The organism is Variovorax nitratireducens, assembly GCF_051216545.1.
GTDB lineage: Bacteria > Pseudomonadota > Gammaproteobacteria > Burkholderiales > Burkholderiaceae_C > Variovorax.
In genome coordinates this window covers 55,190-110,022 of the sequence record NZ_JBPJZO010000011.1, presented here as the reverse complement: position 1 = coordinate 110,022, position 54,833 = coordinate 55,190, and the positions used below count along the sequence as shown (strand labels likewise).

Sequence of the window (54,833 nt, the reverse complement as noted above, 5' to 3'; positions counted from 1 at the left end):
GTGACGCCGAGCGAAGCCGCGCTCGGCGCGCAGGTGAAGGTGCCAACGCCCACCGGCGGCGTGGTCGAGGTCACCGTGCCTGCGAACGCACGCAATGGCTTGCAGTTGCGCCTCAAGGGGCGCGGCCTCGCCGGCAAGACGCCGGGCGACCTGTACCTGCTGCTCGAAATCGCGCTGCCGCCGGCCGACAGCGACGCCGTGCGCAAGGCCTACCAAACCCTGGCGCAGGCCGCTTCATCGTTCAACCCGCGCCGTCACCTGGGAGTTTGATCATGGCGACTGTTTCCGTGACGACCAGCACCGTGGTGAGCGCCTCCCAGCCGCTGGCGCTGCGCGAGCTGGCCCATGCCTGCGGTGCCGACACCGCCTGGGTGATCGAACTGGTCGAGGTCGGCATCGTGCAGGTCAGCGTGCCCGATGCCGCGCCCGAGCGCTGGCAGTTCGAAAGCGACGCGCTGCAGCGCGCGCTCGATGCGCGCCGGCTGGAGCGCGACTTCGGCGTCGGGCTCGATGCGGCCGCGCTGATTCTCGACCTGCAGCACGAAGTGCGGCGACTCAAGTCGATGCTGCGCGCACACGGGTTGCAACGCGGCGTCTAGGCCTCGACTGGCTGCAGCACGCGATAAAAGTACGTGGTATCGCACAGCCCGCCCTGCGGCCACAGCGCGTAGCCCGGGATCACGCCGCAGCGCTGCCAGCCGAGCCGCTCGTAGAGACGTTCGGCGTCACCCCCCGCGGTGTCGAGCACCAGCAGCGACTTGCCGCATTCGCGGGCCAGCGCCTCGGCCGCCTGCATCAAGCCGGCGCCCAGGCCGTGGCGGCGGGCCCGGCGGTGCACCAGCATCTTGACGAGGTCGGCGCGGTGCGGCTGGTTTTCGGGCTGGTCGAGCAGCAACTGCACGGTGCCCACGATGCCAAGGGCGTCTTCGGCCACCAGCAGCGCACGGCCACCGCGCGCGACCCCCTCGGCGATGCCACGCCAGAAGCCCAGTGCCCTGGACGGGGTCAGCGGCTGCATGAAGCTCACAGAGGCGCCACCTTCCACGCAGTCGACCAGCAGATCGGCCAGTTGCTGCAATTGAGCGTCGGTCACGTTCGTCAGGCGACGGATGCGGGGAATCTGGTTCGACATGTCATCTCCGTGAAGCAGGCGCGGTAGCAATCACGACGGCGTAGCGCGCGACCTTGCGGGTGGGGTTGTGGTAACTCATGGGGCGATCCAGCAGCATCGCGAGGCAATCGCCGGCGCCGAGCCGGTGGCGCTCGTCGCCGAGCGCGACTTCGATGGCCCCCTCGAGTACCCAGACCTGCTGGTGGATCTGCGGCTCGCGTGCGCCGGTTTCATAGGCCACGCGCCCCCCGGGTGGAAACGACACCTCGACGATCTGGATCGGCGACGCCACGCCGGCCGGCGAGACGTTGCGGCGCACGTAGCCCGAATGGGGATCGCGCCACACGGGCTGGTTCGCCAGCCGCGCCACGGGTTCGCCGGCGGGTTCGGGCGCATCGAACAGCGAGGCCAGCGGCACGTTGAGCCCGGTGGCCAGCCGTTCGAGCAGCACCGCGGTGGGGCTGCTCTCGCCCCGCTCGATCAGCGAGATCATCGAACGGCTGACGCCGCAGTGCGCTGCCAGCACATCGAGCGACAGGCCGCGCGCCGCGCGCAGGTCGCGTACGCGCTGCGCGATGCGGTTGTTCAGGTCGGGTGCTTCTTTTTCTTTCATGATGGAATCAGTTTCCATCATGGTGGACACATCGTCAACCGCCTTACCGTTGGCGCATGTCCGACGGTCGGGCCTCGCAGGGATCGCGGCGCGCCGAAGCCAAGGAGTCGTCACCCGCCCGCATCGCGCGTAGGCGCCGGCCGGCATACACGGCGGCCGCGTGCGTGCAGAGTGTTACTTTTGAACTTTGCGAGGTTTCCATGGCCGTGGTCTGTGACACCTGCAAAACGCATAACCGCGACAACGCGATGTTCTGCCGGGGGTGCGCGGGCAAGCTGCCCGGCTTCGCAGCCACCGGCCCGTCGGCGCTGGCTGCGCTGCGCGCCGAGTCCTCTGCGCGGCCCGCCGCGCGGCCGCGTGCGGCCAGGCGGGGTTCGATCGAAGCGCCCGTCTTCTGGATTCGCCTCGGCCTGGCGATCGTCATGATGGCGGTCGGCTTTGTCGGGTGGTACCTGTATGTCACACGCAAGGCGGCGCCGCCGCCCGGGCCGGTGGTCGCTGCGACCGCTGTGTCCGCATCCGCGCCCAGGGGCTTGCCCCTGACGCTGCTGACACCCGTCGAGCCGGTGGAATTCATAGATCCCCCGCAGCAGGTGCAGCCCGCGGCGCGGCTGATGCCAGCGCCCACCCCGTTGCCTGCGCCTGCGCCCTTCACCGAGCCCCGACGCCCAGTGCGCACGGCGGCAGTCGCCCACACGGCAGGGGCCGATCCGCGCAGCGGCTGCGGCCACCTCAACTTCATCGCTGCGGCGCGCTGCGAGGCGTCCCACTGCGACCGGCCCGGCTACAGCCACCACCCGCGCTGCGACGTGGTGCGCGCCGATCGGCGGCGCGACGAGGCCCGGCGCAATCCACTGATGGCCAACTAAAGGTTCGGACGGCTCAGGCGGCAGCCAGTTCCCGGCGCAGCACCTTGGCGGCGGCCACCATGTTGGCCAGCGCCGCCTCGGTTTCCGGCCAGCCGCGCGTCTTGAGGCCGCAGTCCGGGTTGACCCAGAGGTTGGCCGGCGGCACCACGGCCGCGGCCTTGCGCATCAGCCGCACCATCGCGTCGGTGTCCGGCACGCGCGGCGAATGGATGTCGTAGACGCCGGGGCCGATCTCGTTCGGATAGCGAAAGTCGCCAAAACCGCGCAGCAGTTCCATGTCGGAGCGGCTGGTTTCGATGGTGATCACATCGGCGTCCATGGCGGCGATCTCCGGCAGGATGTCGTTGAACTCCGAATAGCACATGTGGGTGTGGATCTGCGTGCGGTCGGCCACCCCCGATGCACTGATGCGGAAGGCGCGCGTGGCGCTGGCCAGGTAGGCCTTCCATCCGGCGCGGCGCAGCGGCAGCCCCTCGCGGATCGCCGGCTCGTCGATCTGGATGATGCCGATGTCTGCGGCTTCGAGGTCGACCACCTCGTCGCGGATGGCCCACGCGATCTGCTCGGTGGTCAGGCTGCGCGGCTGGTCGTCGCGCACGAAGGACCATTGCAGGATCGTCACCGGCCCGGTCAGCATGCCCTTCATCGGCAGCGGCGTAAGGCTCTGTGCGTACGCCGTCCACGCCACGGTCATCGGTGCCGGGCGCGCCACGTCGCCATAGAGGATCGGCGGCTTGACGCAGCGCGAACCGTACGACTGCACCCAGCCATTGGCGCTGAAGGCGAAGCCGTCGAGCTGCTCGCCGAAGTACTCGACCATGTCATTGCGCTCGGCCTCGCCGTGCACCAGCACATCGAGGCCCAGCGCCTCCTGCTTGCGCACCGCAAGTTCGATCTCGGCGCGCATCCGGTCGCGGTAGCCGTCGGCATCGAGTTCGCCACGCTTGAAGGCGGCGCGGGCGGCGCGGATCGCCGCGGTTTGCGGAAACGAGCCGATGGTCGTGGTCGGCAACGGCGGCAAGGCAAAGCGCAGGCGCTGCAGGGCCTGGCGCTCGACGAAGGGTGCATTGCGGCGATCGTCGCTGTCGACCCGCCGCGCCAGGCGCAGCGCCACATCGGCGCGGTGCACGCGCGGGCTGGCACGGCGGCTCGCGATGGCCGCGCGCGCGACCGTGAGTTCACCGTGCACGCTGGTCTCGTCGCCATCGAGCACGGCGCGCAGCACGCGCAGTTCATGTAGCTTTTCCACCGCGAAGGCCAGCCACGACCTGAGTTCCGCATCGAGGCGGGTCTCGGCCACCAGGCTGAACGGCACGTGCAGCAGAGAGCACGAGGGCGCCAGCCACAGTTCGCCCTTGTGCTTGGCCGCGACCGTTGCCAGGCGCGCCAGCGCCGTGTCGGGGTCGGTGCGCCAGATGTTGCGGCCATCGACGATGCCGACCGACAGCACCTTGTGCGCCGACAACCAGTCGCAGATGCCGGTGAGTTCGTCGGGTGCGCGCACCGCGTCCACGTGCAGGCCGGCCACGGGCAACTGGCAGGCCAGGCGCAGGTTGTCGGCCAACGGCGAGAAGTACGTTGCCAGCAGCAGCTTGGGCGCGCTGCGTGCGAGCTGCCAGTAGGTGCGCTCGAACGCATGGCGCCAGGCGTCCGGCAGATCGAGCCCGAGGATCGGCTCGTCGATCTGCACCCATTCCACGCCCTGCTGCTTGAGGCGCCGGAGCACCTGCTCATACACGGGCACCAGTTGGTCGAGCAGCGTGAAGCGGTCGAAGCCAGCCTCCTTCTCCTTGCCGAGCCACAGAAAGCTCAGCGGGCCAAGCAGCACCGCCTTGACCCGGTGCCCGGCCTGCAGCGCCTGCGCCACCTCATCGAACAGGCGCACCGAAGCGAGCCCGAAGCGCGTGGCCGAGGTGAACTCGGGCACCAGGTAGTGGTAGTTGGTGTCGAACCACTTGGTCATCTCGAGCGCAAAGCTGCCGTGGTCGCCGTGTGTGCACCCGGCATGGCCGCGCCCGGCCTCGGCGGCGACACCACGCGCCATGGTGAAGTAGCGCGACAGCTCGGGTTCGTCGCCGGCGAAGTCGAAGCGCGGCGGCTCGCAGCCCAGCAGCTGGATATGGTTGGCGACCTGGTCGTAGAACGCAAAGTCGCCCACCGTCACGAAATCGAGGCCGGCATCGCGCTGCGCCTGCCAGTGTTGCGCGCGCAGTTCGGCGCCAACCGCTTCGAGCGCCGGGCGGTCGAGCTCGCCACGCCAGTGTTGTTCGAGGGCGAACTTGAGTTCGCGGTGCGCGCCCATGCGCGGAAAGCCGAGGGTATGGATTGCTGTCATGCAACGATGGTCGGCGTTTCAGACCTATGATTCAAACGAAACCTTTTGTCGATCAACTTGAATCCTGTTCATGTCCCAATCCGTTCTCGAACTGCGGCACCTGCGCACGCTCGCCGCGCTGCGCGATACCGGCAGCCTGGTGCGGGCGGCCCAGTTGCTCAATCTCACGCAGTCGGCGCTGTCGCACCAGCTCAAGCTGCTGGAAGACCGCTACGGACTGCCGCTGTTCGAGCGCAAGTCGGTGCCGCCGCAGTTCAGCGCGGCCGGGCAACGGCTGCTGCAACTCGCCGACGGCGCATTGCCGCTGATCGAAGAAGCCGAGCGTGACGTAGCGCGCCTGGCGCAGGGTGGCGCCGGCAAGCTGCGCATCGTGGTCGAGTGCCACACCTGCTTCGACTGGCTGATGCCGGCGATGGACGCGTTCCGGCAGCGCTGGCCCGAGATCGAGCTCGACATCGTCTCGGGCTTCCACCCCGACCCGATCGCGCTGCTGCTGCAGGATCGCGCCGAAGTCGCGATCGTGTCGGAGCAGGATGCCGATGAAGCGGTCGACTACCACGCGCTGTTCCGCTTCGAGATCATGGCGCTGCTGGCCAACGACCACCCGCTCACCGCGAAGGCCTACCTCACGGCGCGCCACTTCGCCGACCAGACGCTCATCACCTACCCGGTGCCCGACGAGATGCTCGACATCGTGCGCCAGGTGCTGGCGCCCGCAGGCATCGCGCCGGCGCAGCGCCGCACCACCGAACTCACGGTGGCGATGCTGCAACTGGTGGCCAGTGGCCGGGGCATCGCGACGCTCCCGCTGTGGGCCGTGCAAAATTATCTGGAGCGTGGCTACATCACTGCGCGGCCGGTCGGCCGCAAGGGCCTGACCGGCGAGCTGCACATGGCCTGCACCGCCGCAACGTCGGCGCAACCGTGGCTGGCCGACTTCGTGCGCATCACGCGCGAGAGCAGCTTCAAGAGCCTGCCCGGGCTGGAGCTTCTGTAGGTCAGTAGTCCAGCCACTCCATCGGGCCGATCAGCGCGCCACCCGCCAGGCGCTCCAGCAGCGCCGTGAGCACGTCGATGTTGTTGTCGAAGGAGCCATGCGTGGCCTGCACCTGGTTGCCCTCGCGCGTATTGCGAACGCGCGGCGGCTGCAGCACATCGAGCAGCCCCTGCGCCGCGCCGGGCCAGCTGGCGAGCCATTGCTGCACGAAGCGCAGCGCGCCCACGTCCCATTGCTCGTCGTCGTTCGCATAGGCCGGATTCAACGCGCGCTCCATGCCCAGCAAGGGCTGCTTGCGCAGATCCTCGAGCGCGCGGGACACCAGGTAAAGGAGGGACTTGCCATAGGCCGGCACGCGCGGCGTCGGCAGGCCGTCCTTCTTCTCATTGGCGTCCGACAGCACGTGCAGGCGCAACTGCCGCAGATCGAGTGCACCGGCCTGCGCGGCTGGCAGGTAGTGCCCAACCGCGAACTGCGACGAGCAGGCGGGCGCAAACAACGTGCAGCTTGCGGCCCGCAGCGCTGCGGCGGCACCGGCCTGCGCATTGAGCGCGACGATGCGGTCCAGCAGGTGCCCGAGCTGGATCGCGCCGGCCGAGTGTCCGACCAGGTGCAGTTCCAGCGCGCTGCCCTGTGCCTGCAGTCGCGTGGCCAGCGCCACCAGTTGGCGCGACAGCAGATCCAGCCCATGGCCGGGCGATGCGCTGGCCGCCGCGTTGTCCCGCATCTGGCTCCAGACGCCCTTGCCGAGCACGAAGGCCAGGGCCTCGATGGCGCGATCCTTGGCATCGCCGAGCGCATCGAGCAGGCCTGCGGCGCGTTCGGCCTCGACGCCGAAGAGCTTGCGCATCCAGTCCTGCGCCATGCCGGCCAGGGTTTCGCCGGCACCCGTCTTCCAGGTCAGGAACAGCGGATAGATGCCGTTGGCCAGAAAGTACGGCGCCAGCACGCGGATGCGGCGAATCGACTCCTCTTCGTCGTTGAGCCCGCCGTGGGCATAGACCGCCAGCTTGAGCTTGCGCGGCGCCGGTTGCTGCCGGGCCAGCCAGGCCAGCGGCCGCTCGCACACGATCTCCTGCGCAAGGCCGCTGCGGTCGCTGGCGGCCCGCGTGAAGTCGGTTGGCACCAGTTCGCCGTCATTGCCGGTGACCAATGTGAGCTCGTAGGCCTGCGCCGTGGTCAGGGGTTCGTAGGCCGGCTGCAGAAAGCTGTGATCCACCGGCCAGGGATCGTCGGCCGGATTGTTCGGCGCGCGCGTGAACCGGTCGAGCGCATTGAGCGACTGGCCCGAGGCCACGCGGAACGCCGAGGCATGCAGGGGGCGCAGCCGCCGTCCCTGGTCGCGCATCAGCGCCAGCGGCACGCCGAGCGCGCAGGCCCAGGCATCGGTGCCATGCGCGACCCAGTCTTCATACGGCAGCACCGCGAATCCCGCTGCGCCCCACCGCTGGCCCCATGAGTTCTGAACCACAAAGCCGCGCTCGTTGTAGCCGACCAACGCGAAGGCGTGGCCGCCGAGCTTGCGCGGATCAACCGGCGCAGGAATCTCGGGCAGATCGTCGTGCTTGGCGGGCGGCGCAGTCGCACGGCCCCGCGCCAGCGTGCTCCAGCCATCGTGCACGCCGGCCGAGACATAGACTGCACCGATGTTGACGATGGCGGCCTGCAGATCCACCACCGATGCGCTGGCGACCCGGTAGTACACGCCCAGCGGCCGCCGCGCCGCATCGACATCCCAGCCGGCCAGCGGGCGCACGAAACCGGTTGCGGAATACGGCCAGTTCTCTGCGCTGCACACCCCGTGCTTGTGCCAGCCCTTGAGCGCGCCGCGGCAACTCGAGCCCTCGTAGTCGTCGCCCGGCCATTCGTCATAGCGCTTGGCCAGCTCGTAGAACATGCGCGGGCTCACCGGCAGGAAGGGTTTTGCGGTTCCGCTGGCGTGGTGCCCGACCCACAACAGGTAGTTGGCGACACAGGCCAGGCCAAAGCCGGTGCAGGCGCCTTCACGGCCCTGGTCCAGCACCAGCCCCTCCCGGACATAGCTCGAAATGAACCGCGCCACGTCGGCTTGTACGGGAAAGGAGGCCGGCAGCGAACGCAGGGGGGGGCGATACGGCAGGTCGCGAAAGTCGAGCCTGTCGGGCCGTGCATCGAGCAGGCGGCCGGGCACGGCCGGAACGTTGGAGGCCACCACGGTTGCGGATGTGCCGGCCGCTGCGGGTGCCTTGGCAGTGCGGGCGCGTGGCCCGGAACGGGATCGATTCGATGTGGCCATCTTTCCTCCTCCCACGCCGAGCGGCGGCGGGCCGCCATGATGGCGGCGCAGTGGCGCCGTGCCTATACGACGGACGCCGTAGGAGACCAGCCGGCGCCGGGGCAATCAGCCGGACAGCGCGCTGGCGTGATCCGACGCGTAGCGCTCGAGCGAGCGCGGCGGCCGGCCGGTCAGCACCTCGACGCCCTCGCTCACCGATGCAGTGGCCCCCTCCCGCACCGCCGAGAACAGTCCGGCCAGCATGCGCCCGTAGACCTCGGGCAGCCCGACACCCTGCAGCATCGCGACGAACGCATCGTCGCTGATAGGCGTGTAGCGGATGGGCCGCCCTGCCACGCGCGACAACAGCGCGGCCGCCTCGCGGTAGCCGAGCGCCTGCGGCCCTGTCAGCGTGAAGGCCTGGCCGTCGAAGCGGTCGGTGGTCAACGCGGCCGCAGCGCTGGCGGCGATGTCGCGCGCGTCGATGAAGCTCGACGCGCCCTCGCCTGCCGGCAGGGCGAGCTCGCCCTGCGTGACCGCCGGCCCCCAGAGCATGTGGAAGTTGTCCGAGAACCAGTTGGGCCCCAGGATCACCCAGGGCGTGCCCGAGGCTTCGAGCGCCCGCTCGACCTTGCGGTAGGGGTTGTGCTCGTCGGCGGCCACCCCCATGACCGACTGCATCACCACCTTGACGCCACGCGCCGCCGCGAAGGCGATGACCGGCAGCAGGCAGGCCTCGACCTCGAGGCTGTCGGAGGGCATCACCATGTAGATGCGGTTCACGCCCTCGAAGGCCGGCGCGAACGTGGACGGGTCGGTGTAGTCGAACCGCACCGGCTCGGCCCCTTCGAATGCTCGCGCGCCGCGCGAGGCTGCCTTGACGCTTTCGCCGCGTGCCACCAGTTCGGCCACCAGCGGAATGCCGACGGTGCCGGTGGCACCCAACACGAGAATTTTCTTCATGACAAACCTTTCAGGATTGAAGCAAGACTGAACGAGGGGGCAACGATACGAAGAACGCCTCACTCTTGTAAGTCTGCAGATCGTGAAAGCTTTGTTAAGCTGTACTTCATCATGGACGACCTGAAACGCTTTGCCCTGTTTGCCGAGGTCGTGCGCACCGGTTCGCTGAGCGCGGCGGCGCGGCACCTCGGCATCAGCACCTCGGCGGTGAGCCAGCAACTGCGCGCGCTCGAGCAGCGCCATGGCGTGACGCTGCTGCACCGCTCCTCGCGCAAGCTCACGCTGACCGAATCGGGCCGCAACCTGGCCGACCATTGCGAGGCCCTGGTCGCGTCGGCGGCACGGGCCCGTCAGCAACTGATGCTGGCGCGCGATGCGCCGGAGGGCGAGCTGCGCATGTCGGCGCCGGTCGGCTTTGCGCGCTGCGTCGCACCAGCGCTGGCGCCGCTGCTCACCGACCATGCAGCCCTCAAGCTGCACCTGGAGATTGACGACCAGATGATCGACCTGATCGACGCGCGCATCGACCTGGCAATCCGCGCCGGCCAGTTGGCCGACTCCAGCTGGAGCGCGCGCCGGCTGTGCAACATCGACTACCTGCTGTGCGCCGCACCCGCCTATCTGGTGCGTGCGGGCGCGCCGCGGTCGCCGCGCGATCTGCCTGCGCACGAGTGGCTCGCGCCGTCACGCGGCGGCCGGGCACTGCCATTGCAGATGACCGGCCCCGATGGCGTACGCGAAACGGTCGAGATCGCACCGCGCATCACGAGCAACAGCCAGATTTCGCTGCAGCAGATGTGCGTTTCGGGCCTCGGGCTGGCCTTTGCCGTGAGCACGGATGCGGAAGACGATCTGCGGGCCGGGCGTCTGGTGCGCGTGTTGCCCGACTGGCACGTGCCGCCGATGCCGCTGTGGGCCGTGACGCCGCAGCGCGATGCGCAACCGGCCAAGGTGCGCCACGTGATCGCGGCGCTGCAGAACTATCTGCTCACCTTGCCGGGTGCGACGGCTTGAGAATCGTGCTGTGACGTTGTGACGTTGTGACGTTGTGACGTTGTGACGTTGTGACGTTGTGACGCTCTAGCGCTCGGGCGCTCTGACGCATGGACGCATGGACGCATGGACGCATGGACGCGGGGATCCTCTGGCGCTGGGACGCTCTGGCGGGATCAGGTCGGCGGGGCACGCTGCTCCGCGAATGTCCCCCGGCCTGCGGCCTCCTCCTTTATTTCGCTGCGCAGCGCGCCCCACCGCCCCGATCCTGGAAGCGACGTGACCGTTTCGCGCTGAACACCACGAGCGTGCCCAGGCCGATGGTGGTGGGTGGCCCCTGCAGCGAAATAAAGGAGGAGGCCGCAGGCCGGGGGACATTCGCGGAAGGGGCCACCCGCCGCCAGCTGCCCGCCACCGCCCACCGCCTCAGAGCTTCAAGGCTTCAGGGCTTCTGAAACAGCCTCAACACACTGGAGAAGTCGAGCCCACCATGGCCCGCAAGGCTGTGCGCCGCATAGAGGTTGCGCGCCATGCCGCCCAGCGGCGTCGCCGCGCGCACGGCCGCGGCGTTCTCCTGCGCCAGTCCCAGATCCTTCAGCATCAGGTCGGTGCCAAAGCCGCCGGCGTAGTTCTTCGACGCGGGCGAGGTTTCCATCACGCCCGGCATCGGGTTGTACTTTTCGAGCGCCCAATTGCCGCCCGAACTGCGCCGCATGATCTCGGACAGCACCTTCGCATCGAGCCCGTTGGCCACGCCAAGCGCAAGCGCTTCGGAAGTGCCGATCATCAGGATGCCGAGGAGCATGTTGTTGCAGATCTTGGCCGTCTGGCCGGCACCTGCCGCGCCCGCGTGGAAGATGTTGGCGCCCATCTTTTCGAGCACCGGGCGGGCACGCGCCAGATCCGCCTCGCTGCCGCCGACCATGAAAGTCAGCGTGCCGGCGATGGCGCCGCCCGTGCCGCCCGAGACGGGCGCATCGATCGCGGCAATGCCGCGTTTGGCAGCCGCCTCCGCCACCTTGCGCGAAGTGGCGGCGGCAATGGTGCTGCTGTCGATCACCAGCGTGCCGGGCGCGATCTTTTCGAGCAGGCCATCGCTGCCGAGGTAGAGCCCTTCGACATGCGCGCTGGCCGGCAGCATGCTGATCACGACCTCGGCTTCCGCCACGGTGGCAGCGGCGGAAGCCGCAATCGGCAGGCCTTCGGCCGCGAACTTCCTGCAGGCCTCGGCCGAGAGGTCGAAGGCGCTGAGCGTATGGCCGGCCTTCAGCAGGTTCAGGGCCATCGGGCCGCCCATGTTGCCGAGGCCGATGAATGCGATCTTCATGATGTGTTGTCTCCTTTGCCTTTGATGTTGTTCAGACCAGCGATACGAGTTCGGGTGCCATCGCGCCGCGAACGCGCAGGTGGTCTTCGATGAAGGCCGGCGTGATCTCCTCGATCGTGGCCGGGCTCCACTTCGGGTTGCGATCCTTGTCGATCAGCACCGCGCGAATGCCTTCGGCGAAGTCCTTGTGGGCGCAGAAACCGAGCGAGGCCCAGTACTCCAGGCGAAACACTTCGGCCAGCGACATGCGGTGCACGCGCTGCCAGAGCTCGAAGCTCAAGGCGGCCGAGCTCGGCGCGCCCTTCACGAAAGTCTTGGCCGCTGTCTGCAGCCAGGCGTCGTCGCTTTGCAGCGTGCGCAGGCGCTTCGCGATGTCGAGCAGGTCGTCGCCCGCCATCAGCGCATTGATCGCATCGAAATGCTCGCGCACCTTCGATGCCGGTGCCTCGGCGCCCTCGCCCGCCTGCGCGAGGATGCGCGACAGCGCCGCGCGGTCGGCCTTGGCCTCGCCCGTCCACGTCGCGGCGCCGATCGCGTCGAGCACCTGCGCCTTGCGCTCCTGCGGCACCAGCACATCGGCCAGGCCGCAGAAGATCGCATCGGTCGCGTTGAAATTGGCGGCGGTGAGCGCGAGGAACAGGCCGACCCGGCCCGGCATGCGGCGCAGGAACCAACTGCCGCCGACGTCGGGGTACAGGCCGATGTTGATCTCGGGCATGGCGAGCCGGCTCTGCCCCGTCACGACGCGGTGCGAAGCGCCGGCCATCAAGCCGATTCCACCGCCCATCACGATGCCGTGGCCCCAGCAAAGGAACGGCTTCGGAAAGGTGTGGATCAGGTGGTCGAGTTCGTACTCTTCGCCGAAGAAGCGCTCGGCGTACTCGTTGCGGTCGGGGCCGCAATCGAGCAGCGTCCGGTAGAGCTGGCGCAGATCGCCCCCCGCGCAAAAAGCCTTGTCGCCGGCCGCGTGCAGCAGCACACCGACGATGCCCGCATCGGCAGCCCATTCGCGCAGCTTCGGCGTGAGCAGCCGCACCATCGCAACTGACAGCGAGTTGAGCGAAGCCGGCACATTGAGCGTCGCGACGCCGAAACGCTGGCCGCCGGCGGTAGAAATCTCGTCAAAAACAACAACAGATTCAGTCATGGACGTAATAGGTGGAATGCCGCGGAACCGGCTTCGTCGGGCCGCTGGCGTTGCCCCCGGTGAGGGGGTTGGCGAAGCGACACGAAGTGCGCGAAGACTGGGGGCGAGCAATGACTACCGGATATCGCTTTCGCCTTCCAGAAGTTTTCGCGCGACGATCACGCGCATGATTTCATTGGTGCCTTCGAGGATCTGGTGCACGCGCGTGTCGCGCACTAGCCGCTCCAGCGGGAATTCGCTCAGGTAGCCATAGCCGCCGTGCAGCTGCAGCGCGTCGTTGCAGACGGTGAAGCCGGTGTCGGTGGCGAAGCGCTTGGCCATGGCGCAATAGGTGCTCGCATCCGCATGGCCGGCGTCGAGCTTGCTCGCGGCCAGCCGCACCATCTGGCGCGCCGCCACGAGTTCGGTCGCCATATCGGCCAGCTTGAACTGCAGCGCCTGGTTGCTCGCCAACGGCTTGCCGAACTGCTGGCGCTCGTGCAGATACCGCCGCGCGGCATCGAGCGCGCCCTGTGCCGCGCCGACCGAGCAGGTCGCGATGTTGATGCGCCCGCCGTCGAGCCCCTTCATCGCGATGCGGAAGCCCTCGCCTTCGCTGCCGAGCAGGTAGTCGGCCGGGACGCGCACGTTGTCGAAGTTGACGGTGCGGGTGGGCTGGCTGTTCCAGCCCATCTTGTGTTCCTTCTTGCCGTAGCTCACGCCCGGCGCATCGGCCGGCACCGCAAGTGCCGAGATGCCGCCCGCACCGCCGCCGCCCGTGCGCGCCATGAGCACCAGCACATCGGTCGCGCCCGCACCCGAGATGAAGGCCTTGCCGCCGTTGATGACGTACTCGCCACCCTGCAGCTCGGCCCGTGTCTTGAGCGAGCCCGCGTCGGAGCCTGCGCCCGGTTCGGTAAGGCAATAGGAGGCGAGCTTGCGCCCGCTCGTCAGATCTGCGCCCCACTTCGCACGCACGGCTTCGCTACCCCAGGTGCCAAGCATCCAGGTCGCCATGTTGTGGATCGTGATGAAGGCGGTGGTCGACGGGTCGACCGCCGCCAGCTCTTCGAACACCAGCGTGGCGTCGAGCCGCGGCAGCGCGAGGCCGTCGATGCTTTCGGGCGCGTAGAGGCCGCAGAAGCCCAGTTCGCCGGCCTTGGCGATCGCCTCCTTCGGAAAGATCGCCTCGGCATCCCAGCGCGCCGCATGCGGAGCGAACTCCGCCTGCGCGAAATCGCGCGCCGTCTGCGCGAATGCGCGCTGCTCTTCAGAGAGTTCGAAGTCCAATTAATGCCTCACAGCAGGGATCATGCCGTTCATCTCCCCCCCGGGGAATACCGCGGAACCGGCTTTGCCGGGCCGCTGGTGTTGCCCCGGGCAGGGGTTGGCGTAGCGACACGAAGTGCGCGCAGCCTGGGGGCGAGCCTATTTCAAGCTGATGGTGGTGTTCACGCCGTGCGACACGGTGCTGTCATCGAACCAGCGAGCCGTGATGGTCTTGGTCTGCGTGTAGAACATGATCACCTGCTTGCCGTAGGGCCCAAGGTCGCCAAGCTTGGAAGCGCGCGAACCGGTGAACGAGAACATCGGCACCGGCACCGGGATCGGCACGTTGATGCCGACCTGGCCGACGTCGATGTCTTCCTGGAAGCGACGCGCCGCCGCACCTGACTGCGTGAAGATCGCGGTGCCGTTGCCGTTCGGGTTGGCGTTGATCATCTCGATCGCCTCGTCGATGGTTTCGGCATTCGACAGGCACAGCACCGGGCCGAAGATTTCCTGGTCGTAGATCGTCATGCCGGGCTTCACGTCGGCGAACACGGTCGGGCCGATGAAGTTGCCCTTTTCGTAGCCGGGCACGGTCGGCTTGCGGCCGTCGAGCGCGAGCGTCGCGCCATCGGCCACGCCGCGTTCGATCAGGTTGTTGACGCGGTCGAAGGCGGCGCACGAGACCAGCGGCCCCACGTCCACGCCCTTCTCGGTGCCGGCGCCGATCTTCAGCGTCTGCGCCTTGGCCACCAGCTCGGGTACCCACTTTTGCGCATCGCCCACCAGCACCGCGACCGACACCGCCATGCAGCGCTGGCCCGCGGCACCGAAGCTTGCGCCGGCCAATGCGTTGAGGGTCTGCTCCTTGTTGGCGTCGGGCATGACGATGGCGTGGTTCTTCGCGCCCATCATGCATTGCACGCGCTTGCCGGTCGGGATGGCGCGGTTGTAGACGTGCGTGCCGACCTTGGTCGAGCCGACGAAGCTGATCGCCTTGATGTCCTTGTGGTCGCAGATCGCATTGACCACGGCTTCGCCGCCGTGGACGACGTTGAGCACGCCGGGCGGAATGCCGGCTTCGAGCGCGAGTTCGCACAGGCGCATGGTGACCATCGGATCCTGCTCGGACGGCTTCAGCACGAAGGTGTTGCCGGTGACGATCGCCATCGGGAACATCCACAGCGGAATCATCGCGGGGAAGTTGAATGGCGTGATGCCGGCGCACACGCCGAGCGGCTGCAGCAGCGTGTAGGTGTCGACCCCGTTGGCCACGTTGTTGGCCAGCTCGCCGAGCTGCAGGTTGCCGATGGCCGAGGCATGCTCCACCACCTCGAGGCCGCGGAACACGTCGCCTTCGGCATCGGGCAGGGTCTTGCCCTGCTCGGCCGTGAGGATCGCGGCCAGTTCGGCCATGTTCTCGCGAATCAGTTGCTGGTACTTCAAGAAGATGCGCGCACGCGCGCCGATCGGCGTCTTGCGCCAGGTCTTGAAGGCTTCCTTGCCCGAGGCCACAGCCGCGTCGACTTCGGCCGGCGTCGCGAATGGCACCCTGGCCAGCACTTGCTGCGTGGCCGGGTTGATGACATCGCGCCATTCGGTGGTCTTGGATTCGACGAACTTGCCGCCGATCAGCAGCTTGACGGTGGCGACGGTTGTCGCGGGGGTGGTGGTGGCGTCCATGAATTTGTCTCCTGGGGTGGGTCGCGTATGTCGCGTATGTCGAAATGGCAGTGCAGCCGGGCATCCTAGCTTTGCAGATTTGCATTAGCAATAGACAAATACGCACCGCCGATCTGCATAATTGCAAACCATGGACTGGGACAACCTGCGCTTCTTTCTCGAGCTCGCGCGCTCCGGCACGCTGCAGAGCGCCGCGCGCCGGCTCGAGGTCGACCACACCACAGTCGCGCGGCGCATCCAGGCGCTCGAAAAGCAGGTCGGCACGCCGCTGTTCTCGCGCGAAGCCGACGGCCACCGGCTGACCGAGGCAGGCCGCCGCCTGCAGCCGCAGGTCGAGACGATGGAGGCGGCGTTCCTCACCGTCGAAAGCACCACGCCTGCGTCGGAGCAAGGCCTGTCGGGCCTGGTGCGCATCGGCGCGACCGAGGGCTTCGGCACCATCGTGCTGGCGCCGCGGCTCGCGCTGTTCGCGGGACAGCACCCCAAGCTCGTGATCGACCTGCTCGCGATGCCGCGGCTGGTGCACCTGTCGCGCCGCGAGGCGGACATCGTGATCTCGCTGGAGCGCCCGGCGCGCGGCCCGGTGGTGGTGACCAAGCTCACCGACTACACGCTGCGCCTCTATGCGTCCAAGCAATACCTTGCGCGGCACAGCGCCATCAAGACGCGCGAAGACCTGCGCGGCCACACCTTCATCAGCTACGTGGACGACCTGCTGTTCAGCAAGGAGCTGCAATACCTCGACGAGTTGTACCGGCCCGACGCCTTTGCGCTGCGCAGCACCAGCGTGCTGGCGCAGTACCAGGCGACGGCGGCAGGCGCCGGCATCGCGGTGCTGCCGGCGTTCATCGCCGACCGCGACAAGTCGTTGAAGCCGCTGCTGCCGACGCAAGCTAATTTCACGCGCACCTTCTGGATGTCGATGCCGGCCGAGACCAAGCACCTGGCCCGCATGCGGGCCGTGTGGGAGTTCCTACGGGAAACGGCGGAGGCGCAACGCGATGCGCTGATCCGGGATCAGGTGTAGGGGGTGGTCTGCCCGCTCAGGGCCAGACCGGCGCACTGCTGCCGGGTGGCATCGACGGCCGCGGCCAGCCGGCCGGCGTGCGCGCGAGCTGCGCACTGTGGCGCACGGCCAGCAAGCGCCCGAAGCCCGAGTCGGACGGCTTCCAGCCAGGGCTCCACTGGCGGGCGGGCCTGCGTCAACCCGTCGGCCACGCGGCCGAGCCCCCGCAGCCATTGGCCGGTTTGCGCCAGCGACACCTGCACATGCCAGCTGCCACCCTCGCGCTGCTGGCGGCAGAGCGCCGCTGCCGCGCCGAAGGCCATCAGGTAGCCGGTCGCTTCGTCGAGGATCTGCATCGGCATCGGCCGCGGCTTGGCCGCATCGCCGGCTGCCTCGCCTTCGGCATGGTTGAAACCCATCGCGGTCTGCACCAGCGAATCGAAGCCGCGGCGCACGGCCCAGGGCCCCTGCGTGCCGTAGGCGGTGAGCGAGGCGTACACGATGCCCGGCCGCGCTTGCGCGAGCGCTGCGGGCCCGAAGCCCAGCGCTGAAAGGCCGCCCGGCCGGTAGCCCTGGGTGAACACGTGCGCATCGTCGACCAGATGCCGCAGCGTCGCGCGCCCGGAGTCGGTCTTCAGGTCGATGTGCGCCGACAGCTTGCCGCGGCTGGTGTCGGCAATCGCCTCGATGTTCGGCAGCGTCGGTGAATTGACCAGCATCACGTCGGCACCATGGGCGGCAAGCGCCTTGCCGCCCACCGGGCCGGCCAGGATGCGCGTGAGATCGAGCACGCGCACGCCGGTCAGCGGACGCGCATCCTCGCGCAACGGCGGCAGCGCCAGCGGTGGTGCGTCGCCGATGCGGTCGATGGTGAACAAGGGCTGCGCGGCAATCGCCTGGCCCTGCGGCGTCGCATCCCATTGGTCGAAGCGGCGCAGCGCGGTGGCCACCAGCTTGCGTTGCGCCGCGGCTTCCTCGAAGTCGAGCGCACGCCAGTTCAGCAACACGGCTTCGGCGCCGCTGCGCTTCGCGGTGGCGGGGTCCAGCCCCAGCAGCCGCAACGCGCCCTCGCGGTGATGCGCAAAGTTGGCATGGATGCGCACATGGCCGTCGGCGCAGCGGTACAGGCCCGAGAACGCATCCCACGGATCGGGCACGCGGCCATCGAGGCTGAACCAGCCGGTGCATTCGACGGCGGCATGCAGCATGTCAACCGCCACCTGCTGGCGCGGCGTGCCGCGCACATGGCCCAGTTCGCAGGCCGCCAGCGCCGCGGCGGCGATGCTGCTTTGGGCGGCGGTGCCGACCGCGAAGGACGAAGGAAAAACGGGGTCGGCGCCGGCCAGTTGTGCAAAGGCCAGCGCCTCGGAGGGCATGCCAGCCCGTTGCCACAACCCGGCCAGCGCCTCCATCACTGGATCAGCTTCGCACCCGTCTTGGCCTGCAGCGCGTCGAAGCTCACGCCAGGGGCGAGCTCGATCACCTTGAGCCCGTCGGGCGTCACGTCCATCACGGCCAGATCGGTGATGATGCGGTCGACCACGCCCACGCCTGTCAGCGGCAGGGTGCAGGCCTCAAGGATCTTCAAGTCTTCGGTGCCGTCCTTCTTCTTCGCGACGTGCTCCATCAGGATGATCACGCGCTTGACGCCAGCCACGAGATCCATCGCGCCGCCCATGCCCTTGACCATCTTGCCGGGGATCATCCAGTTGGCGAGGTCGCCCTTGCTGCTGACCTGCATCGCGCCGAGGATGCTGAGGTTGATCTTGCCGCCGCGGATCATGGCAAAGCTGTCGTGGCTGCCGAAGATCGCGCTGCCGGGCAGCGTGGTCACGGTCTGCTTGCCGGCGTTGATCAGGTCGGCGTCGACCATGTCTTCGGTCGGAAACGGGCCGATGCCGAGCATGCCGTTCTCGCTCTGCAGCCAGACCTCCTTGTCGCCGGTGTGGTTGGCCACCAGCGTCGGGATGCCGATGCCGAGGTTGACGTAGAAGCCGTCTTCGAGCTCTTGCGCCGCGCGGGCGGCCATTTGGTCTTGCGTCCAGGGCATCTCAGGCTCCTTCTTTCTTGCCGGCGGGCACTTGGGGAACGGGCACTTCGTCGATGACCGCGGCCTGCGCGATCACGGCCTGCGCCTCGACCTTCGCTGCGGCTACATCCACGGGCGCGGCCGCGCTCACGGTGCGCTTCTCGATGCGTTTTTCGGGGGTGGCGTTCAGCACGATGCGGTGCACGTAAATGCCCGGCAGATGGATGTCGTCGGGCGCCAGCTCGCCGACTTCGACGATCTTCTCGACCTCGACGATGCAGACCTTGCCGGCCATTGCGGCAGCCGGGTTGAAGTTGCGCGCCGTCAGGCGAAAGCGCAGGTTGCCGGACTTGTCCGCCACATCGGCCTTGACCAGCGCCACGTCGGGCACCAGCGAGCGTTCCATCACATAGGTTTCGCCATCGAACTCGCGCAGTTCCTTGCCTTCGGCGACCAGCGTGCCGACGCCGGTCTTGGTGAAGAAGGCCGGAATGCCGGCGCCACCGGCGCGCAGCTTTTCGGCCAGCGTGCCCTGCGGCGTGAACTCGAGCTCGAGTTCGCCCGCGAGGTACTGGCGCTCGAACTCCTTGTTCTCGCCAACATAGCTCGCGACCATCTTCTTGATCTGGCGCGTTTCGAGCAGCTTGCCGAGGCCGAAGCCGTCGACGCCCGCATTGTTCGAAATGCAGGTGAGGTTCTTGACGCCCGAATCGTGCAGCGCGTCGATCAGCGCCTCGGGAATGCCGCACAGGCCGAAGCCGCCGACCGCAAGCGTCTGGCCGTCGGCCACGACACCCTTCAGTGCCGCGTCGGCGGAGGGATAAATCTTGTTCACCATGGCTTGTGATCCTCGCTCGGTGATGGTTGATGGAAAGAGACAGAGACGATACTACGTAGTCATATACGTAGTATTTCGTAATGGACACACCCGACATCGATTACCGCCTGGCCTTCGAGCATGCACCCGTCGGCATGGTGTTGTCGCGCAACCGGACGATGGTCGACTGCAATGCAAGGCTGTGCGAGATGTTCGGTGCGGCACGCGATGCATTGGTCGGCCAGTCGTTTCGCGTGCTGTACCCGAGCGTCGCGGAATTCGAACGCATCGGCAAGCGCATGGAGCCGATTCTGAACGCGAGCGGACGTTATGCGGACAACCGCATGATGAGGCGGCTCGGCGGCCTGCACGGTGCCTTCGCGGGCGAAACCTTCTGGTGCCACGTGACGGGCCATGCGCTGAACCGCGCCGCACCGCACGAGGCCGGCATCTGGACCTTCGAAGACCTGGGGTCGCGCCGCTCGGCCAAGGCCGAACTCACGCCACGCGAGCGCGAAGTTGCCGCGCAAGTGATGCAGGGCCTCACCTCCAAACAGATCGGCCGCGCGCTCGCGATCAGCCACCGCACCGTCGAACTGCACCGCGCGAAACTCATGCGCAAGTACAGTGCGAACACCACGGCCGAGCTCGTGCAGAAGCTGCTGACCGGTTGAGCGTCCCAAGGAGACATCGATGCCGAATTTCCCGGCCGCATTGCGTGGCACGGCCGCTGCATTCGCGGCGCTCACACTCATCGCCTGCTCGCTGCCCGGCGCCGCGCCGCCCCGCGTGGCGCGCGGCGCACCACCGCCCACCGACTGCAAGGCCTGGGTCGGCACGGATCGCGATGCCGAAATCCCGGGCTACCTGCTGCCGAAGAGCGGCGGCGGCACCGTGTGCGTGCCGTTCCTGCAAACCGCCAACCAGGCGCCCGCCGGCTACACCGGCAGCGACTTCCACGTCGACGAGTTCACCGACGCCAAGCTCAAGGCGCGCTGGGCCGCCTGCAAGGCCGACGCAGCCTGCTTCAAGCGCATCGATGCGCAGATGCAGCGCTGGCTGCCGCCCAACAAGGAACGCGCCACACGCTCGACCGGCGTGGTCGACCCGTCGGGCAAGATCGACCCGGAGGGCCCGGTCGACCTGAAACAGATCCGGCGGCCGGCCTTCTTTGCCAAGGCGCCTTACAACGAAGCCATCGCGCAGGCCGATGCGCGCACCTCGATCGTCGAGTTCACCGCCCCGCGCGATGCCTTCGAACGCATCGACCTGAACATGCGCGGCCTGATCAAGCTGCGCGGCTGGTACATCGAAGGCACGGGGGTGGACGACGGCAAGGGCGGCAAGGTGCGCGCACTGGTGCTGTTCGCGCCGGGCGGCGGCGGACAGCTCACGGCCCTCCAGCATCCGGACGAGAAGAGCTACCGCATCGATGCGGCCACCGCCAAGACGGTCGGCATCCGCTTCCCCAACGCGACCACCGAAACCATGGGCCAGCGCTGGTACCGCGAGAACCTGCAGGCGATGAACCAGGCCGGCTTCGATGTGCTGGCGTACGACCGGCGCGGCGAAGGTTTGTCGGGCGGCTTCAGCGACACCAACACGCTGGAGCAAGGCGAAGACGTGTTCCGCGTGCTCGAGCAGCTCGAAAGCGGCAACGGGCTGCGCCTGCTCACGCCCACCGGCCAGTTGCTCGAAGGCCCGGCCGCGGGCGGCCGGCTGCTGGCGGGCATGAAGGCGAACCAGATCCCGATCATCCTCGGCGGCTACTCGCGCGGCTCGATGTCCACTGCCTGGGCCATGACGAAGAACTTCTCGGCCTCGTGCAGCTACGACATGCCGACCGTCACCTGCACGCCCGCGAAAGGTCTGAAGAACATCAAGGGCGCGATCCTGTTGTCGTCGTTCGCGAGCGGGGCCGGCTACATCGGCGTGTCGCCCGACCTCCGCGATCGCAACCTGTTCCTCGGCGGCATGGCGGCCGACCACCACATCGTGTTCTATCCCAACTCCGCGACGCTCGCGGGCATGGACAACTGGCCGGCGGCGTTCTTCGGCAAGGGTCTGTGGGATCGCGCCGAAACGGTGGAAGGCACCATCGCCGCCTACGACCGCATCCGCGGCCCGAAGGAGATCGTGGTGGCGCGCGGGCCGCACTCGATCGAGACCTGGCCGGAGGCGGACTTGCGCCACCTGCGTGAGCGCATGGTGGTGTTCGCCCGAGCCGCGGTCACCGGCGCAGGCAGCGTGCCCGGCGCCGAACCCTGGGCCGATCTGAAGCAACTGATTGCGACCACGCCGGAGTCGTGGGAGCCCTCTTCCGAACCCCGGCCGACGGGCCGATGACCGTATGGCCAGCATGGGGTGATCACCTACAGAAATGCGTCCGGCGTCGGCCCAATATGGTTGCATGACACACACCAAACTCATCGTGCGCGAACCTGCACCGGGTTCGTTTTTTTGGGCCTTGATGGAGTCCGACGAACGCGGCGCCGTGCTCAAACGCGAGCTCGAATCCGCCGACATGGAATCCGATTCCTACGAGGCCGCGCTGGCTGCCGGCACGCGCGCGCTGCGGCGCATGAAAGAACGCGAAGCCACCCCGCATTGAGGCGCTTGTTCAACCGGCCTTGCGAAAGGTCAGGTTGACGCGGCAGTGTCCGGTCAGCGGATGCTCGCCATCCTTCAGCGGCAGGATGCCGTGATGGTTGAGCCGTGCCGGGCCGCCCCACACGACGACGTCGCCATGCGCCAGCGGCACGCGCATGGCTTTTTCGGCGCGCTCGAGGCCGCCGAACAAAAACACCGCGGGCAAGCCCAGCGACACCGACACGATCGGTTGCCGATAGTCGCGCTCATCACGATCCTGGTGCAGCGACAGGCGCGCGCCCGGGTCATAGCGGTTGACCAGGCAGGCGTCGGGCTCGAAACCCTGGAAGCCTGCACGCGCTGCGGCCGTTGCCGCAAGTTCGCGAAAAGACGCCGGCAGCGCCGGCCACGGCCGGCCGGTGTCGGGGTCGATCGGGTCATAGCGGTAGCCGCGTCGATCGGACAGCCAACCCAATGCGCCGCAGTTGGTCATGGCCACGGACATCCTGAAGCCGCCGGGCGTGACCAGGTGGCGCCATAGCGATACCGCGAGCACGGCTTCGAGGTCGACCAGCAGGGTCGGCGCTGCAGCAGTCGCGAAGCCACGGAGCAATACGGCACCCTGCTGCAGCGCGGTCTCCGCACCCTCCTCAGCTTCAAACAGATCACGCATCGCGCTCAAGCCGCATCGTGAAAAATGATGCCGGCCGTTTGCCGGTGCCCCGAGCGCACACGGCTCACGCCGTGCCGCAGGTTCACGCGGTAGGTGCCGCGCGTGCCCTGCACCGGACGGTGGTGCACGGCAACGACTGCGGCATCGCCCTGGCGCAGCGGCAGCACCATCGGGCGCGACTGCATGCGCGGACGTTGCTCGGTCATGACGAACTCGCCGCCTGTGAAGTCGCGGCCCGGCTCCGACAGCAGCACGACCATCTGCAGCGGAAACACATGCTCGCCGTACAAGTCCTGGTGCAGGCAGTTGTAGTCGCCTTCGCCGTACTTCAGCAGCAGCGGCGTCGGCCGCAGCTGCCCTGCCGAATGGCAGCGCGCGATGAACTCGGCATGCGTGGGCGGAAAGCGCACCTCGATGCCCATGGCCTGCTGCCAGCGGTTTGCTGTCGGCACCAGCTTCTCGTATATCGCATCACGCAACTCGGCAACCAGCGCTGGCAACGGATACGCCAGATATTTGTACTCGCCGCGGCCGAAGCCATGCCGCGCCATCACCACCCGGCTGCGGAACAGGGCCTCGTCGGCATAGAGCGCGGCCAGTGCGTCGCACTCGGCCGGCGCGAGCAGCCGCTCGACGATGGCGTGGCCCTCGGCGTCGAGCGCGTCGGCCACGTCGTCCCAATCGACGTCCGCCTTCATCGTCATGCCGTGGCCTCGCGCTGCAGCAGTTCGCGCTTGCGCTCCACGCCCCAGCGGTAGCCCGACAGCGCGCCGTCGTTGCGCACCACACGGTGGCACGGGATCGCCACCGCAATCGGGTTGGCGCCGCAGGCCTGCGCCACGGCGCGCTGCGCCGTTGGTGCGCCGATGCGCGCGGCGATGTCGGAATAGCTCACGGTCTCGCCGGGAGGCACCGCGCGCAGCGCCTGCCACACGCGCTGCTGAAACGCGGTGCCGCGCACGTCGAGCGGCAAGTCCAGCCCGCGCGCAGGCGCTTCGACGAATCCGACCACCTGCGCCACGAGCCGGTCGAACGCCGGGTCGTCGCCGGTGAACCGGGCCTGCGCAAAACGATCCTGCAACTCACGCGCGAGCGCGTCGGGGTCGTCGCCCAGCGCGATAGCACACACGCCGCGTTCGCTGCGCGCCACCAGGATCGCGCCAAGCGCGCACTGGCCGATGGCAAAGCGGATGTCGGTGTCGGCACCGCCCGCGCGGAACGCGGTGGGCGTCATGCCGAGCACGCCGTCGGACTCTTCGTAGAAGCGGCCGTTGGAGTTATAGCCCGCGTCGTAGATCGCATCGGTCACGGTGTCGGCGCTGCCGAGCGCAGCACGCACGCGCTGGGCACGGTGCGCCGCGCCATAGGCCCTGGGCGTGAGGCCCGTGACCTCCTTGAACACGCGGTGCAGGTGCCAGGTGCTCATGCCGGCGCGCTGTGCCAGTTCGTCGAGCGTTGGTGCCTGCTCCGCTGTTTCGATGAAACGGCAGAGTCCAGCGACCAGCGCGGCCTGCTGTTCGGCCAGCGGTGCCTGGTCAGGCTTGCAGCGCTTGCAGGGCCGGAACCCGGCGCGCTCCGCATCCGCAGCGCTCACGTGAAAGGTCACGTTCTCCGGCCGCGCCGGTCGTGCGCCGCAGGAGGGCCGGCAGTAGACGCCGGTGGTCTTCACGGAATAGAAAAACTGCCCGTCGAAACGTGCGTCGCGCGCCGCCACGGCGGCCCAGCGCGGGTCACTGACGGTGGCGGCTGCCAGCAGTTCTGTGTGGCTCATCATGTTCATCTTGCCCATCCTTTGGTCTTTGTGTGGATTGATGGGTTTGACTTTAGGGATCGACCGCCCGATCAGCACTCCGGCGCTTGCTTTTGAATTCGGCCGGGTCGCTTTATCCGAGAATGGAGGCTGAAAAAAAACGACCTCTCTCGCCCCATGAACTCATCTCCGCCCCAACCCACCCACCGCTCGCGCCGCGCGCTACTGATCGGAGGTAGCCTGGCAGCGGCTGCAGTGGTCGGCGGGGGCTCCTGGGTGGGCACCAGCCGCCCGGCGATCGCCCCGGAATCGTTCGCCGGGTTGTCGAACGCATTGCGCACGCTCGACGCGCTGCGCGGGCAACCTCGGCAGACCGCCTCGGGCTGGGACATGGCCCAGGTGCTGCACCATGCGGCGCAGAGCATCGAGTACTCGATGGACGGCTTCCCGGCGCCGAAACCCGTCTGGTTTCGCGCCACGGTGGGGCCGGCGGCGTTCGCGGTGTTCTCGGCGCGCGGCCGGATGAACCACGACCTGCATGAGCCGATTCCCGGCGCGCCTGCGATCGCCGCCGGCCAGGCCCTGCTGCCGGCGGTGGAGCACGCCATTGAAGCCCTGCAGCGTTTCGACCGGCACAGCGGGCCGCTGGCGCCGCACTTCGCCTACGGCGCGCTGTCAAAGGCAGATTTCGAACGCGCCCACCTGATGCACTTTGCCAACCATTGGCAGTTGGTGCGCGAGGCTTGACGCGTCAGGCGCTCACTTGCCCTTGATCGACACCAGCTCGACTTCGAAATTGAGCGTGGCGTTGGGCGGAATCACGCCGCCCGCGCCGCGTGCGCCGTATGCAATGGCCGGCGGGCAGGTCAGCTTGGCCTTGCCGCCAGGCTTCATCTTCTGCACGCCTTCAGTCCAGCAGGGGATCACGGCATTGAGCGGAAACTCGGTCGGCTCGCCGCGCTTGTAGGAGCTGTCGAACTCCTTGCCGGTGTCTGGGAAGGTGCCGCGGTAGTGCACCTTGACGACGTCGGTGGCGGCCGGCGACGCGCCCGTGCCCTCTTTGAGCGACTCGTAAACGAGGCCGCTGGCAGTGGTGACGGGCTTGCTCTGGGCCCAGGCGGCAGGCAACACGCAGATCGACAGTGCAACGGCGCAGAAAAAAAACTTCATGGCAAAACCTAGTTGGAGGGAAACGAGTTCGATTATGGCCAGTGAGGCCTTTGGGTAGCTTTCGACCAATGGCGCAGGCCCGTTGAATACCGACACCGGGCTACGTCGGTTCCATACGGTGGCATCGCTCTTGCTGGCGTGGCAAAGTCGCATAGCCCGTCATCTGCCAGAAAGCATTCCAATGTCGTCAGCACCTTCCAGATCCCCCGCCCTCAAAAAAGTGCTCGGCCCCGTCCAGCTCTGGGGCATTGCCGTCGGACTCGTGATCTCGGGCGAGTACTTCGGCTGGAGCTACGGCTGGAACACGGCCGGCACGCTCGGGTTTCTGGTCGCGACGGTGCTGGTGGCCACGATGTACACCACCTTCATCTTCAGCTTCACCGAGTTGTCGACCGCCATTCCGCACGCCGGCGGGCCCTTTGCCTACGCGCGGCGCGCCTTCGGGCCGACCGGGGGCTTCGTGGCCGGGTTTGCCACGCTGGTGGAGTTCGTGTTCGCGCCGCCGGCCATTGCGCTGGCCATCGGTGCCTATCTCAACGTGCAGTTTCCAGGCATCAATCCGAAGTGGTTCGCGCTCGGCGCCTACGTGATCTTTATCGCGCTCAACTGGATCGGCGTCGGCATCGCGGCGGCCTTCGAGTTGTTCGTGACCGTGCTTGCGATCTTCGAACTGCTGGTGTTCATGGGGGTGGTCACGCCGGGCTGGTCGTGGGCCAGCTTCACGGCCAACGGCTGGGCCGGCGGCGCGGTGCTCAATGGCGCGGCGATCTCGGGCATCTTCGCGTCGATTCCGTTCGCAATCTGGTTCTTCCTGGCCATCGAGGGCGCCGCCATGGCGGCCGAAGAGGCGCGCGACCCGCACCGCACCATCCCGATCGCCTACACCACGGGCATCGTCACGCTGGTGGTGCTGGCCTTCGGCGTGATGATCATGGCCGGCGGCGTCGGCGACTGGCGCAAGCTGGCCAACATCAACGACCCGCTGCCGCAAGCCATGAAGGCGGTGGTCGGCGACAACAGCGGCTGGCTGCACATGCTGGTGTGGATCGGGCTGTTCGGCCTGGTGGCCTCGTTCCACGGCATCATCATGGGTTACTCGCGCCAGATCTTCGCGCTGGCCCGCGCCGGCTACCTGCCCCGCTATTTCGCGGGCCTGAGCCCGCGCTTCGATACGCCGCACCGTGCCTTGCTGGCCGGCGGCGTAATCGGCGTGGTCGCGATCTTCAGCGACGAGTGGGTGCAGTTCGGCGGGCAAACGCTCACGGCCAACATCGTGACGATGGCGGTGCTCGGAGCGATCGTGATGTACCTGATTTCGATGGCAGCCCTGTTCAAGCTGCGCCGCACCGAGCCCGGCCTGGAGCGCACCTACCGCGCGCCCTTCTACCCGGTGTTCCCGGCCATTGCTCTCGTGCTTGGCGTGGTGTGTCTGGGCGCGATGGTCTGGTTCAACACCATGCTGACGCTGCTGTTTCTCGTGCTGATGGCATTGGCCTATGGCTACTTCCTGGCCACCGGCGCGCAACGCAAGGCGGCCGCTCCGGATGCGATGCTCTCGGCATGAACTCCACCGTTGGCTTGGCCGCTTCGTGTCTGCTGCGTGACTTGGGTCGATGGGGTCACTGGGGGCGCTGTGGGCGGGATCACGCCGACGGCGTACTCTGCTCCGCGAATGTCCCCCGGCCTGCGGCCTCCTCCTTTATTTCGCTGCGCAGAGCACACCATCGGCGTGATCCGTCAGAGCAGTTGTTGATCGACCAGCACGACAGCCGCGCCCATCGTGCACAGGGCATCGGGTACTCCCCGCAGCGAAATAAAGGAGGAGCCGAAGGCGGGGGACATTCGCGGAGGGGAGTACCCGATGCCCTGTGCACGCCCCCCGAGCGCCATCGCCCCGAGCGCCCGTGCCCCGAACGCAAGCCGCAACAGAACCTTTCGTGGAGCCGCTGAAATGCGCTACCGCACCACGATCGACGCCCAGGTTTTCTCGTTCGACGACCTCAAGCAGGTGATGGCGGTCGCCAGCCCGGCGCGTTCGGGCGACTACCTGGCCGGCGTCGGCGCTGCCACCGCGCAACAGCGCATGGCGGCGCGCCACGTGCTGGCGGAAACGCCGCTCAGGCAGTTCCTCACCGAAGCGCTGGTGCCCTATGAAGACGACAACATCACACGCCTCATCATCGACACCCACGATGCCGCGGCCTTCGCGCCGGTCGCCCACCTGACGGTCGGCGACTTCCGCAACTGGCTGCTGTCGGAGCAAGCCACCACCGGGGCGTTGACGGCGCTCGCACCGGGCCTCACGCCCGAGATGGTGGCGGCCGTGTCCAAGCTCATGCGCAACCAGGACCTGATCGCGGTGGCCCGCAAATGCAGCGTGGTCACGCGCTTTCGCAACACCATCGGGCTGCCGGGCCACCTCTCGGTGCGGCTGCAGCCCAACCACCCGACCGACGACTTGCGCGGCGTGGCCGCCTCCACGCTCGACGGCCTGATGATGGGCGCGGGCGACGCGGTGATCGGGCTCAACCCGGTCTCCGACAGCATGCCGGTGCTGGACTCGCTGCTGCACCTGCTCGACGAGGTGATCCAGCGCTTCGAGATCCCGACGCAGAGCTGCGTGCTGACGCACGTGACCAACACGCTCAAGCTGGCCGAAGCCGGCGCGCCGGTGGACCTGGTGTTCCAGTCGATCGCCGGCACCGAGAAGGCGAATCTCTCGTTCGGCGTGACGCCCGCGTTGCTCGACGAGGCCTATGCCGCTGCGCTCGCGCTGAAGCGCGGCACGGTCGGCGACAACGTCATGTACTTCGAGACCGGCCAGGGCAGCGCGCTGTCTGCGGATGCCAGCTTCGGCGTCGACCAGCAGACCTGCGAGGTGCGCGCCTATGCGCTCGCACGGCGCTACAAGCCGCTGCTCATCAACACGGTGGTCGGATTCATCGGGCCCGAGTACCTCTACGACGGCAAGCAGATCATCCGCGCCGGGCTGGAAGACCATTGTTGCGGCAAGCTGCTGGGCCTGCCGATCGGTTGCGACGTCTGCTACACCAACCATGCCGAGGCCGACCAGGACGACATGGACACGCTGCTGGTGCTGCTCGGAACGGCCGGCCTGACCTTCCTGATCGGCGTGCCGGGCGCCGACGACGTGATGCTCAACTACCAGAGCACCTCGTTCCACGACGCGCTGTTCCTGCGCGAAACGCTCGACCTGAAACGCGCCCCCGAATTCGAGGCCTGGCTGCAGCGCATGCAGATCACCGACGCCGGTGCGCACCTGTTGCCGCCGGGCGCGAACCGGCTGCTGAGCGGCATGGGCGGCCTGGCCGCGCTGGGGCGCTGATGGCCGACAAACCGCCGCCCTCCCCCGTCACGGCCAGCCCCTGGGGCGCCTGGCGCGCGGCGACGCCGGCGCGGTTGGCCCTTGGCCGCGCCGGTGCCGGCATGCCGACCGACGAAACGCTGCGCTTCGGGTGGGCGCATGCGATGGCGCGCGATGCCATCCATGCGGCGCTCGATGCCGACGCACTCGCCGATGCCCTGCGCGACCAGGGTTGGGAAACGACGCACGCGCACAGCCGCGCCGACGACCGCGTCACCTACCTGCGCCGCCCCGACCTGGGCCGCCAACTCGACGCCGAGGATGCGGCGCGGCTGCGCAACCACGAGCGGGGCGGCGCGGCGCGCGACATCGACGTTTGCATTGTCGTGGGCGATGGCCTGTCTTCGCTGGCCGTGGCGCGCCATGCCGCCCCCCTGCTCGCAGCGCTGCGCCCGCAGTTGCCGGCTGACACGCGCTTCGCGCCGGTGGTGGTCGCCACGCAAGCGCGCGTGGCGCTGGCCGACGAGATTGCCGAGTGCTTCGATGCCCGGCTCTCGGTGATGCTGATCGGCGAACGACCCGGCCTTAGCTCGCCCGACAGCCTGGGCATCTACCTCACCCACGCGCCGCGCCGCGGCCGCCACGACGCCGAGCGCAACTGCATCTCGAACGTGCGGCCGGAAGGCCTCTCGTATGGCGCAGCCGCCTTCAAGCTGGCCTGGCTCATGCGCGAAGCGCTGCGCCGCGGCCTGAGCGGAGTCGATCTCAAGGACGAGAGCGACCTGTCGGTGCTGGAGTCGCGCGAAACACGGCCGCTGCCGCCCTGATCACCGGCCGCAGCACGGGTGCACACGCCGCTGGGCGCCAAGACGGGCAAGGCGCTCAAGTAGCCGGTGCGCGTCGTGCGCCAGAATGGCCGTCTTTCCGGACGGAGACATGCCATGAGCGAGACGCGTTACCCGATGGCCGAACTGGCCGACCTGCCCGACGACATCCGCGCCACCATCCTCGCGGTGCAGGAGAAAGCCGGCTTCGTGCCGAACGTGTTCCTCGGGCTGGCGCGCCGCCCGGCCGAGTGGCGCGCCTTCTTCGCGTACCACGACGCACTGATGCTGAAGGAAGAAGGTTCGCTCACCAAGGGCGACCGCGAGATGATCGTCACCACCACCAGCGCGGCCAACCAGTGCCTCTATTGCGTGGTGGCGCACGGCGCGCTGCTGCGCATCTACGAGAAGAAGCCGCTGGTCGCCGACCAGGTGGCCGTGAACTACCGCAAGGCCGACATCACGCCGCGCCAGCGCGCCATGCTCGACTTTGCGATGAAGGTCGCAGGCCGCTCGCACGAGATCGACGAGGCCGACTTCCCGCCGCTGCACGCGCACGGCTTCGACGACGAGGACATCTGGGACATCGCGGCCATCACGTCGTTCTTCGGCCTCTCCAACCGCATGGCGAGCTTCAGCGGGATGCAGCCGAACAACGAGTTCTTCCTGATGGGACGGCTGCCGCGCGAGAAGAAGTAGGCGGCGACCTCCACAAGGAAATCAGGCCGCGCCGTCGTTGCGACAGGCCGCGAACATGTCCAGCGCAGGCTTGTAGCTCGGCGACTTCACATCCATCACGCCGAGCGCGGTGTGGTAGAGGTTGTCATGGGTGAATGGCTTGTCCAGCTCACCCTGCAGGCAGGGGTTCGACAGCTTTTCGCGCTGACGTATGCCGTCGCTGAACCAGGCCACCAGCGGAATGTGCTTTTGCACTTCCGGCGCAAAGCTGTACGGCACGCCATGCAAGAAAAGGCCGTACTCGCCGAGCGATTCGCCGTGGTCGCTCTGGTAGAGCATGGCGGTGTCGTAGTCCTTCGACTGGCTCTTCAGCCAGTCGATCGTGCGCGCCAGAAAACGGTCGGTGTAGCGAATCGAGTTGTCGTAGCCGTTCAGCAGTTCGGCATGGCCACATTCGGCCAGCGCATTGGTCTGGCACTCGGGCTTGAACTCTTTCACCTCGGGTGAAGAACGCTTGTAGTAGGCCGGGCCGTGGCTGCCCATCTGGTGCATCACCAGCACCACGCCCTTGGCGCGGCGCTCGGGCGAGAGTGCCGCCAGACGCGCATCGAGGCCGTTCAGCAGCGCATCGTCCAGGCATTCGTCGCCGTCGCAGAGCGCGGCCTTCACGGCAGGTGGCAGGCTGTCGACGGCCGCGGCGTGGGGCACGCGGTTGCACACGTCCTTGCAGCCCGACTGGTTCTCGATCCAGAACACGGCCAGCCCGGCAGCCTGCATCACGTCGAGCAGGTTTTCGTAGTCGTCTTTGCGCGCCTCGAACGCCACCTTGCCGATCGGCGAGAACATGCAGGGCACCGAGGCCAGCGTGTTGGTGCCGCAAGAATGCACGTTGCGGTAGCTCAGCACCTCGCGTCTGGACAGCTCCGGATTGGTGTCGCGCGCATAGCCGTTCAAGGCGAAGTGATCGGCTCTCGCCGTTTCGCCCACCACGATCACGAACAGCGGCGGCCTGGCCTGGCCCGCATAGCTCGCGCCCAGCGCCGCGCCACCAGTCATGGGAATGAGCTTGCGGCTGTGTTTGAGCAGCGGCCGCAACGCCACCGCGCCGGCCGAATAGACGGTGGCCAGCGGGTTCAACATGTAGCGCAGGTGCACGTTGTTGCGCATCAGCGGCGCCAGTTCACGGTTCATGGCCATGCCGCCACCGGCCGCCACGGCCACCGCCGCGGCGAACAGCGCGAGGTTGCGCCAGGCGTGTGTCCACAAACCCGCACGCACGATGCGCACGCGCCAGAGCCACCAGGCCGGCAGCAACGCCACCAGCAGCACGTTCAGAAGCATGCGCCCGCTCAGCAGGTCGCGCACCTCGTTAGGATCGGTCTGCGTGGCATTCGCCAGCATGCTGGGATCCATCACGATGCGGTAGGCCAGCATGTAGTGCTGCACCACGGCCGCCAGCAGCACCACCGCGAACCAGAGCGGCTTGAACCAGCGCGACCAGGCCGTCAACGACAGCAAGCCCACCGTGCCAGCCACCAGCAACAGCGCCATGGCACCGACCGAGCGCATGTAGACGCTTGGCGCACCGCCGATGCGTGCCAGTTCGAGCCACAGCGGCCAGTTGGCCGCAACTGCCAGATAGACGCTCAGCCAGAGGATGACGTTGCGTGTGGTGCGCGGCTGCGACATCCATTCATCGATGCGCGACAGCCAGCTCGGCACGGCAGGGCCGCGTATCGGGAGGGCATGATCGGCCGTGGTGCCGATGGCAGAGGGCGCAGGATGGGCAAGTGAGCGAGGCATCCGGCGAAGTTAGGCGCCGGGACTGAAACCTCCCTGAACACGCTCCTCAGGAACGGTTCAGATTGAGGTTCAGCCGTGCCGGCGCCCGCATCGCGCGCCGGCGCCGCGCCATCGCGTCGATCGCGAAACCCACGCTCCAGCAAACCCAGGCCGTCCAGAACGTGTGACTCATGTAGTGGGCACCGCGCAGTTGCTGGCCGAGGCCGAGCGCCAGACCGGCCAGCATGGCCACGGCCAGCCAGCGCCACGCGATGGCGGGCGCGTGGCGGCGGAACACGAACCAGCCCCCGACGTAAGCAAACGCCGCGGAAGCATGGCCGGCCGGAAAGCACTTGCCCGGCCCGCCGTCCCCCACGCCCCACTGCCAATGCGACACGTAGCGCGCCACGCCGCCGAAGGCCTGCAGGTCCCAGGGGCAACTGGTGTGGCTGTAGGTCTTGATCATCGAGACGGCCAGCACCGAGGCCAGCACCGTCGCGGCCAGCTGCACGCGCTCACCCCGATTGAGGCGGTGCAGTACCCCCATCGGCCAGCGGATCGCGGCGAACAAGCCGATGACGAGCACCCAGCTGGCGAAGCGCGGCACTTCGTGCATCCACAGAATCAGGGGACGGCTGCTGCGCCAGGGAAAGCCGAACGGCATGCCGAACAGCCGCGCCGCCGCCAAGTCGAGCCCGGAAGCGTCCCAGGCCAGCAGCATAAGCAGCGCGATGAAGGTGACGGCCAGCGGGCCGCGCAGGGAAGATCGGATCATGCGGGTCGCAAGCCTAGCGGCGCGGACTGAACGCAGCCTGAAGCCGACTCGATAGACTCGCGGTTTCACTTACAAGGGGTCTGCGTGCGCGTATTGCTGGTGGAGGACGACATCGGCCTGTCAGAAGCGGTGTGCGGCTACCTGCGCGCCAAGGCCTTCGTGGTCGACGCGGTGCCGAGCCTGGCCGACGCGCGCGGCGCCCTGCTTTCGGCGCAGTACGCGGCGGTGCTGCTCGATCTGCACCTGGGCGACGGCGACGGCCTGTCGCTGCTGCCGACGATCCGCGCGCTGAAAGAGCGGCCGATCGTGATCGTGCTGACGGCGCGCGACCAGGTCACAGACCGCATCCGCGGGCTCGACGCCGGCGCCGACGATTACCTGATCAAGCCCTACGACCCCGGTGAGCTGCTCGCGCGGCTGCGGGCCGTGGAGCGGCGCCGCAGCGCCGGCAACACGCCGGTGCTGCAGCTCGGCACCATCGAGATCGACCTGGCGCGCGAGCTGGTGCGCAAGAACGGCGCTCCGGTCACGCTCACGCAGAAGGAATGGGCCCTGCTGCGCGTGATGGCCACGCGCCCCGAGCGCATCCACACGCGCGAACTGCTGCAGGACGCGCTCTACGGGTTCGACGACGGCACCGACAGCAACACGCTGGAAGTGTTTATCAGCCGGCTGCGCCGCAAGCTGGGCCGCGCGCACATCCAGACGCTGCGCGGCCTGGGTTACCGGCTCGCGTTTTCGCTGGACGAGGAATGAGGCCTTCCGCCACTCTGGCCGCCCGGCTTACCCGCACGCTGGTGCTGTGGGTCGGTGGCGTCTGGCTGTTGTGCGTGCTCGGCGTCGTCTGGTATGTGGACCGCGAGATCAACTTCAACTTCGACAACGAACTTGTCGAGATGTCGCACCGTATGTTCGACATCGCGGTTCACGAGATCGGCCGAAGGGAAGACGAATTGCCGACAGGCCGCCCGCTGATTGCGCCGACCCCGCTGTTCAAGGATGCCGAGGTGTTCTACCAGGTGGTGAACGGCAATGAACGTGTGCTGCTGCGATCGGCCGAAACGCCCCCCAACACCTTCGACGTGCCGGTGTCGCCCGGTTTCGCCAACGTCGAAGCCTGGCGCATCTATACGGTGCGTCATCCCACACGGCCGCTGTTCCTGCAGGTGGCCGACCCGCTCAGCGAGCGGCGTGATGCGCTCAACCGCACGCTGTTCGGACTGCTGCTCCCGCTGGTAGCGGTACTGCCGCTGCTCGCGTTTCTACTGAGCCGCATCGCGCGCGGCGAACTGCATGTGCTGCGGGAGCTGGCGGGCGAGATCGGCCAGCGGAACGGCGCCGACCTGCGCCCCATCCAGCTCCCCGGCCTGCCGCGCGAGCTTGCATTGGTCGGCGACCATGTGAACCACCTGCTTGAGCGCCTGGCCCAATCACTCGACGTGGAACGCGCGCTGGCCGCCAATGCGGCGCACGAGTTGCGCACGCCGCTGGCAGCGGCGCGGTTGCGCCTGCAAACCGCACTCGACCATGACCTGCGCCGCAGCGACGTGGAGGCCGCGCTGACCGCGCTGCAAACTTTGAGCCACCGCGCCGAGAAGCTGCTGCAGCTGTCTCGCGCCGAATCGGGTGCGTCACTCGCGCGCACCCGTGTCGACCTGGTGCAACTTGCCGCCACAGTGGCCGAGGAGTTCTGGCAGGAAGCGGGCGCGATCGACCGCCTCGACCTCAAGGTGCCCGAGACCGAGCCTGCTCCTGTCGCCATGGGGGACTTCGATGCGCTGGCCATCGCGCTGCGCAACCTGGTTGAGAACGCACTGCACTACGCGCGCGACAGCCGGGTGGAGCTGGAGGTCACTGCCGACTGCCGCCTCATCGTGCGCGACTTCGGCCCCGGCGTCACCGAGGTGGAACTGCGCACGCTGCAGCTGCGGCACGTGCGCCACACCGACGGGCGCACCGGCTACGGGCTGGGGCTGTCGATCGTCTCGACCATCGTCACCAAGCACGACGCACGGCTCGAACTGGTGTCGCCGCCGCCGGGCGCGCCCTCGGGCTTCGAGGCGCGGATCGTTCTCGGGCCTGCCTAGCCGCCGACCAGGGCGCGCAGCCAGTCCGGCAGCGTCGCCGCCTTCTGCTTCGGAAAGTCGACCCAGATCGTGGTCGCACCGCCGGCCGCACAGATCACCTCGGGTGCCTCGGCGCGCGCCATGGTGGCCCAGCTCTCGAAGGTGGTGCGGCCGGGGTCGCTCACGTACATGCGCAGCAGCACGTTGCCCGGGTATTCGATCTGGCGGTAGAAATTGCAGAACGCGTTGACGATCACCATGCCTTCGCCCTTCGGGTCGGGCTCGAAACCGATCGAATGCATCCAGTCGATGCGCGCCGTTTCCATGTAGCGGAAGTAGGTGCCATTGTTGAGGTGGCTCATCGCGTCCATGTCACCCCAACGGATCGGGATCGACATTTCGTAGACCAGCTTCTTCTTCTCGGGGATCTCGATCTTCATGCGGCGGCCCTGATGCCGTGATTGACGGTGCAAGATGATGACAAGGGTGACAGGGGCCAGGCGGGGCCGCCGCATAAAATGCCCGCACCCCGCGCTGCCCTGCAGTTCAAATCATTATCGACGAGACCCCCATGACGCACGACGAAATCCTCGCCCAGTTCGGCCCCCGAGAAGCCATGGAGTACGACGTGGTCGTGGTTGGCGGCGGGCCCGCCGGGCTGGCCACCGCGATCCGGCTGAAGCAGCTGGCGGTTCGCAATAACAAGGAAGTGTCGGTTGTGGTGCTCGAGAAGGGCTCCGAGCCGGGTGCGCACATTCTCTCGGGCGCGATCATGGATCCGCGCGCACTGACCGAACTCATCCCCGACTGGCGTGAACTCGGCGCCCCGCTGAACCAGCCGGTGACCGACGACGCGATGGTGTTCCTCGGCCGCAACAGCGGCCTGCGCACACCCAGCGTGTTCCTGCCGGCCTGCTTCCAGAACCACGGCAACTACATCGTGAGCCTGGGCAACGTCACCAAGTGGCTGGCCCAGCAGGCCGAAGGCCTGGGCGTCGAGATCTTTCCGGGTTTCCCGGCCGCCGAAGTGCTCTACAACGAAAACGGCTCGGTGCGCGGCGTCGCCACCGGCAACCTGGGCGTTGGCAAGGACGGCGAACCCACCGAGAACTTCCAGCTCGGCATGGAGTTGCACGGCAAGTACACCGTGTTCGCCGAAGGCGCGCGCGGCCACCTGGGCCGCCAACTCATCGCCCGGTACAAGCTCGACGCCGGCAAGGATCCTCAGGCCTACGGCCTCGGCGTGAAGGAAGTGTGGGAGATCGACCCCAAGCGCCACCAGCCCGGCTTCGTGCTGCACACCGCCGGCTGGCCGATGAAGAGCGATACCTATGGCGGTGCGTTCCTGTACCACATGGAAGACAACAAGGTCACGCTCGGCTTCATTACCGGGCTCGACTACAGCAACCCGTACCTGAGCCCGTTCGAGGAAATGCAGCGCTGGAAGCTGCATCCCAACATCCGCTGGTACCTCGAAGGCGACGAGGCACACGGCATCAAGCCGGCCAAGCGCATCGGCTACGGCGCGCGTGCGATCACCGCGGGCGGCCTGATGTCGCTGCCCAAGACCGTGTTCCCGGGCGGTGCGCTGGTCGGCTGCGAGGCCGGCTACCTCAACGTGAGCCGCATCAAGGGCAGCCACGCCGCGATCAAGACCGGCATGCTGGCTGCCGACGCCGCATTCGATGCGCTGCAGGCCGGCCGCCAGCACGATGAACTCACGGCCTATCCGGCCGCATTCGAGAAGAGCTGGCTGCACGCAGAGCTGTACAAGGCGCGCAACTTCAAGAGCTGGTTCAAGAAGGGGCTTGGCATCGCAACCTTCATGAACGGCATCGAGCAATGGCTGCTCAAGGGCCACATCCCGTGGACGCTGCACCGCGACAAGCCCGACCATGCCGCGCTCAAGCCGGCCTCGGAGTGCGAACCGATCGTCTACCCCAAGCCCGACGGCAAGCTCACCTTCGACCGGCTCTCCAGCGTGTTCATCAGCAACACGAACCACGAAGAGCAGCAGCCGGCGCACCTGACGCTGAAGGACGCCTCGGTGCCGGTCAACATCAACCTGGCCAAATACGCCGGCCCCGAGGCGCGCTACTGCCCGGCCGGTGTCTACGAATTCGTGCCCTCGGCCGAGACCGGCAAGGAGCGGCTGCAGATCAATGCGCAGAACTGCGTGCACTGCAAGACCTGCGACATCAAGGATCCGACACAGAACATCGTGTGGGTCACGCCCGAAGGCGGCGGCGGGCCGAATTACGTGGGCATGTAGCACCGTTGAAGGAACGCGCCAAAAGGCGCGTTTTTTCCATGGTGGCACGCTGCTGCTCCAAACAGGGGATGCACGGGACGGCAAGTCCACGTACCCTTGGGCTGCACAGGAGACAAATCATGCACATCGTGATCACCGGCGGCTCCGGATTTCTGGGCGTGCGGCTCGCGCGCACGCTGCTCGCGAAAGGCGGGCTGGGTGTGGCCGGCGGCAAGGAGCGCCGCATCGCCATGCTCACGCTGGTCGATCGCGTCCCCCCGCCGGACGACCTGGCGCTGCATCCCAGGGTCGATGTGGTTACCGGCGACCTGTGCGAACTGCTCGACCCCGACAGCGCACAGCGCGGGTTGCCGGCCGAGACGGCGCTGGTGTTCCACCTCGCCGCCGCCGTCAGCGGCGAATGCGAGGCCGACTTCGACCTCGGCATGCGCAGCAATCTGGCCGCCACCCAGGCCTTGCTGGAGGCCTGCAGGGCGCAGCACACACGCCCGATGGTGGTGTTCTCGAGCTCGCTGGCAGTGTTCGGGTCGCCGCTGCCGCGCGTGATCGAAGACGACACGCTCCCGACGCCGCAAACCAGCTACGGCATCCAGAAGTTCATCTGCGAACAGCTCGTGGCCGACTATTGCCGCAAGGGCTTCGTGCACGGCCGCAGCGTGCGGCTCATGACGGTGAGCGTGCGGCCGGGCCAGCCGAACGGCGCGGCCTCCGGCTTTTTCAGCGGCATGTTCCGCGAGCCGCTGGCCGGTCTGCCCGGCCGCTGCCCGGTACCGCCCGAGACGCTGGTGGCGCTCTCTTCACCGGCCCGCACCATCGAGGGCCTGATCTGCGCCGCGACCACGCCCCATGCCAACTGGGGCCCGCGCACCGCGGTGAACCTGCCCTCGCTTTGCGTCAGCGTGGGCGAAATGGCCGAGGCGCTGGAGCGCGTGGCCGGCAGTGCGGCCATGAGCTTGCTCGATTGCACACCCGACTCGGCGATCACGCAGATCGTGGCGGGCTGGCCGGGCCGCTTCGAATGGGCACGTGCCCGCGAACTCGGCCTCTACGCCGACGAGAGCATCGATGCGATCGTGCGCGACTATGTCCGTGAAAATCCCGACGCTGTGATGCTGCCCGTTGCGGCATAGTCGTCGGGTCGTTCGCCGCGCATTCCGCGCGCGCCACAAAAATCCCGGAGACACCATGAAACTCGGCCACATTGCCGCCGCTTGCCTCTCGCTTGCCCTCAGCGCCGGCGCATGCGCGCAAACCACCACGCTCAAGATCGGGTATGCCACATCCAAGGAGTCGCACTATGGGGTCGGCTCCACGGTGTTCTGCGACGAAGTCGAAAAAGGCACCCAGGGCCGCTTCAAGTGCCAGCACTTCGCCAGTTCGGCCCTTGGCGGCGAGCGCGACCAGATCGAGGCCGTCCAGCTCGGCACGCAAGACCTGGTGAACACCTCGACAGGCCCGGTCGGCAACTTCGTGCCCGAAGTCAAGATCGTCGACATCCCGTTCCTTTTTCGCGACTACGACCATGCGCGCAAGGTGATGGACGGCCCGATCGGCCAGGACATCCTGACCAAGTTCCCGAGCAAGGGCATCATCGCGCTGGCCTGGACCGAGAACGGCTTCCGCCACATGACCAACAGCAAGCGCGACATCGTCAAGCCGAGCGACGCCGCCGGCCTGAAGATGCGCACGATGGAAAACAAGGTGCACATGGACGGCTACCGCACCTTCGGCATCCTGCCGACGCCGATGGCATTCCCCGAACTGTTCGGCGCGCTGCAGCAAGGCACGGTCGACGGCCAGGAGAACCCGATTCCGGTGATCCTTTCTTCCAAGTTCTCGCAGGTGCAAAAGCACCTGTCGCTCACTGGCCACGTCTATTCGCCGGCCCTGCTGCTGCTGTCGCCCAAGGTCTGGAACAAGCTCTCTGACGCCGACAAGAAGGTCTTCGTCGAGGCGGCGAAGAAGGCCGCCCTGGCCCAGCGCAAGAAGGTCAACGACGACGAGAACAACGGCATCGCCCAGCTCGAGAAAGACGGCATGAAGGTCACGCGCACGGTCGATGGCGCGGCTTTCCGCGAAGCGCTCAAGCCGGCCTATGCGGGCTATGCCAAGGAGTTCGGCGCCGACAACATCAAGAAGATCGCGGACGTCAAGTAAGCCGCGTCCATTCCCTGAAGCCGCCCGGCCCGCAATCGCCGGGCGGTTCGCTTTTCAAAGTCGCAGAACCGGTAAAAACAACGTGCAAGCCTTCGAGCGCTCTTTTCTCTTCGCCAACCGCTGGGCGCTGATCCTGTTGCTGGCCGCCATGTCGGTCATCATCTTCACCAACGTGGCGCTGCGCTACCTCACCAACCAGTCGCTCGAGTGGGCCGAAGAGGTGTCGCGCCACATGATGATCTGGCTCACCTTTCTGGGCGCCGGGCCGGTGCTGCGCTATGGCGGCCACATCGCCGTCGACAACCTGCAGGACGCCCTGCCGCCGAAAGCCGCGATTGCCGTGCGTGCGGCGGTGGCGGCATTGCTGTTCGCGTTCTTCGGCTTCATGGTCTGGTACGGCTGGCTCTACATGCAGCGCACCATGTTCCAGCTGACGGCCGTGACGCAGATTCCGTTTGCCTACATCTACAGCGCCATGCTGATCGGCGGCGTGCTGCTGATCGTGCACTTCCTGCTGGTGGTCAAGGGCTACGTGCTCCGAAGAGAGTTCGCGTCCGACGCGCACTTCGATGCCAATGCCAGCGCCTCGCTGTAAGGAGCGATCATGGACGCCAGTGTTGTTCTCATCGTCTCCGCCTGCTTGTTTCTCGCCATCGGCGTGCCGGTCGCGTTCGCGCTCGGGCTCTCGACCGTCACCACGCTGATTCTTGCGGAGAGCTATCCGCTGATGGTGCTGCTGAAGGAAACCTTCGCCGGCATCGACAGCTTTCCGCTGATGGCGGTGCCCTTCTTCATTCTGGCGGCCGAGCTCATGAGCGGCGGCTCGCTGACCGAGGTGCTGCTGCGCTTTGCCGGGCAGTTCGTCGGGCACCGCCGGGGCGGCCTGGGTTACACCAACGTGGTGTCGCTGACCTTCTTCTCGGGCATCTCCGGCTCGGCGCTGGCCGACGCGGCTGGCCCGGGCTCGATGCTGATCAAGATGATGGACAAGGCCGGCTACGACCGCTCCTACGCCGCCGCGCTGACCGCCTCCACCGCGATCGTGGGCCCGATCATCCCGCCTTCGATCATCATGATCATCTACGCGCTGCAGGACGAATCCGTTTCGGTCGGCACGCTGTTCGTGGCCGGCTTGCTGCCGGGCCTGCTGATCGCGGTGGCGATGTGCATCGTCAATTTCCACGTCTCGAAAAAGCGCAACTACAAAGGCGACGGCCGCACGCCGCCCCTGCGCGAGATTCTCGAAACGACCTGGAAGGCGATCCCCGCGATCCTGCTCCCGGTGATCATCCTGGGCGGCATGCGCGCCGGCTGGTTCACGCCCACCGAAGCGTCGGTGGTGGCGGTGTTCTACGCGCTGGTCTGCGGCAAGTTCGTCTACCGCACGCTGGAATGGAAGGCGCTGCCCAACATCCTGGAACGGTCGGCGCTGCTCTCGGCGTCCGTGTTGATCATCATCGGCCTGTCGGCCTCGTTCGCCTGGATCCTCACCATCGAAGGCGTGCCGCAGCAGATGGCCGAGTGGCTGGTGGGCATGAACCTGTCGCCGTGGATGTTCCTCATCATCGTCAACGTGTTCCTGCTGCTGTTCGGCATCTTCATCGAACCGCTGCCGGGCGTGATGGTGCTGGCGCCGATTCTGGCGCCGGTTGCCATGAAGCTGGGCGTCGACCCGGTGCACTTCGCGATGATCGTGATCTACAACCTCACGCTCGGCATGATCACGCCGCCGGTCGGGGGGCTGCTGTTCGTCACCTGCAACGTGTCGAAGGTGCCGATGTCGCAACTGGTGCGCGAACTGGTGCCCTTCCTGTGGGCGCACGGCGTGGTGCTGGTCATCCTGACCTTCGTTCCCGCACTGAGCACCTGGCTGCCGCGAGCGCTCGGGTTCAAGTAGCGCGCGCGCCGCGTCCGGCGCCGGCTCTTAATCGACCCGGATGTCGGCGCGCGCGGCCACCGCGCGCATCTGCGGCAGTTCGCGCTCGACCCGCTCGCGCAGTGCGCTGCCGGGGCCCCACGACGGCGTAAGGCCCAGCTCGATCAGCTTCTTCTTGAATTCGGGCGCGCGCGCGGTGTCGGCCAGCGCCGCCTCCAGCTTCGCCTGCACCGGCGCAGGCAGTCCCGCCGGCGCGAGCAGCGCGAACCAGGTGCCCATGTCGAAGCCCGGGTAGCCGCTCTCGGCCACGGTCGGCACGGCGGGCAGCAGCGCCAGCCGTTGCGCGCCGAGCGCAGCGATCGGCCGGATCTTGCCCGCCTTGATCAGCGGCGCCGAGGCGACCACGGTGTCCACCGCGACCTGCACCTGTCCGCCCATCAGCGCCGTGAGGCTGGGCGAGCTGCCGTTGAACGGCACGTGAACCATCTGGATGCCCGCGGCGGACTTGAGCATCTCGCCGCCGAAGTGCACCGAGGAGCCGGTGCCGAAAGAGCCGTAGGAAAACTTGTCGGGCGCGGCCTTGGCCTGGGCCACGATGTCCTTGAGCGAGGCGCCCGGCGTGTCCTTGCCGGCCACCAGCAGCAGCCCCATGTCGGCCACCAGGCCCAGCGGCGTGAAGCTGCGGATCGGGTCATAGGGCAGGTTCGTGCGGATGGCGGGGTTCAGCGTGAGTGTGGTGCTGGCGCCCAGCAGCAGCGTGTAGCCGTCGGCCGGCGCCTTGGCCACCAGCGAGGCCGCAACCACCGTGCCGGCGCCCGCCCGGTTCTCGACCACTATGGGCTGGCCGAGCTTCTCGCCCATCGAACTGGCCAGCAGCCGGCCCAGGATGTCGGTGGCGCCACCCGGCGCGAAGGGCACGACCAGCTTGATGGGGCGCTCGGGGTAGCCCTGCGCCAGCACGGTGGACGGCGCGGCACATGCCGCAGCGGCTGCCAGCAGGCAGGAGAGAAAGCGGGTACGGGTCAGCGGCATGGTGCGAAGCTCCAGGTTGGCAAAAGGTGCAGGGCAAAGGGCAAAGCAAGAAACGAGGCGTTCAGCCGAGCAAGGGGCTGCGCACCCGCGCATGGCCGCTGGCCTGGTCGTAGGCATGGCCGAGTTGCAGCACGGCCATGTCGGCCTGTGCCGGGCCGATGATCTGCAGGCCTGCCGGCAGCCCGCCCGCACCGAAGCCGGCGGGCGCGGCCAACGCCGGCAGGCCGGCCATGGTGGCGGGCACCACGGCCTGCATCCAGCGGTGGTAGGTGTCCATGGCGCGGCCGCCCACCTCGTGCGGCCAGTCGAGCGCCACGTCGAAGGGGAACACCTGTGCCGAGGGCATCACCAGGAAGTCGTACTGCGCGAACAGGCCGTGCAGCACCTGGTACCAGGCCGAGCGCGTGCGCGCGGCGTCGTACACCTGCATGCCACTTAGTTGCAGGCCGCGCTCGATCTCCCACACCGCCTCGGGCTTGAGCAGCCCGCGCGTCGCGGCGTCGCGGTAAAGCCCCGCGTTGGCGCCCGCCACGGCGAAGCTGCGCAGGTCGATCCAGGCTCGCCACATCTGCTCCAGGTCGAACCGCGGCAGCACCGCCTCGACCGTGCAGCCCACCGCCTCGAAATGCCGCAGCGCCTGCGTGCAGGTGTCGAGCACGCCTGGCTCGGTCGGCAGGTGGCCGCCCAGGTCGCCGAGCCAGCCGATGCGCATGCCACGGAAATCGCGCGCCAGCGGCTGCTTCAGGAAGTCGACGCCCTCGGCGTGCCGATGCGTGAGCGGAAGGCGCGCGTCGAAACCAGCCTGCACCGACAGCAGCATCGCCAAGTCGGGAATGTCGCGTGCCATCGGCCCGGCCACGCTGAACTGCTGGAAGAACACCTCCTCGGTCGGCCCGTGCGGCACGCAGCCGATGGAGGTGCGCAGGCCATACACGTTGTTGAAGGCCGCCGGCGTGCGCAGCGAGCCCATCATGTCGGAGCCGTCGGCCACCGGCAGCATGCGCAGTGCCACCGCCACGCCCGCGCCGCCGCTGCTGCCGCCCGCCGAGCGCGCCGGGTCGAAGGCGTTGCGCGTGGCGCCGTACACCGGGTTGTAGGTGTGGCCGCCCAGGCCGAACTCCGGCGTGTTGGTGCGCCCGACGAACAGCGCGCCGCCCGCGCGCATGCGCTCGAACACCACCGCATCGGCCGGCGTAACCTGACCGCGGAAGATCGGCGAGCCCCGGGTTGTGACCATGCCGGCCACCGGCATGATGTCCTTGGGCGCCTGCGGAAATCCGTGCAGCGGGCCGAGGCTGCGGCCCTGCGCCAGCTGCGCGTCGCGCTGCACGGCCTGGGCGTGCAGCGTCTCGCGGTCGGCAGCGGCCACGATGGCATTGACCACTGGATTGAAGCGGTCGATCTGCGCCAGGAACGCATCGAGCACTTCCACGCACGAGACCTTGCGGGCATGGATGGCGCGCGACAGCGCGGTGGCCGTGAGATCCACGATGCCCGATGCGCGGGCCGCAACTGGGGCGGAGGGGGAAATCTGCATGCGTTTCCAAGGGAAATGTGACGGGATGGAGCCAGAATAAGCTGCCGCCAGCTTGACGACAATCGCCGTTTGTTTCAGGTACCTTTGCGTTTTACGCAAACCTCCGAGGGCCTTCGATGCGTTCCAGCCGACTTCAGGACACCGCCCTGCGCTACTTTCTCGAGGTCGTGCGCAGCGGCTCGGTCAGCGAAGCCGCCGGGCGGCTCAGCGTGTCACCCTCGGCGGTGAGCCGGCAGGTCGCGGCGCTGGAAGAACTGCTGGGCGTACCGCTGTTCGAGCGCCACGCGCGCGGCATGTCGCCCAGTGCGGCCGGGGAACTGCTGGCCGCGCATGCGCGCCGAGGCGCCATGGAAGCCGACCGCGTGGTGTCAGACATCCAGGCGCTGCAGGGGCTGCGGCGCGGGTTGGTGCGCCTGGGCAGTTCGTCGGGCTTCGCGATCGAGTTCCTGCCGCGGGTGATGGCCGGATTCCGCGCAAACTACCCGGGCATCCTGTTTCACCTGCGGGTGGTCGCTCCCGCCCAGGTGACCACCGCCGTCCTCAACGGCGACGTGGACATCGGCCTCACCTACAGCCGCGCCGCCGAACGCGACATCCACGTGCAGCACATGCAGGTGGCGCCGGTGTACGCCATCATGCGGCCCGACCACGCACTGGCGCGCTTTCCCACGGTCACGCTGACGCAGATGCACCCGCACCCGATCGCCCTGCCCGAGCGCGACAACACCGTGCGCCAGTTGTTCGACATCGGCTGCAGCCAGCGCCGCCTGGTGTTCGACCCGGTGCTGGTCAGCGACCATTTCGAGTCGCTCACCAACTTCGTGCTGCACGGCGGCGGGCTGTCGATATCGGGTGAGGTGACGGTGCGCGACCGCGTGCGGCGCGGCGAGCTGCATGCGGCGCCGATCCGCGAGCGCGGCATGAACGGCCGCGCGATCGAGGTGCAGACCCTGGCCGGGCGCACCTTGCCGCAGGGCATCGTCGCGTTCCTCGAGTATTTGCGTGCGCAACTGTCGCCGCCCGCGTGATCGCGGCGCCGGCGGTTCACGAAGATGTAACCAGCGGGCGCCATGCTGCGGCCTTCCATTTCCGAAAGAGCCGCCTGCCATGTTTCCCACCAAAACCGACAAGGCGCGCGACGAGCTGCAAGGCGGCCAGCGCACCCTGAGCCAGCGCGAGCGCGCGCTGCTGCTGATGGCTGACGGCCGGCGTTCGCTGACCGACTTCAGCCCCCTGTTCCCCAACCGGGGCGAGGCCAGGGACGCGATCCGGGCCCTGGCGCAGCGCGGCTACCTGCACGAGCCGCCGGCCGCCGCGCAACCCGCGGCCGAGCCGATCCGCCCCGCGGCCGCGGCCGACACATTCGACGGCAAGCGCTCGCTGGCCACCACGCGCATGTTCCTGTTCGACATCTGCGAGCGCATGTTCGTGCGGCGCGACCCCGGGTTCGCGCTGCAGATGCGCGACGCCCTGCGCGAAGCCCGCGACCGCGAGGCGATGCTGGCCATCGCCGCACTGATGCTCGCCGAGGTCGAGAAGACCGCCGGCGCGGAGCGCGCCGAATCGCTGCGGGAGCGCATCGACCGGCTGCTGCCGCCGGCCGAATTCGTGCACTGACGCGAAACCCCTCGCTTCGCGATCCACTACACTCGCCAGGGTCAGGAGAGCGCCCCGCCAGCCGGGGCCGCCGAAGGCGCAGGAACCCTCCGAACGCTCAGGCAAAAGGACTGACAAGACGCTCGCGCAATCGGGCGTTTCCTTGCTGGAGAGAGGCCGATCCGCGTCGGCCCACCGAAGGAGCAAACCCCGATCGTGGGGCGAATCTCTCAGGTACCAGGGACAGCAGGGGTGGCCCATGGCGTCGCGCCATGGAATTCGACTGCCCCAATGAAAACCCCATGGCCGCTCCGTCCGACAACGCAACGCTTCTGAAGACCCCGCTCCACGGCCTCCACGTCGAGCTTGGCGCCCGCATGGTGCCCTTCGCGGGCTATTCGATGCCGGTGCAGTACCCGGCCGGCCTGATGGCCGAGCACAGGCACACGCGCGATGCGGCCGGCCTGTTCGACATCTCGCACATGGGCCAGTTGCGGCTCAGTGGCCCGGACGCAGCCGCCGCGTTCGAGAGCCTGATGCCGGTCGACGTGATCGATCTGCCGGTCGGCAAGCAGCGCTACGGCCTGCTGCTGAACGACGCGGGCGGCATCCTCGACGACCTGATGTTCTTCCGGGAGCGCGACGATTCGCTCTTCGTGATCGTCAACGGCGCCTGCAAGGTCGACGATATCGCCCACATCACGGCGAAGATCGGCGCGCGCTGCGCGGTGCAGCCGCTGCCCGACCATGCGCTGCTGGCGCTGCAGGGCCCGCAGGCGGCGGCCCTGCTTTCGGCCCTGTCGCCCGGCATCGAGCGCTTCGTGTTCATGACGGGCGGCAGCGTGAAGATCGGCGGCATCGATGCCTTCGTCACGCGCAGCGGCTACACGGGGGAGGACGGCTTCGAGATCTCCGTCGCGGCCGCCGACGCCGAGGCGCTGGCGCGGCTGCTGCTCGCGCAACCGGCGGTCAAGCCGATCGGCCTGGGCGCGCGCAACTCGCTGCGGCTGGAGGCCGGCCTCTGCCTCTATGGCAGCGACATCGACACCACCACCACGCCGGTCGAGGCCTCGCTCAACTGGGCGATGCAGAAGGTGCGCCGGGCCGGCGGCGCGCGCGCAGGCGGTTTTCCGGGCGCCGAGAAAGTGCTGGCGCAGCTGGCGGTGGCCAGCACTGGAGCGGCCGGCACCACGGATCACAAGACGCTGACGCGCAAGCGGGTCGGCCTGGTCGCGCTGGAGCGCGTGCCGGTGCGCGACGGCTCGCCGCTCGAATCCTTCGAAGGCCACCCGATCGGGCAGGTCACCAGCGGCCTGCTCGGCCCGACCGCCGACCGGCCGGTCGCGATGGGCTATGTGGCCACTGCGTTCTCGGCTCCCGGCACGCGCATGCAGGCCATCGTGCGCGGCAAGCCCGTGCCGATGGAGGTGACCACGATGCCGTTCGTGCCCACCCGGTACTTTCGCGGCTGAAAAAAACTTTCTTGCATCCATCTTTCTTCAGGAGCTTTTCGATGACCGTCAAATACACCAAAGACCACGAGTGGGTCGAATCCACCGGCAGCGACGCCGCCACCGTCGGCATCACCGTGCATGCACAGGATGCCCTGGGCGACGTGGTGTTCGTCGACCTGCCCGAAGTCGGCAAGACCTTCGCGCAGGGCGAAGTTGCCGGCGTGGTCGAGTCGGTCAAGGCCGCAGCCGATGTGTTCATGCCGGTGTCGGGCGAGATCACCGAAGTCAACGAGGCGCTGCGCGCCGACCCGTCGCTCGCCAACAGCGACCCGCTCGCGGCTGGCTGGTTCTTCAAGGTCAAGCTCAGCGATGCGCTGCAGCTCGACGCGCTGATGGACGCAACCACCTACGACAAATTCGCCGAGAGCTGAGCTCGCCCCCAGTCTTCGCGCACTTCGTGTCGCTTCGCCAACCCCCTGCCGGGGGCAACACCAGCAGCCCGGCAAAGCCGGTTCCGCTGTGTTTCACTTTAAAACCGGTACGCCAACACTCATTGCCATGCCTATCCAGACTTTGCCCTCCCTGCACGAACTCGAGAATGCCGATGAATTCATCGCGCGCCACATCGGCATCGAGGCCGCGGACGAGGCGCGCATGCTGCCGGTCATCGGCTCGGTCACGCGCAAGGAACTGATCGACGGCATCGTGCCGGCAGCGATCCGGCGCGCGAAGCCGATGAACCTGCCGGCACCGGTTTCCGAGGCCGGTGCGCTCGCCGAGCTCAAGGCCATGGCTGCGAAGAACAAGGTCGCGCGCAACTTCATCGGCCAGGGCTACTACGGCACCCACACGCCCGGCGTGATCCTGCGTAACGTGCTCGAGAACCCGGCCTGGTACACCGCCTACACGCCCTACCAGGCCGAGATTTCGCAGGGCCGCATGGAAGCGCTGCTGAACTTCCAGACCATGGTGTGCGACCTGACCGGCATGGCGATCGCCAACGCCTCGATGCTCGACGAGGCCACTGCCGCCGCCGAGGCCATGACGCTCGCCAAGCGCAGCGTCAAGAACAAGAGCAATGTGTTCCTGGTGGCGGGCGACTGCCACCCGCAGACCATCGAAGTGCTGCGCACGCGCGCCGCGCCGCTGGGCATCGAGATCAAGGTCAGCACCGCTGCCGAAACCCTGCCGCACCTGATGGCGAGCGGCGAATTCTTCGGTGCCCTCGCGCAGTACCCCGGCACCACCGGCCAGGTGCACGACCTGCGGCCGCTGGCCGGCCATGCCCACGCGATCGGCGCAGCGCTCTGCGTCGCCGCCGACCTGCTCGCGCTGACCCTGCTCGCGCCGCCGGGCGAATGGGACGCCGACATCGTCTGCGGCACCACGCAGCGCTTCGGCATGCCGATGTGCAATGGCGGCCCGCATGCGGCTTACCTGGCCTGCCGCGATGCATTCAAGCGTTCGCTGCCGGGCCGACTGGTGGGTGTGAGCGTCGACGTGCACGGTGCGCCGGCCTACCGCCTTGCGCTGCAGACGCGCGAGCAGCACATCCGCCGCGAAAAGGCCACGTCGAACATCTGCACGGCGCAGGTGCTGCCCGCGGTGGTTGCCAGCATGTATGCGGTCTACCACGGCCCGCAGGGGCTCACGCGCATCGCGCAGCGCGTTGCGGCGCTCACCGCGATCCTGGCGCAGGGGCTGGAGCAGATGGGCCGCGAGCTGGTCAACAGCACCGCCTTCGACTCGCTCACCGTGAAAAGCGGCGACGACACGCAGACCATCCTCGACCGCGCGCACGCCGCCAGCGTCAACCTGCGGCACCGGCTGCAGACGCACCTGGGCATCTCGCTCGACGAAACCACAACACGCAGCGACATCGAAACGCTGTGGGCCCTGTTCGTGCCGCACGGCACGCCGATGCCGCGCTTCGAGCAACTGGCCGACAAGGCCATGCCGCGCATCCCCGCCGACCTGCGCCGCACCAGCGCGTTTCTGACGCATCCGGTGTTCAACACGCACAAGAGCGAAACCGCGATGCTGCGCTACATCCGCAGCCTCTCGGACAAGGATCTGGCACTCGACCGCAGCATGATCCCGCTGGGCAGCTGCACCATGAAGCTCAATGCCACGAGCGAGATGATCCCGATCACCTGGCCGGAGTTCGCGAACATTCATCCGTTTGCACCGGCCGACCAGCTCAAGGGCTATGCCGAGCTCGACCAGCAACTGCGCAACTGGCTCTGCGAAGCCACCGGCTACGCCGGCATCAGCCTGCAACCCAACGCCGGCTCGCAGGGCGAGTACGCGGGCCTGCTCGCGATCAAGGCTTTCCACGCCTCGCGCGGAGAAGAGCGACGCAACATCTGCCTGATCCCTTCGTCGGCCCACGGCACCAACCCGGCGAGCGCCCAGATGGTCGGCATGCAGGTGGTGGTGACGGCCTGCGACGCGCAGGGCAATGTCGACCTCGACGACCTGAAGCGCGCCTGCGAAAAGCACAGCGACAAGCTGGCCGCGGTGATGATCACCTACCCCAGCACGCACGGCGTGTTCGAGACCGGCGTCAAGGCGCTCTGCGAGCTCGTGCATTCGCACGGCGGCCGCGTGTATGTGGACGGCGCCAACATGAATGCGCTGGTCGGCGTGGCGGCGCCGGGCGAGTTCGGCGGCGACGTGAGCCACCTGAACCTGCACAAGACCTTCTGCATTCCGCACGGCGGCGGCGGCCCGGGTGTCGGCCCGGTGTGCGTGGTGGAAGACCTGGTGCCCTTTCTGCCCGGCCACGCCACGGCCGGCGTCGCGTCGCACGGCGTCGGCGCGGTGTCCGCGGCGCCTCTTGGCAACGCGGCCGTGCTGCCGATCAGCTGGATGTACTGCCGCATGATGGGCGCGGAGGGCCTGCAGGCCGCCACCGAAACCGCGATCCTGAGCGCCAACTACATCAGCGCGCGCCTGAAAGACCACTACCCCACGCTCTACGCCAGCGCCAACGGCCATGTGGCGCACGAGTGCATCCTGGATCTGCGTCCGATCAAGGAGGCCTGCGGCGTCACCGCGGAGGATGTGGCCAAGCGCCTGATCGACTACGGCTTCCATGCGCCGACACTGAGCTTTCCGGTGCCGGGCACGCTGATGGTGGAGCCGACCGAGAGCGAGCCATTGGCCGAACTCGACCGCTTCATCGACGCGATGATCGCGATCCGCGGCGAGATCCGCCGCATCGAGGAAGGTGTCTGGCCGGCGGACGACAACCCGCTCCGGCATGCGCCGCACACCGCGGCCAGCCTGCTCGGCGCCGAATGGGCCCACCCCTATTCGCGCGAACTCGGCGCGTTCCCGCTGGCCTCGCTCAAGCAGGCCAAGTACTGGTCGCCGGTGGGTCGGGTCGACAACGTGTATGGCGACCGCAACCTGTTCTGCAGCTGCTTGCCTGTGAGCGATTACGAGACGGTCTGATGCCGGGGTAGGCCGCTGGCGGTGACCAGCGCGAGACGGTCACGCCGCGTCCAGGATCAGGGCGGCGGGGCACGCTGCGCAGCGAAATAAAGGAGGAGGGCGAAGCCCGGGGGACATTCGCGGAGCAGCGTGCCCCGCCGCCCTGATCCCGCCCCGGAACCTCAGCGCTCCGATCAACGCTGGAGAGCGTGCGGTGGCGCACAGACCGGCCCACTTCACCGTCGTATAAGAAGGCAAGCCGACGCAGCATCTCGAACGGATCTGCGCCAGCCGGCAGACAAACCATCTGCAACCTGTCGACCTGAGCGAGAGGAAACCGCGATGATCCATACCTTTCCATTGCTCACTGCTTCGGGCAAGGCAGGAGCGGCAAAATTGGTTCTGAGCCTGGCGAAGGTCGGTGCCCTGCCCTTCGGTCGTCCACTCAAGGCCGACGACGCCACACCGCCAATCGTCCCCCCGCGTGCGATCTCTCCGGCCATGGATCCCGAAGACTGGGATGCTCTCTTCCTCGCGGTTACGGCACGGATGCGGCGCACCGCGCAGCCGGCGCTGACCTTGTGCGCGTCGCCAGAGCACAAGACCGTTGCCGACATGCGAGCCGTCGTGCTCGAGTGCGTGGAGGCGCTCGAACAACTGCATGCAGCGCTGGCGTGCGAACGGGCCGACGCAACAACCCGCGCCCCGGCGACCCAACCAGACATCGTCTGTCAGCCCAAGATGTCGGCGTAGCCCTTGCGGTCGGCGGCGTAGCAACTGCACGCGGCCTCTTCGAGCCCATGACGGTCAAGCACGGACATCTCGCCGCGGTGGTATTCGATCAGCCCGCCGCGCTGCAATGCGCTGGCGGCCGTGGTGATGCCCACGCGACGAACACCCAGCATGTACGCAAGGAACTCGTGGGTGATATGGAAATGGTCGGCGTGTGCGCGATCCTGGCTCATCAAGAGCCAGCGCGCGAGACGCGGGCCGACCTGGTGGAAGCGCAGGCAGGCGGCAGATGCCGCCAACTGGGCCATCAACACATGGACGTATCGGTGCAAACTGCGTTGCAGGGGCGCACTTCGCAGCAGCTCTTTGCGGAAGTCGCGTGCGGTGATGCGCCACGCCGCGCCAGCACCCTGAACCAACCCATGCAGTGGCGCCTTCGTGACGCCGAGCACGAGCTGCGCGCCGAGCATGCCTTCGCGCCCCACCATGCCGACCTCCACGCCGGCACCACCCTCGGTGCGCGCCACCAGCGAAATGAATCCGTCTTTCGGAAAGTAGACATGGCGGGTCGGCTCGCCGGGCTCGCAAAGCACTTTCGCGAGGACCAGTTCGGTCGGTTCGCACACCGACAGGATGTTCAATCGATCCTTGCGGGGAAGTCGTGCGATCAGCTGATTCTCGACATTAGCCAGATAGGCAGTCGTCAGGTTGCTGCCGCTCGGATGATGCGGCTCGCACCGACCGCCCTGCCTGCGTGCGCAGTTCCGATCGGTTCGGACAGTATGTTCCCTATCCCGGACAAAGACCGTCTGACAGCGCACAAACGCCGGATCTCACTGGCTTGTGCGCTTCTCGGGCAGCAGCCGGTCGTACTCGTTCTTCACCACCGCATAGCACTCGCAGGTGCGCTCTTCCAGGCCGGGACGGTCCAGCACCGTGATGCGGCCGCGCGAATAGCGGATCAGCCCGGCCTTCTGCAGCTTGAGTGCGCTTTCCGTCACGCCCTCGCGGCGAACGCCGAGCATGTTGGCGATCAGCTCCTGCGTCATCACCAGTTCGTCGCCCTGCAGCCTGTCCAGGCTCAGCAGCAGCCATCGGCACAGCTGCTGGTCCAGCGTATGGTGGCGGTTGCACACCGCCGTTTGCGCCATCTGCGTAATGAGCGCCTGGGTGTAGCGCAACAGCAGGTGCAGCACGGGCGCCCGGCCGAACTCTTCCTTGATCGCCTTTGCCTTGAGGCGCAAGCCGTGGCCTGCGCTCTGAACCACGGCGCGGCTCGGTGTCGATTCCCCGCCCATGAAGAGGGAGATGCCGACGATCCCTTCGTTGCCGACCACCGCGATCTCGGCGGAAGCACCGTTCTCCATCACGTAGAGCAACGAGACGATCGAGGTGGTGGGAAAGTAGACATGGCTCAGTGTGCTGCCCGATTCGTACAGCACTTTCCCGAGCGGCATCTCGACCCGCTCGAGCTGCGGCAGCCAGCGCTGAAAGTCGGCCTCGGGCAGCGCAGCCAGCAATTGATTTTGGAGAGGATTGGGGGCAACAGCCATTCAAGCAAATTTCAGTGGGCGCAGGCTTGCAGGATGCCGGGCCGGCTCCTGCGCTACGCCGGCCCAGTATGGCAGCGATGGCAACCTTGATGTGTTCGGTACCGCACAAATGGCTACTTCACAACCAACTCAGCTTTGGACACCTTGTCTGTGCGCCAGCGCACACACTATCTCTTGCCCACCGCGCCGGCCACCACACCGGCCCGGAACTCGACCAATTTGGCCTTCAGCCGCTTCTCGTTGGCCGGCCCCATGCGCACCAGCATCTTCTGCCCGGCGGAGAGCGCCTGCAGTTGCGGGTCGGCAAACTCGTAGCGCGTCCAAGGCTGCGCCGAGGGGATTTCGCCTTTCACCTCGGTCAGTTTTACCTCCAGCGGCCCGGCCGGTTCCGGCGCCTGCAGCAGATGGTCGATGACCGCCACCAGGCGGTCGTTGAAGTAGCGCTGCGGGTAGCCCAACTCTTCGTAGGCCTGCTGGAACCGCGGATAGAGCTGGATGTAGACCGCCACGGCCTTCGCCGTATCGACCTTGTCCACGAACGCCACGAAGGGCGCATAGCGGCTGGCGTTGTCGGGGCTGATGCGCTGCGGGCCGGCGCCCTCGCCCGTCGTTGCAAAGCGCTTCGGTGTCGGCTGCACCGGCCACATGCGGGCAGCGGCCTGTTCGCGCGGCAGGCTGTCAACCGTGGCGACCAGGCGCCGCGCAAAGCCGTCGACCTGCAGAAACGAGGCAACGGCCGGTTGCCCCAGCAGCGCGGCGAGCGCCTGCGCCACCTGCGCGTCGGCATCGGCCGGCGGCGATGCGTCGGCCGGCACGTCGATCGGGAACTGCGGACCGCTCGCCACGGGGGCCGCGGGCGGCGGCGTGCCGTCGGCGGACGGGGCGCTGGCAGCCGGTGGCACAGCGGCGGGCGCCGGCGCTAGCCGCTGCGTGGTGTACCACCACCATGCGGCGGCAGCGACGGCCACGACGACCAGCAGGCCGATGATGGTGCGCGAGGCGGTGGCGTCGCGCTGCGTGGGCCTGAACTCGGCGGGATCTCGCGCTGGCATCTTCATTCGCTCCTGGCTGCCGCCTTGGCTTCGAAGCGTCCATTGGAAACCCGCGGCGCGCGGGGCACGTAACCTCGTGTGAACGAGGCGGCCGCGGGCGCCGCTCAGACCTTGTGCGTCGACAGCAGGATGCTGGTTTCGGTGTTTGAAACACCCGGGATCGCGCGGATGGCATTGAGCACCTGGTCGAACGCTTCCAGCGTGTCGGCGCGCAACTCGGCCATCAGATCCCAGCGCCCGTTGGTCGTGTGCAGCGCCACCACGTTCGGGTTGCCGCGCAACGCGCGCCGCACCTCGTCGCCGCGCGGGCCATCAATGGCGATGCTGGTGATCGCGCGGATGCGGTGCCCTTCCGCTTCGGGCCGCAACCGCACCGTGTAGCCGACGATGGTGCCGTCGGCCTCCAGCTTGCCGATGCGGTTTTGCACGGTGGCCCGCGCCACGCGCAGCTTTTTCGCCAGTGCCACCACCGGCATGCGGGCGTTGTCGCGCAGCAGTGCGAGGAGTTGCCGGTCGGTATCGTCCATGTTTGATCAAATTGCCATTTTTATCGAGCTAAATGTAATTAGCACCGTTAAATCTGGCAACTTGCATTCTTCACTTTGGCATCAAGGACGGGAACAATAGGAGGCAAATCAGGAGCATCCGATGACCCGTTTCGTAGACGTTCCCACCATGTCCCGCCTGGTTCAGGACATCGGCGTCGCACCCTTCATCGGCGAGTTGTCGCAGGCCATCGAGCAAGACTTTGTCCGCTGGGCCGACTTCGACAAGTCGGCGCGCGTTGCCAACCATTCCGACATCGGCGTGATCGAGCTGATGCCGGTGTCCAACGCGAAGAGCTACGCGTTCAAGTACGTCAACGGCCATCCCGGCAACACCGCGCAGGGGCTCTACACGGTGATGGCCTTCGGTGTGCTGGCGGATGTGGAAACCGGCTACCCGGTGTTGTTGTCGGAGCTGACCGTGGCGACCGCCTTGCGCACCTGCGCGACGTCGTTGATGGCAGCACGCGCACTGGCACGGCCCGATGCGCGCCGCATGGCGCTGATCGGCAACGGCGCGCAAAGCGAGTTCCAGGCGCTCGCATTCCACAGCCATCTGGGCATC

Annotated in this window: 52 protein-coding genes, 1 pseudogene and 2 riboswitches (2 of these 55 running past the window's edge); of the genes and pseudogenes, 28 read left to right on the top strand and 25 right to left on the bottom strand. The window is 67.6% G+C overall.

Features of this window, described 5'->3' with window-relative positions:
* Together ACSFA8_RS22020 and ACSFA8_RS22015 are read left to right on the top strand one after the other, a co-directional pair.
* On the top strand, nt 1–270 hold the end of the coding sequence (locus tag ACSFA8_RS22020; protein ID WP_435481611.1) for a DnaJ C-terminal domain-containing protein. It extends 693 nt beyond the left edge of the window; 270 of the gene's 963 nt are visible here — the last part of the coding sequence; its start codon lies off the left edge, out of view; it ends in the stop codon at nt 268–270.
* A gap of 2 nt (nt 271–272) precedes the next feature.
* Complete coding sequence (locus tag ACSFA8_RS22015) at nt 273–599, top strand: chaperone modulator CbpM (protein ID WP_435481610.1); 327 nt, start codon at nt 273–275, stop codon at nt 597–599.
* Here the strand turns inward: ACSFA8_RS22015 and ACSFA8_RS22010 are convergent.
* Both ACSFA8_RS22010 and ACSFA8_RS22005 read right to left on the bottom strand, forming a co-directional pair.
* Complete coding sequence (locus ACSFA8_RS22010; protein WP_435481609.1) at nt 596–1,132, bottom strand: GNAT family N-acetyltransferase; 537 nt, start codon at nt 1,130–1,132, stop codon at nt 596–598. The two genes, ACSFA8_RS22015 and ACSFA8_RS22010, sit on opposite strands and share 4 nt — an antisense overlap.
* Nucleotide 1,133: 1 nt before the next feature.
* Nucleotides 1,134–1,745 (bottom strand): helix-turn-helix domain-containing protein, encoded by a 612-nt coding sequence (locus ACSFA8_RS22005; RefSeq protein WP_435481608.1) that lies wholly within the window; start codon nt 1,743–1,745, stop codon nt 1,134–1,136.
* Between the two features lie 179 nt (nt 1,746–1,924).
* Here ACSFA8_RS22005 and ACSFA8_RS22000 point away from each other — a divergent pair, with 179 nt between their 5' ends.
* Complete coding sequence (locus ACSFA8_RS22000; protein ID WP_435481607.1) at nt 1,925–2,593, top strand: hypothetical protein; 669 nt, start codon at nt 1,925–1,927, stop codon at nt 2,591–2,593.
* A gap of 13 nt (nt 2,594–2,606) precedes the next feature.
* Here the strand turns inward: ACSFA8_RS22000 and metE are convergent, their stop codons facing one another.
* Nucleotides 2,607–4,928, bottom strand: a complete 2,322-nt coding sequence (gene metE / locus ACSFA8_RS21995) for a 5-methyltetrahydropteroyltriglutamate--homocysteine S-methyltransferase (RefSeq protein ID WP_435481606.1) — start codon at nt 4,926–4,928, stop codon at nt 2,607–2,609.
* A 70-nt stretch (nt 4,929–4,998) separates the two neighbouring features.
* Here metE and ACSFA8_RS21990 point away from each other — a divergent pair, with 70 nt between their 5' ends.
* Nucleotides 4,999–5,925, top strand: coding sequence for a LysR family transcriptional regulator (locus tag ACSFA8_RS21990; protein ID WP_435481605.1), 927 nt, complete (start codon nt 4,999–5,001; stop codon nt 5,923–5,925).
* 1 nt (nt 5,926) lies between these two features.
* Here the strand turns inward: ACSFA8_RS21990 and ACSFA8_RS21985 are convergent, their stop codons facing one another.
* The gene (locus ACSFA8_RS21985; protein WP_435481604.1) at nt 5,927–8,200 is read right to left on the bottom strand and encodes a C1 family peptidase; all 2,274 of its coding nucleotides are present in this window, start codon (nt 8,198–8,200) and stop codon (nt 5,927–5,929) included.
* A gap of 105 nt (nt 8,201–8,305) precedes the next feature.
* On the bottom strand, nt 8,306–9,142 hold the full coding sequence (locus ACSFA8_RS21980) for an SDR family oxidoreductase (RefSeq protein WP_435481603.1): 837 nt from the start codon (nt 9,140–9,142) through the stop codon (nt 8,306–8,308).
* A gap of 111 nt (nt 9,143–9,253) precedes the next feature.
* Here ACSFA8_RS21980 and ACSFA8_RS21975 point away from each other — a divergent pair, with 111 nt between their 5' ends.
* Nucleotides 9,254–10,156 carry a LysR family transcriptional regulator gene (locus ACSFA8_RS21975; protein ID WP_435481602.1) on the top strand — a complete coding sequence of 301 codons (903 nt, stop codon included), beginning with the start codon at nt 9,254–9,256 and terminating at the stop codon, nt 10,154–10,156.
* A gap of 421 nt (nt 10,157–10,577) precedes the next feature.
* Here the strand turns inward: ACSFA8_RS21975 and mmsB are convergent, their stop codons facing one another.
* The 4 genes from mmsB to ACSFA8_RS21955 form a co-directional block, all read right to left on the bottom strand.
* A complete protein-coding gene (gene mmsB / locus ACSFA8_RS21970) occupies nt 10,578–11,462 on the bottom strand; it encodes a 3-hydroxyisobutyrate dehydrogenase (protein ID WP_435481601.1) in 885 nt (294 codons plus the stop codon).
* A 31-nt stretch (nt 11,463–11,493) separates the two neighbouring features.
* Complete coding sequence (locus tag ACSFA8_RS21965; RefSeq protein WP_435481600.1) at nt 11,494–12,609, bottom strand: enoyl-CoA hydratase/isomerase family protein; 1,116 nt, start codon at nt 12,607–12,609, stop codon at nt 11,494–11,496.
* Nucleotides 12,610–12,723: 114 nt separating this feature from the next.
* Nucleotides 12,724–13,878, bottom strand: a complete 1,155-nt coding sequence (locus tag ACSFA8_RS21960; RefSeq protein WP_435481599.1) for an acyl-CoA dehydrogenase family protein — start codon at nt 13,876–13,878, stop codon at nt 12,724–12,726.
* Nucleotides 13,879–14,016: 138 nt separating this feature from the next.
* Nucleotides 14,017–15,540, bottom strand: a complete 1,524-nt coding sequence (locus ACSFA8_RS21955) for a CoA-acylating methylmalonate-semialdehyde dehydrogenase (RefSeq protein ID WP_435481598.1) — start codon at nt 15,538–15,540, stop codon at nt 14,017–14,019.
* Between the two features lie 130 nt (nt 15,541–15,670).
* Between ACSFA8_RS21955 and ACSFA8_RS21950 the strand changes: the two genes are divergently transcribed.
* A complete protein-coding gene (locus tag ACSFA8_RS21950; RefSeq protein ID WP_435481597.1) occupies nt 15,671–16,567 on the top strand; it encodes a LysR family transcriptional regulator in 897 nt (298 codons plus the stop codon).
* Nucleotides 16,568–16,583: 16 nt separating this feature from the next.
* On the opposite strand, the pseudogene ACSFA8_RS21945 reads toward ACSFA8_RS21950, so the two are convergent.
* From ACSFA8_RS21945 to ACSFA8_RS21935, 3 genes and pseudogenes are all read right to left on the bottom strand, one after another.
* A pseudogene (locus ACSFA8_RS21945) lies at nt 16,584–17,958 on the bottom strand (CoA transferase).
* On the bottom strand, nt 17,958–18,596 hold the full coding sequence (locus ACSFA8_RS21940) for a 3-oxoacid CoA-transferase subunit B (protein WP_435481596.1): 639 nt from the start codon (nt 18,594–18,596) through the stop codon (nt 17,958–17,960). The pseudogene ACSFA8_RS21945 and the gene ACSFA8_RS21940 overlap by 1 nt, the downstream one beginning before the upstream one ends.
* Nucleotide 18,597: 1 nt before the next feature.
* Nucleotides 18,598–19,410 (bottom strand): CoA transferase subunit A, encoded by an 813-nt coding sequence (locus tag ACSFA8_RS21935; RefSeq protein ID WP_435481679.1) that lies wholly within the window; start codon nt 19,408–19,410, stop codon nt 18,598–18,600.
* Nucleotides 19,411–19,493: 83 nt separating this feature from the next.
* Between ACSFA8_RS21935 and ACSFA8_RS21930 the strand changes: the two genes are divergently transcribed.
* The 3 genes from ACSFA8_RS21930 (at nt 19,494) to ACSFA8_RS21920 (ending at nt 22,003) form a co-directional block, all read left to right on the top strand.
* Complete coding sequence (locus ACSFA8_RS21930; RefSeq protein WP_435481595.1) at nt 19,494–20,066, top strand: LuxR C-terminal-related transcriptional regulator; 573 nt, start codon at nt 19,494–19,496, stop codon at nt 20,064–20,066.
* Nucleotides 20,067–20,085: 19 nt separating this feature from the next.
* Nucleotides 20,086–21,738, top strand: coding sequence for an alpha/beta fold hydrolase (locus tag ACSFA8_RS21925; protein WP_435481594.1), 1,653 nt, complete (start codon nt 20,086–20,088; stop codon nt 21,736–21,738).
* Between the two features lie 64 nt (nt 21,739–21,802).
* The gene (locus ACSFA8_RS21920; protein WP_286545073.1) at nt 21,803–22,003 is read left to right on the top strand and encodes a hypothetical protein; all 201 of its coding nucleotides are present in this window, start codon (nt 21,803–21,805) and stop codon (nt 22,001–22,003) included.
* Nucleotides 22,004–22,012: 9 nt separating this feature from the next.
* Here ACSFA8_RS21920 and alkB read toward each other — a convergent pair whose 3' ends face one another.
* From alkB to ada, 3 genes are read right to left on the bottom strand one after another with little or no spacing between them, the layout of a single operon-like run.
* Nucleotides 22,013–22,654 (bottom strand): DNA oxidative demethylase AlkB, encoded by a 642-nt coding sequence (gene alkB / locus ACSFA8_RS21915; protein WP_435481593.1) that lies wholly within the window; start codon nt 22,652–22,654, stop codon nt 22,013–22,015.
* Between the two features lie 5 nt (nt 22,655–22,659).
* On the bottom strand, nt 22,660–23,358 hold the full coding sequence (locus ACSFA8_RS21910) for a 2OG-Fe(II) oxygenase (protein WP_435481592.1): 699 nt from the start codon (nt 23,356–23,358) through the stop codon (nt 22,660–22,662).
* Nucleotides 23,355–24,434, bottom strand: a complete 1,080-nt coding sequence (ada, locus tag ACSFA8_RS21905) for a bifunctional DNA-binding transcriptional regulator/O6-methylguanine-DNA methyltransferase Ada (RefSeq protein WP_435481591.1) — start codon at nt 24,432–24,434, stop codon at nt 23,355–23,357. The genes ACSFA8_RS21910 and ada overlap by 4 nt, the downstream gene beginning before the upstream one ends.
* Before the next feature lie 147 nt (nt 24,435–24,581).
* On the opposite strand from ada, the gene ACSFA8_RS21900 reads away from it, so the two are divergent.
* Nucleotides 24,582–25,151: a DUF1569 domain-containing protein gene (locus ACSFA8_RS21900; protein ID WP_435481590.1), complete on the top strand. Its 570-nt coding sequence runs from the start codon at nt 24,582–24,584 to the stop codon at nt 25,149–25,151.
* A 12-nt stretch (nt 25,152–25,163) separates the two neighbouring features.
* Here ACSFA8_RS21900 and ACSFA8_RS21895 read toward each other — a convergent pair whose 3' ends face one another.
* Nucleotides 25,164–25,574, bottom strand: coding sequence for an FKBP-type peptidyl-prolyl cis-trans isomerase (locus ACSFA8_RS21895; RefSeq protein WP_435481589.1), 411 nt, complete (start codon nt 25,572–25,574; stop codon nt 25,164–25,166).
* A 181-nt stretch (nt 25,575–25,755) separates the two neighbouring features.
* Here ACSFA8_RS21895 and eat point away from each other — a divergent pair, with 181 nt between their 5' ends.
* From eat to ACSFA8_RS21875, 4 genes are all read left to right on the top strand, one after another.
* On the top strand, nt 25,756–27,138 hold the full coding sequence (gene eat, locus ACSFA8_RS21890; RefSeq protein ID WP_435481588.1) for an ethanolamine permease: 1,383 nt from the start codon (nt 25,756–25,758) through the stop codon (nt 27,136–27,138).
* A 387-nt stretch (nt 27,139–27,525) separates the two neighbouring features.
* Nucleotides 27,526–28,920 carry an ethanolamine ammonia-lyase subunit EutB gene (locus tag ACSFA8_RS21885; protein ID WP_435481587.1) on the top strand — a complete coding sequence of 465 codons (1,395 nt, stop codon included), beginning with the start codon at nt 27,526–27,528 and terminating at the stop codon, nt 28,918–28,920.
* Nucleotides 28,920–29,726, top strand: coding sequence for an ethanolamine ammonia-lyase subunit EutC (eutC, locus tag ACSFA8_RS21880; protein ID WP_435481586.1), 807 nt, complete (start codon nt 28,920–28,922; stop codon nt 29,724–29,726). The genes ACSFA8_RS21885 and eutC overlap by 1 nt, the downstream gene beginning before the upstream one ends.
* Nucleotides 29,727–29,840: 114 nt before the next feature.
* Nucleotides 29,841–30,422 carry a peroxidase-related enzyme gene (locus ACSFA8_RS21875; protein ID WP_435481585.1) on the top strand — a complete coding sequence of 194 codons (582 nt, stop codon included), beginning with the start codon at nt 29,841–29,843 and terminating at the stop codon, nt 30,420–30,422.
* A gap of 21 nt (nt 30,423–30,443) precedes the next feature.
* Here ACSFA8_RS21875 and ACSFA8_RS21870 read toward each other — a convergent pair whose 3' ends face one another.
* Together ACSFA8_RS21870 and ACSFA8_RS21865 are read right to left on the bottom strand one after the other, a co-directional pair.
* Nucleotides 30,444–32,204: a phosphoethanolamine transferase gene (locus ACSFA8_RS21870; RefSeq protein WP_435481584.1), complete on the bottom strand. Its 1,761-nt coding sequence runs from the start codon at nt 32,202–32,204 to the stop codon at nt 30,444–30,446.
* A 46-nt stretch (nt 32,205–32,250) separates the two neighbouring features.
* Nucleotides 32,251–32,958, bottom strand: a complete 708-nt coding sequence (locus tag ACSFA8_RS21865; protein WP_435481583.1) for a phosphatase PAP2 family protein — start codon at nt 32,956–32,958, stop codon at nt 32,251–32,253.
* An 84-nt stretch (nt 32,959–33,042) separates the two neighbouring features.
* Here ACSFA8_RS21865 and ACSFA8_RS21860 point away from each other — a divergent pair, with 84 nt between their 5' ends.
* Together ACSFA8_RS21860 and ACSFA8_RS21855 are read left to right on the top strand one after the other, a co-directional pair.
* Nucleotides 33,043–33,714, top strand: a complete 672-nt coding sequence (locus ACSFA8_RS21860) for a response regulator (protein ID WP_435481582.1) — start codon at nt 33,043–33,045, stop codon at nt 33,712–33,714.
* Nucleotides 33,711–35,045, top strand: a complete 1,335-nt coding sequence (locus tag ACSFA8_RS21855; protein WP_435481581.1) for a sensor histidine kinase — start codon at nt 33,711–33,713, stop codon at nt 35,043–35,045. Before ACSFA8_RS21860 ends, ACSFA8_RS21855 begins: the two co-directional genes overlap by 4 nt.
* Here ACSFA8_RS21855 and ACSFA8_RS21850 read toward each other — a convergent pair.
* Complete coding sequence (locus tag ACSFA8_RS21850; RefSeq protein ID WP_435481580.1) at nt 35,042–35,464, bottom strand: acyl-CoA thioesterase; 423 nt, start codon at nt 35,462–35,464, stop codon at nt 35,042–35,044. The two genes, ACSFA8_RS21855 and ACSFA8_RS21850, sit on opposite strands and share 4 nt — an antisense overlap.
* A 131-nt stretch (nt 35,465–35,595) precedes the next feature.
* Between ACSFA8_RS21850 and ACSFA8_RS21845 the strand changes: the two genes are divergently transcribed.
* From ACSFA8_RS21845 to ACSFA8_RS21825, 5 genes are all read left to right on the top strand, one after another.
* Nucleotides 35,596–37,296: an electron transfer flavoprotein-ubiquinone oxidoreductase gene (locus tag ACSFA8_RS21845; protein WP_435481579.1), complete on the top strand. Its 1,701-nt coding sequence runs from the start codon at nt 35,596–35,598 to the stop codon at nt 37,294–37,296.
* A 119-nt stretch (nt 37,297–37,415) separates the two neighbouring features.
* Complete coding sequence (denD, locus tag ACSFA8_RS21840) at nt 37,416–38,426, top strand: D-erythronate dehydrogenase (RefSeq protein WP_435481578.1); 1,011 nt, start codon at nt 37,416–37,418, stop codon at nt 38,424–38,426.
* Between the two features lie 55 nt (nt 38,427–38,481).
* The gene (locus tag ACSFA8_RS21835) at nt 38,482–39,453 is read left to right on the top strand and encodes a TRAP transporter substrate-binding protein (protein WP_435481577.1); all 972 of its coding nucleotides are present in this window, start codon (nt 38,482–38,484) and stop codon (nt 39,451–39,453) included.
* 82 nt (nt 39,454–39,535) lie between these two features.
* Nucleotides 39,536–40,048, top strand: a complete 513-nt coding sequence (locus ACSFA8_RS21830) for a TRAP transporter small permease (protein ID WP_435481576.1) — start codon at nt 39,536–39,538, stop codon at nt 40,046–40,048.
* Between the two features lie 9 nt (nt 40,049–40,057).
* Nucleotides 40,058–41,350, top strand: coding sequence for a TRAP transporter large permease (locus tag ACSFA8_RS21825; protein WP_435481575.1), 1,293 nt, complete (start codon nt 40,058–40,060; stop codon nt 41,348–41,350).
* A gap of 27 nt (nt 41,351–41,377) precedes the next feature.
* Here ACSFA8_RS21825 and ACSFA8_RS21820 read toward each other — a convergent pair whose 3' ends face one another.
* Nucleotides 41,378–42,361 (bottom strand): Bug family tripartite tricarboxylate transporter substrate binding protein, encoded by a 984-nt coding sequence (locus tag ACSFA8_RS21820; protein WP_435481574.1) that lies wholly within the window; start codon nt 42,359–42,361, stop codon nt 41,378–41,380.
* A 61-nt stretch (nt 42,362–42,422) separates the two neighbouring features.
* Entirely contained in the window at nt 42,423–43,898 is a 1,476-nt protein-coding gene (locus tag ACSFA8_RS21815) for an amidase (protein WP_435481573.1), read from the bottom strand.
* Nucleotides 43,899–44,014: 116 nt separating this feature from the next.
* Between ACSFA8_RS21815 and ACSFA8_RS21810 the strand changes: the two genes are divergently transcribed.
* The 6 genes from ACSFA8_RS21810 (at nt 44,015) to ACSFA8_RS21785 (ending at nt 51,139) form a co-directional block, all read left to right on the top strand.
* Nucleotides 44,015–44,926, top strand: coding sequence for a LysR family transcriptional regulator (locus ACSFA8_RS21810; protein WP_435481572.1), 912 nt, complete (start codon nt 44,015–44,017; stop codon nt 44,924–44,926).
* A 79-nt stretch (nt 44,927–45,005) separates the two neighbouring features.
* Nucleotides 45,006–45,515, top strand: a complete 510-nt coding sequence (locus ACSFA8_RS21805; protein WP_435481571.1) for a hypothetical protein — start codon at nt 45,006–45,008, stop codon at nt 45,513–45,515.
* Between the two features lie 32 nt (nt 45,516–45,547).
* A riboswitch (glycine riboswitch) is annotated at nt 45,548–45,638 on the top strand.
* Between the two features lie 12 nt (nt 45,639–45,650).
* Nucleotides 45,651–45,751: riboswitch (glycine riboswitch) on the top strand.
* A 45-nt stretch (nt 45,752–45,796) separates the two neighbouring features.
* Nucleotides 45,797–46,966, top strand: a complete 1,170-nt coding sequence (gene gcvT, locus ACSFA8_RS21800; protein WP_435481570.1) for a glycine cleavage system aminomethyltransferase GcvT — start codon at nt 45,797–45,799, stop codon at nt 46,964–46,966.
* A 41-nt stretch (nt 46,967–47,007) separates the two neighbouring features.
* The gene (gene gcvH / locus ACSFA8_RS21795) at nt 47,008–47,379 is read left to right on the top strand and encodes a glycine cleavage system protein GcvH (protein WP_435481569.1); all 372 of its coding nucleotides are present in this window, start codon (nt 47,008–47,010) and stop codon (nt 47,377–47,379) included.
* Between the two features lie 127 nt (nt 47,380–47,506).
* The gene (gene gcvP, locus ACSFA8_RS21790; protein ID WP_435481568.1) at nt 47,507–50,407 is read left to right on the top strand and encodes an aminomethyl-transferring glycine dehydrogenase; all 2,901 of its coding nucleotides are present in this window, start codon (nt 47,507–47,509) and stop codon (nt 50,405–50,407) included.
* Nucleotides 50,408–50,728: 321 nt separating this feature from the next.
* Nucleotides 50,729–51,139, top strand: a complete 411-nt coding sequence (locus ACSFA8_RS21785) for a hypothetical protein (RefSeq protein ID WP_435481567.1) — start codon at nt 50,729–50,731, stop codon at nt 51,137–51,139.
* On the opposite strand, the gene ACSFA8_RS21780 is transcribed toward ACSFA8_RS21785, so the two are convergent.
* From ACSFA8_RS21780 to ACSFA8_RS21765, 4 genes are all read right to left on the bottom strand, one after another.
* Nucleotides 51,118–51,939, bottom strand: a complete 822-nt coding sequence (locus ACSFA8_RS21780; RefSeq protein ID WP_435481566.1) for a Crp/Fnr family transcriptional regulator — start codon at nt 51,937–51,939, stop codon at nt 51,118–51,120. The two genes, ACSFA8_RS21785 and ACSFA8_RS21780, sit on opposite strands and share 22 nt — an antisense overlap.
* Before the next feature lie 12 nt (nt 51,940–51,951).
* Entirely contained in the window at nt 51,952–52,671 is a 720-nt protein-coding gene (locus ACSFA8_RS21775; protein ID WP_435481565.1) for a Crp/Fnr family transcriptional regulator, read from the bottom strand.
* Between the two features lie 167 nt (nt 52,672–52,838).
* Complete coding sequence (locus tag ACSFA8_RS21770) at nt 52,839–53,723, bottom strand: DUF3014 domain-containing protein (protein ID WP_435481564.1); 885 nt, start codon at nt 53,721–53,723, stop codon at nt 52,839–52,841.
* A 104-nt stretch (nt 53,724–53,827) separates the two neighbouring features.
* A complete protein-coding gene (locus tag ACSFA8_RS21765; protein ID WP_435481563.1) occupies nt 53,828–54,250 on the bottom strand; it encodes an Lrp/AsnC family transcriptional regulator in 423 nt (140 codons plus the stop codon).
* Between the two features lie 121 nt (nt 54,251–54,371).
* On the opposite strand from ACSFA8_RS21765, the gene ACSFA8_RS21760 reads away from it, so the two are divergent.
* Nucleotides 54,372–54,833, top strand: partial view of an ornithine cyclodeaminase gene (locus ACSFA8_RS21760; protein ID WP_435481562.1) — the start only. 588 nt of this gene lie beyond the right edge of the window; the window shows 462 of its 1,050 coding nt (coding positions 1–462); it begins with the start codon at nt 54,372–54,374; its stop codon lies beyond the right edge, outside the window.

What these genes read in the sequence shown, in the direction of transcription:
- ACSFA8_RS22015 (WP_435481610.1), top strand. Translation starts at nt 273, where the DNA reads ATGGCGACTGTTTCCGTGACGACCAGCACCGTGGTGAGCGCCTCCCAG.
- ACSFA8_RS22010 (WP_435481609.1), bottom strand. Translation starts at nt 1,132, where the DNA reads ATGTCGAACCAGATTCCCCGCATCCGTCGCCTGACGAACGTGACCGAC.
- ACSFA8_RS22005 (WP_435481608.1), bottom strand. Translation starts at nt 1,745, where the DNA reads ATGATGGAAACTGATTCCATCATGAAAGAAAAAGAAGCACCCGACCTG.
- ACSFA8_RS22000 (WP_435481607.1), top strand. Translation starts at nt 1,925, where the DNA reads ATGGCCGTGGTCTGTGACACCTGCAAAACGCATAACCGCGACAACGCG.
- metE (WP_435481606.1), bottom strand. Translation starts at nt 4,928, where the DNA reads ATGACAGCAATCCATACCCTCGGCTTTCCGCGCATGGGCGCGCACCGC.
- ACSFA8_RS21990 (WP_435481605.1), top strand. Translation starts at nt 4,999, where the DNA reads ATGTCCCAATCCGTTCTCGAACTGCGGCACCTGCGCACGCTCGCCGCG.
- ACSFA8_RS21985 (WP_435481604.1), bottom strand. Translation starts at nt 8,200, where the DNA reads ATGGCCACATCGAATCGATCCCGTTCCGGGCCACGCGCCCGCACTGCC.
- ACSFA8_RS21980 (WP_435481603.1), bottom strand. Translation starts at nt 9,142, where the DNA reads ATGAAGAAAATTCTCGTGTTGGGTGCCACCGGCACCGTCGGCATTCCG.
- ACSFA8_RS21975 (WP_435481602.1), top strand. Translation starts at nt 9,254, where the DNA reads ATGGACGACCTGAAACGCTTTGCCCTGTTTGCCGAGGTCGTGCGCACC.
- mmsB (WP_435481601.1), bottom strand. Translation starts at nt 11,462, where the DNA reads ATGAAGATCGCATTCATCGGCCTCGGCAACATGGGCGGCCCGATGGCC.
- ACSFA8_RS21965 (WP_435481600.1), bottom strand. Translation starts at nt 12,609, where the DNA reads ATGACTGAATCTGTTGTTGTTTTTGACGAGATTTCTACCGCCGGCGGC.
- ACSFA8_RS21955 (WP_435481598.1), bottom strand. Translation starts at nt 15,540, where the DNA reads ATGGACGCCACCACCACCCCCGCGACAACCGTCGCCACCGTCAAGCTG.
- ACSFA8_RS21950 (WP_435481597.1), top strand. Translation starts at nt 15,671, where the DNA reads ATGGACTGGGACAACCTGCGCTTCTTTCTCGAGCTCGCGCGCTCCGGC.
- ACSFA8_RS21940 (WP_435481596.1), bottom strand. Translation starts at nt 18,596, where the DNA reads ATGCCCTGGACGCAAGACCAAATGGCCGCCCGCGCGGCGCAAGAGCTC.
- ACSFA8_RS21930 (WP_435481595.1), top strand. Translation starts at nt 19,494, where the DNA reads ATGGACACACCCGACATCGATTACCGCCTGGCCTTCGAGCATGCACCC.
- ACSFA8_RS21925 (WP_435481594.1), top strand. Translation starts at nt 20,086, where the DNA reads ATGCCGAATTTCCCGGCCGCATTGCGTGGCACGGCCGCTGCATTCGCG.
- ACSFA8_RS21920 (WP_286545073.1), top strand. Translation starts at nt 21,803, where the DNA reads ATGACACACACCAAACTCATCGTGCGCGAACCTGCACCGGGTTCGTTT.
- alkB (WP_435481593.1), bottom strand. Translation starts at nt 22,654, where the DNA reads ATGCGTGATCTGTTTGAAGCTGAGGAGGGTGCGGAGACCGCGCTGCAG.
- ACSFA8_RS21910 (WP_435481592.1), bottom strand. Translation starts at nt 23,358, where the DNA reads ATGACGATGAAGGCGGACGTCGATTGGGACGACGTGGCCGACGCGCTC.
- ada (WP_435481591.1), bottom strand. Translation starts at nt 24,434, where the DNA reads ATGAACATGATGAGCCACACAGAACTGCTGGCAGCCGCCACCGTCAGT.
- ACSFA8_RS21900 (WP_435481590.1), top strand. Translation starts at nt 24,582, where the DNA reads ATGAACTCATCTCCGCCCCAACCCACCCACCGCTCGCGCCGCGCGCTA.
- ACSFA8_RS21895 (WP_435481589.1), bottom strand. Translation starts at nt 25,574, where the DNA reads ATGAAGTTTTTTTTCTGCGCCGTTGCACTGTCGATCTGCGTGTTGCCT.
- eat (WP_435481588.1), top strand. Translation starts at nt 25,756, where the DNA reads ATGTCGTCAGCACCTTCCAGATCCCCCGCCCTCAAAAAAGTGCTCGGC.
- ACSFA8_RS21885 (WP_435481587.1), top strand. Translation starts at nt 27,526, where the DNA reads ATGCGCTACCGCACCACGATCGACGCCCAGGTTTTCTCGTTCGACGAC.
- eutC (WP_435481586.1), top strand. Translation starts at nt 28,920, where the DNA reads ATGGCCGACAAACCGCCGCCCTCCCCCGTCACGGCCAGCCCCTGGGGC.
- ACSFA8_RS21875 (WP_435481585.1), top strand. Translation starts at nt 29,841, where the DNA reads ATGAGCGAGACGCGTTACCCGATGGCCGAACTGGCCGACCTGCCCGAC.
- ACSFA8_RS21870 (WP_435481584.1), bottom strand. Translation starts at nt 32,204, where the DNA reads ATGCCTCGCTCACTTGCCCATCCTGCGCCCTCTGCCATCGGCACCACG.
- ACSFA8_RS21865 (WP_435481583.1), bottom strand. Translation starts at nt 32,958, where the DNA reads ATGATCCGATCTTCCCTGCGCGGCCCGCTGGCCGTCACCTTCATCGCG.
- ACSFA8_RS21855 (WP_435481581.1), top strand. Translation starts at nt 33,711, where the DNA reads ATGAGGCCTTCCGCCACTCTGGCCGCCCGGCTTACCCGCACGCTGGTG.
- ACSFA8_RS21850 (WP_435481580.1), bottom strand. Translation starts at nt 35,464, where the DNA reads ATGAAGATCGAGATCCCCGAGAAGAAGAAGCTGGTCTACGAAATGTCG.
- ACSFA8_RS21845 (WP_435481579.1), top strand. Translation starts at nt 35,596, where the DNA reads ATGACGCACGACGAAATCCTCGCCCAGTTCGGCCCCCGAGAAGCCATG.
- denD (WP_435481578.1), top strand. Translation starts at nt 37,416, where the DNA reads ATGCACATCGTGATCACCGGCGGCTCCGGATTTCTGGGCGTGCGGCTC.
- ACSFA8_RS21835 (WP_435481577.1), top strand. Translation starts at nt 38,482, where the DNA reads ATGAAACTCGGCCACATTGCCGCCGCTTGCCTCTCGCTTGCCCTCAGC.
- ACSFA8_RS21825 (WP_435481575.1), top strand. Translation starts at nt 40,058, where the DNA reads ATGGACGCCAGTGTTGTTCTCATCGTCTCCGCCTGCTTGTTTCTCGCC.
- ACSFA8_RS21820 (WP_435481574.1), bottom strand. Translation starts at nt 42,361, where the DNA reads ATGCCGCTGACCCGTACCCGCTTTCTCTCCTGCCTGCTGGCAGCCGCT.
- ACSFA8_RS21815 (WP_435481573.1), bottom strand. Translation starts at nt 43,898, where the DNA reads ATGCAGATTTCCCCCTCCGCCCCAGTTGCGGCCCGCGCATCGGGCATC.
- ACSFA8_RS21810 (WP_435481572.1), top strand. Translation starts at nt 44,015, where the DNA reads ATGCGTTCCAGCCGACTTCAGGACACCGCCCTGCGCTACTTTCTCGAG.
- ACSFA8_RS21805 (WP_435481571.1), top strand. Translation starts at nt 45,006, where the DNA reads ATGTTTCCCACCAAAACCGACAAGGCGCGCGACGAGCTGCAAGGCGGC.
- gcvT (WP_435481570.1), top strand. Translation starts at nt 45,797, where the DNA reads ATGGCCGCTCCGTCCGACAACGCAACGCTTCTGAAGACCCCGCTCCAC.
- gcvH (WP_435481569.1), top strand. Translation starts at nt 47,008, where the DNA reads ATGACCGTCAAATACACCAAAGACCACGAGTGGGTCGAATCCACCGGC.
- gcvP (WP_435481568.1), top strand. Translation starts at nt 47,507, where the DNA reads ATGCCTATCCAGACTTTGCCCTCCCTGCACGAACTCGAGAATGCCGAT.
- ACSFA8_RS21785 (WP_435481567.1), top strand. Translation starts at nt 50,729, where the DNA reads ATGATCCATACCTTTCCATTGCTCACTGCTTCGGGCAAGGCAGGAGCG.
- ACSFA8_RS21775 (WP_435481565.1), bottom strand. Translation starts at nt 52,671, where the DNA reads ATGGCTGTTGCCCCCAATCCTCTCCAAAATCAATTGCTGGCTGCGCTG.
- ACSFA8_RS21770 (WP_435481564.1), bottom strand. Translation starts at nt 53,723, where the DNA reads ATGCCAGCGCGAGATCCCGCCGAGTTCAGGCCCACGCAGCGCGACGCC.
- ACSFA8_RS21765 (WP_435481563.1), bottom strand. Translation starts at nt 54,250, where the DNA reads ATGGACGATACCGACCGGCAACTCCTCGCACTGCTGCGCGACAACGCC.